Here is a 56,792-nt window from a genome sequence, read left to right on the forward strand (position 1 = left end):
TGCGTCGGCCATTGAAAACCACGCTGATCAGCCAGATGGACCTCAAGGGCAGTGCCTACCTCACCAATCTCACCCGGCTCACCTCGAAGGTAACCAATGCACTGCGCGGCGATTTTCGTTGGCAGGTGTTGCCCACCCCCTTCACGGTGTACGCCGATGGCATTGATGTGGTGTTTTTTGAAGAGTTCGGGGCAGGGGAAATGGCGCTGGATCTGAGGGATGCCGTTGAGCGCAACCAGCTGCTCAGGGACGAGGCGTACCGCCGGGATTTCCGCAAGTTTTACGGCGAGAAGCTGAGCCCGCGGGTGTGGCAGCGGGACTTCGGCGACGCCATGATCATCGATTGCCCGGACACCTCGCTGATTGGCAAGAATTTTGAAGAAGTGGCACGGGCCCGCGGTGTCCACGTGGTGGATCTGTTTCTGGACCTGGTGGTGGAGTTCGGCAAACAGATCCGCTGGTACACCACGGTGGGCAATCACCGCAAGCCGGTGCTGAAACGGATGGTAAAAGACCCTCGCGCGCTGATTACCTTCAGCGATGCCGGCGCCCACATCCGTAATATGGCGTTCTACAACCTGCCCCTGCGCATGCTGAAACTGGTGCAAGAGTCCATCGCAGACGGCGACCCGGTAATGACTATGGAACAGGCCGTTCACCGCCTGACCGGCGACCAGGCCGACTGGTTCGGTGTCGATGCCGGCAGAATCCGGGAAGGGGATCGGGCGGATGTGGTGATCCTGGATCCGTCCGGCTTTGATCAGGATCTGGAGGCGGTTTGCTGGGCAGATATGGAGAACTTTGACCTGCAACGGCTGGTGAACCGCAACCCGGGCATTGTGAAGACGGTACTGATCAACGGCAAACTGGCGGTGGAGGATGAGCAGCTATCGCCCGGGCTGGGGCGGGAGATGGGGTTCGGGGTGTTTATTCCCGCCCGTTAGACTGCGCCCTGGTGGTTGCAACTCGCTTGAAACAGCCGCCACCGATGGCGTTATACTGGAATCACCGAAAACAACCAGGTGACAGTCGTATGCGCGATATCGATGCCCTGGACTATTGGCACCAGCAGGGCCCCGCCTATTTTCGTGACCTTTCGAGCCTCGGTGCGTTACCGGACGAGGTGATCCTGCGCCTGTTGCAGGAAGGGCGGGTAATCAGTCTCGATGCAGGGGACAGCCTGTATGCGGTGGGCGATCGCAGCGATGCCTTCTACATCGTGCTTGCCGGCAAAGTCGGTACCTGGATGCCTCGACGAGACGGCGGCTGGACCCTGGCCCGTTGCCATGAACCGGGTGACGATATGGGGTTTGTTCCGATGATCGCGCTTTCGAACCGCCCTGCCACCACCCGGGCCGACGAAGATTCTGTGGTTCTTGAAATCAGTTGTGGTCACTTTCTCAACCTGCATCAACAGGAGCCGGACGCCTTTGGCCTGATGCTCCTCAATCTGGTTCGTGGTATGGCCCGCTCCATCATCAATATGGCGTCGATGCTGGCGGAACAGGATTTTGAGTTGCACCAGACTTACTCTAGGTCGCCGCCCCCCGGCGGCCACTGAGTTTACCGATCAGGAACTGGGTGGCCCGCAACAGCCCGATTAGCAGCGGAGCCACCAGCCACAGCAGCCAGCTGCCGAGGTAGAGGGCGGGAATCAGCAGCAGCAACCAGCCGGCAAACTGAACGGCCACCGTGGGGTAGCCAAGGACGTCCGCAACACCGGCGAGCAGGTCGTTGATGATGCTGGGGTGGGCAATGACGAGGTAGCCGGCACCGATAACTACCGGCCATTTGGCGTAGCGTGCGCTGCTCAGCACCATCCGTCCGCTCCGGGTGACGCGGGCGGCCAGGGCAGCAGAACGGGTGCCCCGGCTGGCACCTTTGGTGGTGACTGCCGCCGCTCGTCCAAGGCGCAGCACCTTCACGGCACTGGCAAACACCAGTACATCGACTGAAGCCCAGCCGACATCACCGGCGGTAATCTCTTCCCCTGAGCGGTAGTTCATTTCCAGCGTGCGAATGCCGCTGGCGAAAAACCGGTTCAGCCCTTCCAGCACCCGCTCGGTGCTGACCCACTGGGTGTTACCCTCGGCGTCGACCATGAACTGGCCGAGGAAGTCGTGGCCTTCACTGGCGATAAAATTGACGGCGTACCAGCCGCGCTCCTCAGGCGACAGTTTGGCGCGGGGCTCAGATGCCGGGTTGTCCGGCTGGCTGTTGCTGGCGGTGCCCTCGCCAGGGTTCTCAGGGCGGTCATCCGGCGCGTCATTAAAGTATTGCCGGATGGCTTCGTAGCGCCGGGCGGCGGCATTCATCAGTTCGATGGAGCCAATCGGCTGGCGCACAAAATGCTGGATCGGGGGCAGGATGTTCTCGCCATAACGTCCCAGGATGTCCTGGAATTCCGGTTCCGCGCCATACAGCGGGAACAGGGTGCGGGCCATGTCAGGGTAGCGCAGGAAGGCGGCCTGGGCCTTCACCAGCAGCAACGGGTCATCGGCAAGATCGAGCAGCACCGCCTGCACCTCGACCGGTTGCTCCTCAATGCCGGTAAAACCGTCCAGCACGTCGCCGGCGTGGATCTGTATCAGCTTCTGCTCGATAGGCACCGGCCGGGCAAGCAGACTGAACGTTGCCGCCAGGAGCAGGGCGAGGCTACAGATCAGGAGCAGTTTTCTCACAGTCACACCACTCGATAACGGGGCGCAGGCATGGAGCCTGCGGGCGGGTTATGGTTTCATGCCGGTAATCAGCACGGTGTCCGGTGTTTCAGCCGGTTGCTGAATAAGCCAAGCATAACACCCGTGCCGGTCCAGCAGCCGCTGTGTTGATTAACGTTGATGAGGTAACCGTATGCGAGAAGATGAACTGGACGCACTGCTGGAGGTCATTCCCGATGTGCGGGATGGCCTTACCCGCACCGAACGGATCATCCTGTATGTGTTGAATGAAACCCAGCGGGAGCTCAAGGGCCGCAACGTTCCCACGGTAATGTTGTACGGGCGGGTACTGGAGTACGTGAACATCAGCGAGCAGGAGCTTCACCTGTATCTGGACCGCCTGGGTGTCAAAGGCGATGGGCAACCCTGACCGGTCTTGAGGTTACTTGCCCGATCTGTCGCCCGCCGTTTTTTCAACCCATTCAAGCAGCTGCCCAATCGGCATGGGCCTGGCAAAGTGGTAGCCCTGGAATACCTCACAGCCGTAATCTCTCAGGTATTCGAACTGATCGGCGTTCTCGATCCCCTCGGCAACTACTGTCAGGTCCATTTCCCGGGCGAGGGTGATCACGCCTTTGCAAACGGCGGCGTCCTTGTCGTTGGTCACCACGTTACTTACAAAACTGCGGTCAATCTTGATCTTGTCGACGGGGAGATGCCGCAGGTAACTGAAGCTTGAAAACCCGGTGCCAAAATCATCGATGGCGGCGGCAATGCCCATGTCGTTCAGGGCATTGAGAATGCCGATGGCCCCGTCACTGTCCTTCATCAGAATGCTTTCGGTCAGCTCCAGTTCAAGGTACCGGGCGGGCAATCCGGTCTCTTCCAGAATACTCCGCAAGGTGGACAGAAACCCGGGGCGATGAAATTGCAGCGGCGAGAGGTTCACGGCCATGCGGCCCGCGAGCATACCCCGCGCGACAAGTTTCTGGGCGTCCCGGCAGGCCTGGCGGGTGACCCACTTGCCAAGGTGCACGATCTGCCCGGTTTCTTCCGCAACCGGAATAAATTCGGCCGGTGCAATGAGGCCTTTCCGGGGATGGTTCCAGCGTACCAGGGCTTCCAGGCCACAGAAGCTGCCGGACCGGTCAACCAGTGGCTGGTAGTGCAGGTTCAGCTGGCCGGAGGTCATCGCCTCCTGGAGCTCGTTTCTCAGGTTCACCCGCCGGGCAAGCTTCTTATCCAGGTCACGGGAGTAAATTTCATAGGTATCACGGCCCTGCTTTTTGGCCTTGTACATGGCCATGTCAGCTTGCTGCAACAGCTTTTCGGGACGCTCAAGGTCTTTACACAGGGTACTGATACCGATGCTTGCCGAGATATAGAGTTCATGTCCGCCAAGCAGGTGGGGCTGGGATAGCTCCCCGAGAATGCGTTCGGCGACTTCCTCGGCTTCATGGGATGAGCCCAGGTCCGGTAATAGCAGGACGAACTCGTCTCCCCCCAGCCGTGCCAGGGTGTCCGTGGGGCGTATCGCGGCAGTGAGACGCTGCGCCACGCTGATCAGCAGCTCATCACCGATTTTGTGGCCAAGGGTGTCGTTGATGGGCTTGAATTCGTCCAGATCAATAAAGAGCACGGCAAGTTGCTGCTGGTGGCGTTTTGCCAGCGCGAAATCGTGCGCCAGACGGTCCTCGAACAGGGCGCGGTTGGCCAGGCCGGTCAGTACATCGTGGGTGGCCTGGTAGGCGAGACGTCTTTCCTGCTCTTTCTTCTCGGAAATATCGTTCATAATCGCCGCGACGTGGGTCACCTGCTGCTGTTCATCACGCACCGGGGCCAGTGAGACCTGATTCCAGAACGGCGTACCGTCCCGGCGATAGCTTTTCAGCGTCAGGCTGACCGGTTGGCCGGCTTTGGCGGCTTGTCTGATCCGGGCGAGATCTTCGGCATCGGTTTCCGGCCCGGTCAGCAGCTTCACGGGAGCGCCAATAACCTCGCTCTCGTGGTATCCGGTCATTTGAGAGAATGCAGGGTTCACAAAGACCACCGGCAGGTTTGTCGAGCGGATATCCACCACGACCACAGCGTTATCGCTGGACTCCAGGCTGCGCTGCAGGATCCGCTGGTTTTCCTGGGCTTGCAGCCGCTTGGTGACATCTTTGACGATGGCGAACACCCCCTCCACCCCGGCGTCCACGACGATGGGCAAGAAGGCGCATTCGTAATCCCGTCGCTCGCCGTGTTGGTTGACAAACCCTACCTCGAAAGTCTGTGTGCGACCTGCCGCGGCGTTACGGAAGCCCTTGTCAAAGCGGGCAAAGCCGGCTTCATCCATTGCCTCATCGGTCAGGACATCCCGGTAATGGGTAACGCCAAGGTCCGATTCGCCAAGCCCGACGATGGCTTGTGCCACCGGGTTGAGCGATGTGTAGTAGCCATCCTTGTCAAAGCCGAAAACGGCATCCGGAGACTGGGAGAACAGCGAGCGAAAGCGCTGTTCCGCAGTGCTCAACTCTTGCGCCTGGATCCTGTGAAGGCTTAGCAAGCTGCGCCCCATGATCAGCACATAGCTCGCTACCACCGCGGTTACTGTACTCGCGGCCAGGAAAGCCATGCGGGCCCCTTCCCGCGAGAGCCCGAGATGTTCCGGTAGCAAGGTTCCGGGGAACACCTCGGCCACGGCAACGAGTAAGCCGGTCAGCAGGCTGCACACGAACAGGATAATAAGGCACGCCTGGAGCCTGAGATCTTTGGGATTCTGCAGCATTACCGTGGTGAACAACGAAAGCATGTGGAAGGGGGATCGTGAAATCCGGTGCTTTGTGGCTATAAAAAACCGTATATCACGACATCGGGCGCTATGTTGGCGGCAAAATTGCTGTCACTCAATAGCATTTTCGTTGTTCAACAACTAATCAGGTAAACTTTTGTCAAACTGGATCTGTAACGTGTTTTTCTGAGGATGCAGCGCTGGCCGGTTTGTTGAAATGGCCGCCGAAGCCTCTGTAACCCCTTGGTTACTTCGGACGCTAACTTGATTCCCGTCAGCCGGGTTGTCACACTCCCTTCCTATACTCAGCGCATGTACTGAGTCTTCCCGTACTCAAGGATGAACTATGCCCAATCAAGGCGTTAAGCCCGGTTTCAAACTCATTCTGGCTGTTGTCATTATTGCGGTCGTCGCGCTGGCGGCATGGTATCTTTTGCCTGGCGGGCAGTCGTTGCCCGGGCATATTGCGTCCGGCAACGGTCGTATTGAAGCCACGGAAGTGGATATTGCAACCCGCATTCCGGGCCGTCTCGAATCCTTTGCGGCGCAGGAAGGTGACATGGTGGAAGCCGGTCAGTTGCTGGCGGTAATGGATACCGATGAAGTAGAAGCCCGGCTGGCCGCCGCCGAGGCAAACCTGCACCAGGCGGAACAGTCGCAGCATCTGGCGGAGGCAGTGGTTGCCCAGCGTGAGAGTGAGCGCCGTTATGCCCGGGCGGAACTGGCCAGAATGGAAACCCTGGTAGACCGCGGTCATGCTTCCCGGGAGCAGCTGGACCGTGCCCGCACCGCTGCAGAAACTGCAGATGCAGCCCTGCAGGCGGCCCGGGTGCAAGTTGCCTCCGCCTTGGCCGGGATCGAGGCGGCCCGCGCCAGTATTCGCCAGATTCAGACCAGCATCGATGACAGCCAGCTCGCCACCCCCGTGGGTGGCCGGGTGCTCTACCGCCTGGCCGAGCCGGGTGAAGTGCTGGCGGCCGGTGGCAAGGTGGCTACCGTACTGGATGTGACCGATGTGTACATGACCATTTTCCTGCCCACGGCCCAGGCCGGGCGGGTGCGGGTGGGGTCTGAGGCCCGGATTGTGCTGGACGCCCTGCCGGACTATGTGGTGCCGGCGGAAGTCAGTTTTGTCGCTGCGGAAGCCCAGTTCACGCCGAAATCCGTGGAAACCCGCAGTGAGCGGGAGAAGCTGATGTTCCGGGTGCGCATCCGTATCGATCCGGATCTGCTCAGGGCCTATCGGGACCGGGTGAAAACCGGCGTTCCCGGTGAAGCCTACGTGCGGCTGGATGAAGGCCTGGCGTGGCCCGAGAGCCTGACGGCGAGCCTGCCCAATGACTGAAACCGTGGTCCGGCTGGAGGGAGTCAGCCACACCTACGGGGATACTGTGGCGCTGGCTGGGGTCACGCTCGCCGTTCCCGCCGGCGGCATGGTCGGTTTGATCGGCCCCGACGGCGTTGGTAAATCCACTTTGCTGGGATTGATTGCCGGCGCCCGCGAGCTTCAGCAGGGCCGCTTGAAGGTCTTGGGTGGCGATATGGCCAGTCACCGATTCCGTAACCAGGTAGCGCCCCGGATTGCCTATATGCCCCAGGGGCTGGGCGGCAACCTCTATCACAGTCTTACCGTGGACGAGAATATCGGCTTTTTCGCCGATCTGTTCGGGCTTAGTGGCCAGTCCCGGCAACAGCAGATCGACCGGTTGCTGGAAGCCACTGGTCTGCTGTCGTTCCGCAATCGTCCCGCCGGCAAGCTATCCGGCGGCATGAAACAGAAACTGGGGCTGTGCTGCGCGCTTATTCATAGCCCCGACCTGCTGATTCTGGATGAGCCCACAACCGGGGTGGATCCGCTGTCACGTAAACGTTTCTGGGATCTGATCGGCACTATTCGCCGTCAGCAGCCGGGCATGAGCGTGCTGGTGGCGACGGCCTATATGGAAGAGGCAGAGCGTTACGACTGGCTGGTGGCAATGGACAACGGGCAGGTACTGGCGACCGGTTCGCCACGAGAGCTGCGCCAGCAAACCGGCACCGACAACCTGGACGATGCCTTTATTGCGCTGTTGCCGGATGGCCGGCAGGAGCATGGATTACCGGCAGTGGCACCGGTGGCAACACCGCGCGCCGGGTACGCGAGCGGTGCGCCGGCCATCGAGGCCCATAACCTTACTCTGAAGTTTGGCAACTTCACCGCCGTCAGGGATGTTAGTTTCTCCATTCCCAAGGGAGAGATATTCGGGTTCCTCGGCTCCAATGGTTGTGGCAAAACCACCACCATGAAAATGCTCACTGGCCTGCTGACGCCCACCGAGGGCGAGGTCCAACTGTTTGGTGAGCCCCTGAATGCCCGGGACCTGGCGACGCGGAGGAAGGTTGGCTACATGTCCCAGTCGTTCTCCTTGTATGGCGAGCTGACGGTGCGGCAGAACCTGGATTTGCATGCGCGGCTGTTCCATCTTCCGGCAGCAACCATTGCCGGGCGCATTAACACCCTGGTTCGGGAATTCGGGCTGGAAGAGGTCATGGATCAGCGCGCGAGCCGCTTGCCGCTGGGGGTGCGCCAACGTCTTTCGCTGGCTGTGGCGGTGGTGCACGAGCCCGAGTTGCTGATTCTCGATGAGCCAACCTCCGGGGTCGATCCCGGTGCCCGCAACCGGTTCTGGCAGCTGTTGCTGAGGCTGTCCCGCCAGGATGGCGTAACCATCTTCATTTCTACCCATTTCATGAATGAAGGCGAACGCTGTGATCGCATCTCGCTGATGCATGCCGGGGAAGTGCTGGCCTGTGATACGCCGGAACAGCTGGTTGCAGAGTCCGGTACTGACAGCCTCGAAGGCGCCTTCATGAAGACGCTGGAGGCCGTCGACAAGGAGCCGGAAAACCATGCGGATGGACTGGTGCTGGCGGCGTCAGCGGCGCACCCTGGCCGCCACCAGCCTTTCAGCGTCCGGCGGCTGCTGGCGTATGGTCGGCGCGAAGCGCGGGAGCTGTTGCGGGACCCGATCCGTATGGCGTTTGCCTTTATCGGGTCGGCGCTGCTGATGCTGATCCTCGGTTATGGCATTACGATGGATGTGGAGGATTTGTCGTTTGCGGTGCTCGACCGGGATCAGACGCCCCAGAGCCGCGATTACATCAACGCGATATCCGGTTCCCGCTATTTTGTGGAACGGCCTGTGCTGGGCTCGATGGCCGAGCTGGAACAACGCATGCGCTCCGGTGAGCTGAGTCTGGCCATTGCCATTCCGTCGGGCTTCGGCAAGGATCTGAAACGGGGGCGGGATACCGAAATCGCCGTCTGGGTCGATGGCGCCATGCCGTTCCGGGGTGAAACCATCCTCGGGTACGTCCAGGGTATGCACCTCAGTTACCTGAGCGAACTGGCGCAGCGCAGCTGGGGTGAGGTGCCCGTGCTGAGCCTGGTAACGCTGGAAGATCGCTATCGCTACAACCAGGCTTTCCGCAGCCTGGATGCGATGGTGCCGGCGGTGATCCCGATCCTGCTGATCTTCATACCGGCCATCCTGATGGCTCTGGGTATTGTCCGGGAGAAAGAGCTCGGTTCCATCACCAATCTGTACGTAACTCCGGTCACCCGGCTGGAATTCCTGTTGGGTAAACAGCTGCCGTATATTGCGTTCAGCATGGTCAGTTTTGCCAGTCTGGTGCTGCTGGCGGTATACGTGTTCAATGTGCCGCTCAAAGGCGGTTTGCTTACCCTCACCCTGAGCGCCCTGTTGTTCGTGACCGCCACGACTGCGCTGGGGCAGGTGATATCCTCTTTTGCCTCTACCCAAATTGCGGCCCTGGCGGCCACCGCCATTCTCAGTATTCTGCCGACCGTGCAGTTCTCCGGCCTGACCGAGCCAGTGTCTTCGCTGAGTGGCGCCGGTGCCTGGATCGGCACCTTCTGGCCGGCAACCTGGTTCCTGCAGATCAGCCGTGGGGTGTTCACCAAGGGCCTGACCCTGGCCGACATGCAGGGTGCCTTTCTTGCACTGGCAGCATTCATTCCGGTACTGACGCTGATGGCGGTGGCACTGCTGAGGAAACAGGGGCGCTGATGGTATCTTTACGCAATATCTGGCACCTGGGCATCAAGGAACTGCGCAGCCTGTGGCAGGACAAGGTTCTGATGATCTTTGTGCTGGTGGCCTTCACGGTCATGATCTATACGGCAGGATCGGCCGGCTCGATGGAACTGCACAACGCGCCGATTGCGGTGGTGGATGAAGACCAGACCGTGTTGTCCGGGCGGATCATCAATTCGCTGCAGCAGCCCTGGTTTCTGCCGCCGGACATGGTGGGCTATGACCAGATCGATGAGCTGCTGGACAAGGGCAGTCATACCTTTGCCCTGGTGATTCCGGAGGGCTTTGAGCGCAAGGTACGGCAGGGGCAGCAGGTCAGCCTGCAGCTCAATATAGATGCCACCCGGATGAGCCAGGCATTTATCGGGACCTCCTACATCGAGCGCTTCGCGATGATCGAGGTGGCGGAGTTTCTGCAGCCGGGCAGCTCCCGGAGCGCCCTGCCGGTGCAGCTGGTGACCCGTGCCAGCTTCAATCCGAACCTGGATGGCAGCTGGTTTGGCGGGGTGATGGAGCTGATCAGCCAGGTCACCCTGATCAGCATTATCCTGACCGGTGCGGCGCTGATCCGTGAGCGGGAACACGGCACGGTGGAACACCTGATGGTGATGCCGCTCAGGCCGTTTGAAATCATGGCATCGAAGGTCTGGGCCAACGGTCTGGTCGTGCTGCTGGCAGCTTCCGTATCGGTTACGCTGGTGATACAGGGCTGGCTGCAGGTTCCTGTTGCCGGCTCGATTCTATTGTTCCTCTTCGGCGCGCTGATTTACCTGCTTTCCACCAGCGCCATCGGTATCCTGATTGGCACCGTGGCGCGTACCATGCCCCAGTTCGGTCTGCTGCTGATACTCACCATCCTGCCCCTGCAGCTGCTCTCTGGTGGTATTACCCCGCGGGAAAGCATGCCTGATATCGTGCAGGACCTCATGCTGGCGGCTCCGACGACCCATTTCGTGAGTATGGCTCAGGCCATTCTGTACCGCGGGGCGGGCCTTGAGGTGGTCTGGCCCCAGCTGCTGGCGCTGCTTGCCATCGGGGCCGTGTTCTTTTCTGCCGCCCTGGCGCTGTTCCGGCGACACTTGTCGGTGTGAAGTGTTCAGCAGGAGAGGGCAGGTTGATGCTGCGTTGATCTGCCCCCGCCGCCTGCCCCCTAAGGGGTTTGCTTGATCAGTGCGTTATCCAGCTCGTTGGCCCGCCTGGCCGCTGGCCGGCTTCCGCTGCGCTCGACGTAGTCCTGGAAGACCGGGCGGGGATCCAGGTTCTTCTGCATCATTTCCCATCCCAGGTAGCTGCTGACCACCACGTCCGCTGCGGTGAACTGCTCGCCGCAGATAAAGGGCCCCCTGGCCAGGGCCTGCTCCAGGGCGTTGGCAGAGTCTTCGATGTGACCGCATCCCACCGCCTGCACATTTTTCTCGTCAATGCGCCAGCCATAGGCCCGCGCGCTGGTGGCCATTTCGAATGGGCCCGCCATGAAGAACAGCCAGCGGTAATAGGTGCCCCGCTCAGGGCTCTGGGGTGGTGGCGCGAGCTTCTGTTGCGGAAACTGATCGGCCAGGTAGGCGCAGATGGCGGCCACTTCGGTGACCACGGTGGTGCCATGTCTGATGGCGGGCACCTTGCCCATGGGGTTGATGGCCAGGTAGTCCGGGCTCTTCATGGCGGAGCCGAACTCCACGATTTCCAGCTGGTAGGGTACGTCGAGTTCTTCCAGCATCCAGCGGACAATGCGCCCGCGGGACATGGGGTTGCTGTAGAAGGTCAGTTCTGACATGGCGATCTCCTTTTCGGTGTCAGTCGTCTGCGAGGGGATTGGGGTGTTGCCTGATCAGATTAGAAGAGAAGCCGCAGAGATTCCGCCTTCCATGGGGTAGATGATGAAAGTTTAATGGATGGGGGGGAGGGCTTGGTGCCGGGGGTGGCAGAAAGCTGACATGGTTGGCAGCAGGGAGGGCAGGGTTGGCATCAGGGGGACAGATTTCAAATCTGCCCCCCCTGGGGACCGGCTCCGGGTTTTCAGCGCGCGGTCGTCACGTACTTCAACACCTCAACGACTTGTTCCGGCGTTTGCGCCCAGGCCATGGCGGCCGCGTCCACTTCCTTCAGGGGGTGAACGATGTCGTCATTGTGAAGAGTGATGTAGGGCGTTCCCATTGCGGCACAAAAGCCCGCATCAAAAGCTGCGTTCCATTGCTTGTACTTGTCACCGAAGCGGATCACCGCCAGGTCGCACTGCTCCAGCAGAGTCTTGGTACGAATGCCGTTCACCTTGGAGGACTGGTGGTCACGCCAGAAGGGCACCTCCGGCTTGCCAAGCACATCGCCCGCGGCATCGCTGGCTTCGTGGTCGGTGACTGGCGCGGTGAATTCAACCGGCAATCCGGCAGCTTCGGCCCCGGCCTGAATCTGCTCACGCCAGTCGGTATGAATTTCGCCAGAAAGATAAACAGTCCAGATCATGGGGTTCTCCTCGGTTGTCATCGGAACAGGTCGGTTGGAAACCGTGCAATTACGATGCGCTATCATACGTTAGCAGACGGCACGATGCCTCCCCGAAGCGCCTGCCGGTTCAGGTGGTTCCAGCGGGTAGGGGAATACGTTTATTTCTGCGGTTTACGCTATCGGGATTCCCGCAAGCATGCTAAAAGGTGACCGCCGCAAAGACCGCCGCCTGCCCCAGCGACAGCCAGCGTCGCCACAGGCGGTTGCTTTCTCTTTTCAAACCATCAGGGTTTCAGCATGTCAGATAAATTTTTCTATAAGGGCCGGCAGGATGCGCGTCAACATCACACGGCTTACGGCGGCTACCAGACCAAGGCCAGCCAGAAGAGCGGTAGCAAGAAGTTCCCGTTAACACTGGTGGTAACCAGTGAAGCGCGCCGGCAAGAAGTTGAAGCGCTGGTTACCGAGGCGAACCTGCATGCGAACATCACGCTGGACACCCGCGAGGGTGCGGTGGAGTCGATCGCTGAACTGACCGTCATCCTGAACAAAGCCGCTACCGTCCGGCAGGAAAAAGCGCCGTCCCGAAATGATCCCTGCCCCTGCGGCAGTGGCGTTAAATTCAAGAAGTGCTGCGGTTAGGGTCACCTGAGGAAATTGCATGATTATCTGTGGTGTAGAACTGACCGGCAGCGATGCCGTTGTGTGTCTGCTGAAGTTGGAACAGGGGCATTTCAGCCTGCCGGAATGCAAGGTCCGCAAGTTGACACTCAGGAAGAACCATACTCGTGCCGACCTCCAGCAGTTTCAGACCGCGTTTGCAGATCTTATGGCTGAGTACCGCGTTGAAAAGGTTGTGATTAAAGAGCGTATGCCCAAGGGCAAATTTGCCGGTGGCGCCATCAGCTTCAAGCTTGAGGCGGCGATTCAACTGATCTCCGGAATCGACCTGGATGTTACTCTGCTGTCGCCCGCGCTGATCAAATCCACCCTGTCCGCTAACCCGCTGCCCATCCCTTTTGCCGACACCGGCCTGAAGGTATTTCAGGAAACCGCATTCGTGGTGGCATACGCCGGGCACATGGTGAAGGGGTGACCGGCACGGCGGCCAAGGTCCCGCCCGCTTATCGCTTCCGCCATGGGCGGGGTGGACAGGTTGTCGGCTTCCAGGCAACGACGTTGTATCAGGACAAAGGCAGAGTGACCCAAGAGTGGTGTAGCGAGATCCTCTTGGGTCACTCTGCCGATTGAAGGCAGTATGCCTGCTCGTTAGGCGGGCATCATTTAACCAGTTTTGCCCCCTGGTATTCCATGCCGTCCTTGAACTTGCCCAGACCCTGACCGCTGTCGGTTCCATTCACCGCAGAGGTGGTCATGGCAAAGGTCATCACCGCATGGGCGAGGGCGTCTGACATCTGGTCGAGGGCGTCCAGGCTGATGTTGTCATAGGTGTCGCAGGCGAGGTGGTAGCACGGGTCGTACTGCTCGCCCGCCGTGCCCCCATAGAGGGCCGCCTCGTCCGGGGTTTTGATTCCTTCGGCACCGGTGAACAGTCCGCCCGCCGGAATGCCGACAGCAATAAACGGTCCGTAATCGGAACGGCCGTCGAAGGCGGTTGGCTCGACCGGTAAGGACATCTCTTCGAAATAGTCCAGGAAGACCTGTTCAATGGTCTGGGAACCGTTGGGGCCGGCAAGTGGCGTGTCGGAGCCATCGCCATCGTAGACAAAACGCACGAAATTCGGCGAACCGATCATGTCAAAGTTCAGGTTCAGTGCGATGTTCTTGATATCCCGTGCACTCAGGTTGGCGACATAGTGTTCTGCCCCGAGTAACCCCGCCTCTTCGGCACCCCACCAGGCGAAGCGCACCTTGTTGCGCGGGCTGATTTGCTGAGTCGCCATCTGCAAGGCCGTTTCCAGGATCGCTGCCGAGCCACTGCCGTTATCCTGGATGCCGGGGCCTTCCGACACCGAATCAAGGTGCGCACCCACCACGACAATCCGGTCATCGCGGCCAGCGGTGGAATCGGCGATGACATTAGCGGACGTCCGGATTTCTGAGCTGGCATCCACCAGAACTCGGGCGACAACACCGCCGGCCGCCAGTTCCGCACCGACTGCATAGGAGGCGCCAACAACCGGTACGTTAAAGCCGGGGCCACCCAGGGTGCCCAGGAAATTCTCGGTGCGCCCCGGCTGGCCCTCATTGAAAATGACGACGCCGCTTGCGCCGGCATCCAGAGCATTTTGTGCCTTGATGGCGAATGAGCAGGATCCCCGCTGGACCACCGCAATATTGCCCGCAGTGAACCCGGCGAAATCGGCAGCTTCGCATCCGCTGGTGGAGGAGTTGGCATCCGCTGGCGGCGGCAGCAGCAGGTCAACGCCCTCGGCGGTCGCCGTCACATCTCCGCTGCCGGAGTAGGTCATCGTCGCAAAACCGTCGGTGCCGAAGTATTCATAGACGGTAGGGGTCGGTGTGATCTGCTCGAGAATGGCGGCAATGTTTTCTTCAAAAAACGGGTAGTCGAAGTGCTGAATGGTGACCTCGTAGCCTGCGGCCTGCATTTTCCCGGCGACATAGGCAACGGAGGCCTGGTACCCCGGTGACGATGCTTCCCGCGTGCCGCCGTTCGCATCAGCGGCGGCCTGGAACGCGGCCTGGTGGCTGCGTACGCCCTCCAGGGTAACGGCTTCCCGCAGGATGTAGGTATCGGTGCTGACCGCCGACTGCGCAGTAAAACTTGCAGTGGTAGCGATCAAAAAGGTGAGTTGTGAAACGCTTTTCAGCTTTCCCTTCAACATGAGAGGTGCTCCCTGTTAGCTTGAATCGTTTGTTTTTTATTCCCTGGTTACAACGATCATTTCCGTGCTACAGCTATTTCTACAACGGCATTAAGGGTAACAGCTCTGGCCGGTGTCGCCAGTTTTGTCGGGCGGTAAGGGCTCATCTTGTGATAAAAAACAGTGGTGGTGTGTTGGTCGGACAGGCCGACGACGCGCGGGGCGTAGCGACAGGTGTAAACGGAGTGATGTCGGGTATGGATAAACTGAATTTGCGCCATCTCCATTACTTCTGGGTGATCGCCCGCGAGGGCTCAATTGCCCGTGCGGCGGAGAGCCTGGAGCTGACTCCCCAGACCCTCAGCGGGCAGCTCGCCACCTTCGAGTCTGCCCTGGGCAATGCACTGTTCCGGCGTGCCAACCGGTCGTTGCAGTTAACCGATTTCGGGCAGACGGTGTTTCGTTATGCCGATGATATGTTTCAGACCGCCCAGGCACTGGCGGATGTGCTTCGCCAGCCCCCGGAGAACCGTCCGCTAGGACTGTCGGTCGGCATTGCCGCGTCGATCCATAAGCTGATCGCCTATCGGTTGACCGAGCCTGCATTGGCGCTGCCGCGGGAAGTGCGGTTGAGTTGCCACACCGGAGATACCGAGGTGCTGTTGAAGCGGTTGGGGCAGCGGGAGCTGGATGTGGTGCTGACTGATCGGCAGCCAGGGTCCGGGGATGTTGGACAGGTTCGCAGTTACCGGCTGGCCAACTCCTCCATGTCGCTGTTTGCGGCTCCGGAGCTGGCGGACCGGCTTTCCGCGAACTTCCCGCAAAGCCTGGATCACCAGCCGTTTCTGGCCACATCGCTGGATGCACCCTATACCAGTGCCCTGATGAACTGGTTCGCCAGTCAGAATATCCGGGTGAACGTGGTGGCAGAAGTGGACGACAGCGCCCTCATCAAGGTCTTCGGTCGGGAAGGTGTGGGGTACTTTGCCGCGCCCACGGTTATCCGGGATGAAGTTTGCCGGCAGTACGAGGTGGTTCATATTGCCCGCATCGATGAGGTCAGGGACACCCTGTATGCGGTCACCCGGGCCCGGGGAGGCTATAACGCAGCCGTTGCCGAGTTACTGCGGGAGCGGCCCGAGCTGGATGAAAGCATCGATAAAACCGAATAGAAAATAAGATAAAGCTATATTTATTGCGATCTTTGGCTGGTTGATGATGGCATCGTGTCCCAGGCAGGAGAAAGGTGTCATGAAAACGATCCACAAATTTCGTCTCGAAAGTGGCAAGGAGCCCAATGTCCTCCGGCTGCGAAAAGGGTTCAGGGTAGTTCGCTGTGAATACATTGTCCCGCAGAAAGCCGTTTACCTGTGGGTAGAGCAGCCCCTGAGCGTTGCAACCCCGGTGGTGGAGCGTCAGTTTGTTGTGGTGTCCTCGGGGGATCCGGTGCCGGTCAGTTACCAGCACCTGGGTACTGCACTCGACCCGTTCGGACCGGAGGCTTATCACGTCTATGAGGTGGTCAAAGCGCAGACAGAAAGACCGCTTGCGCCATTCCACTTGGGCAACCCGGCGTCATTCAGGCCTCCTTTTTCAAAGATCCCGGCCTGAAGGACAATTAAACGTTCAGGGCCCTGCGGGGCCCTTTTTTCTGTCCGGGACAGGGCAATACCAGGACCCTCGTGGCGGGCACCAGCGTCACGCTTCGGTCATTTTGCGCGCACATCTCGCCAGGGCCCGTGGTTATTGGGTTCAGGCGGGCTGTCCTTGCTCTGCTAACAAAGTTATCCACAGATTCTGTGGGCAAGTTGTGCTGCTAGTCCTCGTCTTTCTCCCTGGCCTCCAGCTCTGCTTTCCGCTTGCGGATCTTCTCCAGCTTTTCCTCGGACAGGGGCATATGGCGGGCTGTATCGCGCAGCAGGAACAGGCTGCCGACGATCATGCCCAGTGCGGCGAGCAGGATGATCCATCCGATGGCGGGCATAGCGGTAAACTCCCTGGTCAGTTTTCCTAATAGTGGATCAGGCCGCCCGCGGCTGCCAGCCCGATTATTGAAGCGTCATCAAGGCGTGGCCTGGCCGTTCTCAGCTTTTCCACAAGGCCGGTCCGGTCATTTTCCAGCCATATCCCGCCAAGCCCCGTGGTTAGCGGTTGTAGGTCACCTGTCCTTGTACTGCACACAAAGTTATCCACAGATTCTGTGTGCAACTTTCGCAATTTTGCGGGTGTTTTGTTCAAGAAATCAGCAGTTTCCCGGTTATTCAGCCGTGCGGGAGGCGGCGGGCACGGCACGGAACCGGAACAGTCGCGCCAGAATCAGGTCCGGGAACGACTGGATACGGGTGTTGTAGACCTGTGCGCTTTCGGTGTAGCTGTTGCGAAGCAGGGCAAGGTAGTTTTCGGTGTCTGCCATGATGGTGATGAACTGACGGATGATCTCGTTGCTGTTGAGCTCCGGGTAGTTCTCGACCCTGGCCTGGAGGGTTCGGGTTACCCGCCGCTCAAACCCGATCAGTTTGTCCAGCTTGCCGGTGGCACTGATTCGGGCGGGGTCAATGCTCCGTAGCCGCGCGATAGCTTTCAGGAGTGGTTTTTCGTGGCCGAGGGTCGCCTTTACCACTTCTTCCAGGTTGGGCCAGAGATCGTGGCGTTGCTGCAGGATGGTGTCGATATTGGCGGCCGCCCGGTCTACCCGGTGTTTCAGGAATACGATGTCGTTGTAATGCAGGATGCCACTGTAGATGCTGAGCACCAGTGGAATGGCGAGTGCGGCAAGCAGCAGGTTATCGGGGCTGAAATTACCGTCTGCAGCAAACACTGCCGTTGCGGCAAACAGGAACAGGCCAAGGGCGACAGCAGTGCCCACGAAACTGCCGGCGCCCCGGGAACGCACGAGTTCGTCCTCGTCGCGGGCACTGATCAGAAATGGCGAGCCGTGGTCCTGTTGCAGCGTCAGGCGGTCGGGCTGTTCCCGGTCCAGTCCGGCGAATCCGAGGCAATAGACGTTGACCAGGGGTTCCAGCAATCGCACGGTGAAGCGTCGGTCGCCGCGAATTTCCGAATGATGTTTTGGGTACTCAATGGTCGCTCCTTCCGGGTGCACACGGATCCGGCCGTGGTTATCCTCAAGCCAGAACGGCACCCGCTCTGAGCGGTGTTCAACTGTTCGCCATTTGTCATCACTGTCAGAGCCGCGCCGCTCTTCCACCTTGTAGTCGTAGGCCACGCATTTCTGGTTCCGCAGCGGGTCGCGAACCGGTGGGTGGCGGTCGTCCACGTCAACCAGGCCTTTGAGCTCGGCCAGCCCGAAACTCAGCCCCCGGCTGCTGCTGGTGGGAATGGCCTCGATCAGACGCTTGAACTTGAGGGTGCGGATGGCAAAAAAGAGCAGGGCCAGCGCCAGCAAAGCGCTTCCGCCAGACAGCGCCAGGCTCTTCCAGGTATGCGCGTAGTGACCTCCGGGCTGGCTATCGACCATTTGCTGCGCCAGGGTGGCGGTGTGGGCATCCAGTTCGGGAGCCGGCAGTCGGTCCTCCACCACCCGGCGGAACATCCAGTGGTCCAGCCAACCATCGGTGCTGCGTTGAATCAGCTGATGCAGGGCAGCGACGTCTGCCTCTACCCGCGGATTGATCCCCGGCGTACCCAGCTGTTGGTAACGGGTCTCGTAGAGGGCGGCGATGGCCGTCCACTCCTGATTCAACCGGGCGATCCCCAGGGTCCAGAGCGTGCCGGTTATTACCACTGACAGGGTCAGCACATAGACCCAGAAACGATGGACCTTGGCCGCTGTCAGCAGCAGCGCCAGCCCCAGGGCCAGCAGCCCGGCGGCACCCGAAATGCGGATGGCCGCGGCAAATAACCGGTCGCCGCTGTTTGCTGCCAGGTGGCGTGCGGACACCAGTGCGGGCAGGGTGAAGGCGTCCAGCCCGGAGAACTCCATCTGTTGGCGGTCCGGATGGTATTGCCCGATCACCCTCACGGTATCGCCCGGTTGAAGCGCCCATTCCGAGTAGATTCTGGCCCCGGTTTGCCGGTGATAGGTGCGGCTAAGGTTCCAGTTGATGGCCCGGAGCTGCTGGCCTGGGGCGATGGCGACTGTGCCAGTGTCATCCCCGAGCAGGAAGGGAATGCCTTGTTCGCCAGCTTCGAGGGTGCGGGTGCGCCGCTCGCCGTCGGCGTCCCGGTATTCTTCCTGCAGCCGGTAGCGAACGTACACCGCCGAGCTTGCGGAATACGGGGTGGTCAGGTTTTCCCGCCCCGTTTTTACCTGGCCGCTGATGGCATAGGGCCCCTTCACCAGGGCTGCAACGGGGGTTTGCGGCATGCGTTCCATCTGGCGGGCCTGAGCCAGCTGGTTCAGTCCGGTTGCCATGAGGTGCCAGGCGCCAGTGAGGCAGGCTACGGCGAGCACCGCCAGCAGCAGTCGGCCCGGAACGCTGGCAACATTAAAGCGCCTCATCACGATCCCTTGGTTGATGATTTGTGAAAGGCGTGAGTATAAGTCCTCAACCGGGCATTCCCAATTCTGCCGTGAAGCCCCCCTCCAGGCTCTTTACAGCGCCCCGCTATATCCGTCTCCCTGTGCGTCAATATCGGTCTAATACCGGTGCTGAAGTGCGTAGTCGCACCCGCCGCGCTGGTCTAACCTGAGAAGACGAGGCTGCGTTACTGAAAGGAGTAGCGGAGATGAACAAGGTTGATTGGCGTATCAAGGGGTTGGAGTTTGTAAATTGTAACTGTGACCTGGGGTGTCCGTGCCAGTTTATGGCCCGGCCGACCCACGGCGATTGCCATGCGTTTGCGGCAGTCAGGATTGAGGAAGGGTTTCTGGCGGATACCCGGCTGGATGGGTTGTCTTTCGCCATGACCCTGAAGTGGCCAGGCGCGATCCATGAAGGCAATGGCGAGGCCCAGGCGTTTGTGGACGAGCGGGCAAGCCCGGAACAGCGGGAAGCCATCATGGCGATCCTGTCCGGAGAGAATTCCGAGCCAGGGGCAACATTCTTCAACGTGTTTGCCAGTACCATGACCAAAATGCACGATCCGGTATTCTGTCCGATTGACGTGTCCTGCGATGTTGAAGGGCGTCATGCGAAGGTCCGGGTAGCCGACCTCGTCGAGGCGACGGGTGAACCCATCGTGAATCCGGTGTCCGGTGAAGAGCACCGCGCACGCATCGATCTGCCGCATGGTTTCGAATATGCAGTGGCAGAGGTGGCCAGCGGGCATACCCGTGCCAGTGCAGGAATTCCCATGGAACTCAATGCCAGCCACTGCCACCTGTCGCACCTGGATATCGGTCCGACCGGGGTTTATCGCTAGGTCGGGCGGGAGCACATTGATGAGGGCCGCTAACGGTTACCTCTCGCAGCTGGCGTCCCGGGATGCCCTGGTGACCCTGGCCGGGCTGCTGGCGGTTACCGTTATCAGCTGGTGGTACATTGTCGAGATGGCCGCCGGGATGTCGGCGATGGCGCCCGGCATGATGCTCAAACCCTGGACGGCCAGCTATTTCACCATGATGCTCGCGATGTGGAGCATCATGATGGTGGCTATGATGATCCCAAGCGCTGCGCCGATGGTGCTGCTGTATCGCCTGGTGGCCAACAAAAACCGGCTGGCCCGGCCCGGGCTCGGCACCGCGTTGTTTGCTGCGGGCTACCTTGTAGTCTGGTCGCTGTTCAGTGTGATGGCGACGCTGCTGCAATGGTTGCTGGAGGAATGGGCGTTGCTGAGCCCCATGATGCGCAGCCAGAGCGTCCTGTTCAGCGGTATCACCCTGATTGCCGCGGGTCTCTATCAATGGTCATCACTGAAGCAGGCCTGCCTTCGCCATTGTCGCGGTGCGTTGTTCTTCATCTCGCAACACTGGCGTCCCGGGTCCGCTGGCGCCTTTCAGATGGGACTCACCCACGGCATGTATTGTGTAGGCTGCTGTGGCGCCCTGATGGCCTTGCTCTTCGTCGGCGGCATTATGGACCTCACCGTGATTGCGGCCATTGCCGTGATTGTGCTGCTGGAAAAACTGATGCCTGGCGGCGAGTGGCTGGCACGTCTGCTGGGGGCTGCCGCCATTGTCCTTGGCGGTGTCGTCATCGTTTCCGGGATGATGTGACGACCCGAGGATTATTCATGGGGGCTGGCTGGCACCAGCCCCCGGGATGGTTGTCAGATCTGCTTTGACGTGCCGGCGAAATGAGTTGCCAGTTGCCCGGCCCATTCGGTGATCGAGTTCTTGAGTTCCCGATCAATGCTGCTCATGGCCGCCTGGTTGAACTCGGTTGCTGCCGGTTGTTTCAGGAAGGCTTCGTACTGCGCCAGTTTTTCCTGTTCGAGGTTGCGATAGGAGTAGGCAAGGGAAATCAGCACCATTTGCTCGATACTGGCGCGGTTCTGTTGCAAACCGGCCTCTACCTGCTTCTCAATCTCGCCAATATTGACCGCAGTTCCCGGTTGCGACGCTGTCATCAACGCGGAATAGACGGCGAGGCTGCTGTGCTTCTGAAGGTCCATGGCCATATCGGTGCCGCCGAAAAGTTCATTCACGGTCTGGCTGAAGGCCATTTTCTCCTGGTCGGCAAGTAATGCGGGGGCCTCGGCTATCATTTGCTGATAGGCCTCCGGCGTCGAGCCGCTTTCCTCGGCACGGGTGATTTCGCGTCCGAGATCTGACTGGTACCAGGTCAGCAGTTCCGCGACCTGTTCCTCGCTGAGGGAAGCCTGCAGGGATGCGCGAATGCCAGACATGATTCGGCTTGGCTCGAACGCTTCGCGGGAGCTGCTCATCATGGCCTGGAAATCTTCCTCGGCAATTGGGGCTCCACCCTGGTGAGCCTGCTGCAGGCCGGCCCGGATCACTTCGGGTAACTGCGCCACCTGTTTGGTCAGGCCGGACAAGTCCATCAGCTTGTCGATGGATGCGTCGGAAGCCGCGCCAAAGCTGAATGTGGAAACCACAAGCAGGACAAGTAAGGTGAGGGTTTGGCGCAGGTAACGGGTGGCATGAGACATCATGCGAACTCCTTTTCGATTATTGTGCGTCCCCTTGGGGGAGTGGTTTTATGTTATTAATTTTGCTGCTTATTGCGAGAAACAGCATAGCAGCGGTTGGGCGGCGCAAACTGTGCAAAATGTTTCAATTCGTAAAACGGACTGGACCGGGTTGCGGGACATTGCCGGGGTTTGCGTCAGGGGCAAGTTGTCAGCAAGGCGTGCGACTTACGAAAGTCAGAGCATTCGGCCTGTGCCGGTTTTATAATGCCGGCGGGTTTGAATTCTGGAGCTTTTAAAAATGCCTAAAGCAAGTGAAATAAAAAAGAATTCCGCGGTTGAATACGATGGCCGGGTTTGGTTTGTGAAGGACATCGAGCGTTCGGTCCCGCAGGGCCGCGCCGGTGGCAGCCTCTATCGCATGCGGATGTACGATGTGGTGACCGGTAACAAGATCGACGAAACCTTCAAGGATTCAGACATGCTGAATCTCGCCGATCTGACCCGTCGGGCAGCAACCTTCTCCTATGCTGACGGCGACGAGTACGTCTTCATGGACACCGAGGACTACACCCAGTACAGCCTGAACCGGGAGTCGATCGCCGACGAGCTGCTGTTTATCAGCGAGGATACCCAGGGCCTGATGGTTATCCTGGTCAAGGACGCGCCGGTAGCACTGGACCTGCCGCCCACTGTCGAACTCGACGTTGCCGAAACCGACCCGTCCATCAAGGGTGGATCGGCGACCGCCAGAACCAAACCGGCGAAACTGTCGACCGGCCTGGTGGTTCAGGTGCCTGAGCATATTGCGACCGGCGACCGCATCAGGGTGAATGTCGAAGAACGCAAGTTCCTCGGCCGCGCCTGATCCGGACACAGTGCCGCAATGCGGCAGGGGTGCCACCTGCGGGCATCCCTGTCCGGTTCACGGGCGGGCACTGTGGTCGACGCGCTGGTCAGATAGCCAGCGGTCGGTGTGCTTCGCTTGCAGTGCGTTTGGTGGCGGTCACCAGGTGCACTGAAACCGGGAAGTGTATGGTTCCGTCTGCGCGCTGGAACGGGGCAAGACCGGACTGTACCTCGGCGATTACCGCCTCGACCTGTGCCGGTGTCAGGGTGACGCCCGCAAAGGGAAACCAGCCTTCAATATCGGCCAGCGCCAGCTCCTTCAGGCTGGCGAAAATCGCCGCCTCCTCCAGTCGCACGTGTTCAGTATCGTGGATGCCAGCACTGCTGAAGACGCGGTTAAGCCGATCCGCGCTGCCCATCGAGAAGGGAACCCGGAGCAGGTTGCCCATGGTATCACTGACCACGTCATCATAGATCTCGGCGAGCGCCCGGTAGACCGGTTGTTCGGCGAGGTCGCCAAACACCGCAACGACCAGGTGCCGGTGGTGGGCCACAACCCGGTACATTTCCCGCAGGGCCTTTGCCGGGTCGGGAAACAGCATCAGCCCAAACTGGCAGATCACGGCATCAAACTGATTGTCCGCGAACGGCAGCGTTTCGGCGTCACCTTCCAGCCAGGTAATGTGGCTGGATTTGGTGCGCGCAAGGGCAAGCATGCCAGGATTCAGATCCAGCCCGGTAACGTGCCCGGCTGCCCCTGTGCGCCGCGCTGTCTGCAGGGTCAGTTCGCCGGGGCCGCAGGCGACGTCCAGTACCTGATCGCCCGGTTTGACATGGGCGGCGTCGATGGTGTGGCTGATCCAGGGCGCGAGGAGCGTCGGGCCGAGCCGTGCATCATACTCCCGGGCGACCATTTCGAGGGCTTTTACGGAGATAGCGTCCATAGCCATCCTCCTTCTCACAAGCGGAGGTTGTCCAATGCCTGTTGGATTATCAGGGGGCGCCTTTCTGGTTGCCCCTTATCCTTGATTATGGTGTCTGCCGCCACAAACGGAAGGGCCGATCTGTAAATCTGCCAGGCCGCTTGCTTTTTTCGCAGGTGCACCGAGTATTAAGGATAGATAGCTGCTCTGATCGCCGACGAGCAATTTGCAACAGCGAAGTGCAATGAGAAATGGAGCCCCAAATGGACTTCAAAGACTATTACGCCGTCCTCGGTGTGGGGGAGTCAGCCTCTGCCGAGGAAATCAAAAAGGCCTATCGCAAGCTGGCGCGCAAGTACCATCCCGATGTCAGCAAGGAGGCCGACGCCGACGAAAAGTTCAAGGATCTGGGCGAAGCCTATGAAGTACTGAAAGACCCGGAGAAGCGGGCCGAGTATGACCAGCTCCGCAAATACGGAGCCCGTGCCGATGGCTCCTTTGAACCGCCGCCAGGCTGGCAGAGTGCGTCCGGTTTTGGCCGTGGCGGCTATACCGAAGCCGATGCCCGCCAGTTCAGTGACTTCTTCGAGGAGATTTTTGGCGGTGGCCGGCGCAGTGCCCGCGGTTTTGACACCGGCGGTTTTGGTGGTTTCCGCCAGGGCCATTCCATGCGCGGAGAGGATATCCACGCCCGGCTGCCGCTGTTTCTGGAAGAAGCGTTCAACGGCTGTGAGAAACAGGTTCAGTTCAAGGTTCACGAAGCCGATGAACAGGGCCGGCTGGTGGCCCGTAACAAGACACTCAAGGTGAAAATACCCGCCGGTATGCGGGATGGCCAGCACATCCGCCTGAAGGGGCAGGGGGCTCCGGGTGTCGGTGGCGGTGAGAACGGTGATCTGTTTATTGAAGTGGAGCTGGCACCACATCCCCATTTCACGGTGGAAGGCCACGATGTTGTACTCACTCTGCCGGTGGCTCCGTGGGAGGCGGCTTTGGGGGCCACGATAACGGTGCCTACGGTGGACTCGAAAGTGAATCTGAAAATTCCCCCCGGGTCGAATACCGGCCGCCGCCTGCGCCTCAAGGGTAAGGGCTTCCCGGGCAAGCATCCCGGTGACCTCATCGTCGTGCTGCAGGTGGTGATGCCCGAGCAGCACGCCGGCCAGGCGGAAGCCCTGTACCGGCAACTGGCGGAGGCCGAGAAGAACTTCAATCCACGCAGCCGTTTGCATGTGTAAGTGAGGGATGAGCGATGACCCCCAAGGATCAGATCATCACTATAGACGTGATTGAGCCCCAGGCAACTTTCAGTCTCCGCGAGATTTGCGAGCGGGGCCACTGCCACGCCGAGTTTGTCATCAAACTGGTCAGTTACGGCATTATCGCGCCGCTGGAGGAAACCGCTGACATCCCGCAATGGAGCTTCGACCTCGGCGCACTGGCCCGCTTGCGCAAGGCCCAGCGGCTGCAGCGGGATTTCCGGATGAATCTGCCCGGGCTGGCCATGTCCCTCGAGCTGCTCGATGAGGTTGAGAGTATGCGCCGGGAGGTGGACCGGCTGAACCGGCAGCTCCGGCAACTGCTGGGGGAGTGGTAGCCGGGGAGCGGGTTACGAGTTGGTTGCCAGGCCGGGGAGGCGTTACTCCCCGGGTCACTTTTCGACACTCAGCTTGGTCAGTCAGCGTCCTGCTTTGCCAGGTTTTGCAGTTCTGCGTATATCTTCTCCGCTTCTTCCATCAGCCGACCATGGCTGCGCAAATCCCCGTTGCGCTGGGCGTGGAGCGCTTTGGTCAGTTTGTCCTCGTAGGCTTTCCTGAGTTTTTTCTGCGGGTCACTTCTTAAAAATCCGAACATCGTCAGGCTCCAGAACCTGTGGTCATTGAAGGCTTTACGTTCTGTGCCCGGTAAAGTTCACAAAATGTTCATGGAGAAATTATGGACAATTGATTATTTGGGAATAAAATCCCATTTACGAACATGGGAAAATAATCCCAAAAACGAAAAAGCCTGGAGAACTGCAATGAAACAGAATCCTTTGGCAGTAGCGGTAAAACTCGCCGCAACCGGAACGCTCATCGGAGCCCTGGCAGCATGCGGTGGCGGCGGCTCGGGCACGGATACCACCGTGTCGGCATCCTCGGCGGGAACCAGCGTAGGGCCGGTATCGGGGTTTGGTAGCGTCTACGTCAACGGTACCCGTTTCAGCACGAATGGCAGCGTCAGCAGCGACGATGGCCTGGAACGGGAAGACCAGCTGGAAAAGGGGATGGTCGTGAAGGTCCGCGGGAGCTGGGATGACCGCGGCCAGGGCGCCGCCCGGACCATTGATTACGACGACACCCTGCGCGGTCCGCTGGAGTCAGCGAGCTGGGATGATCTGGAGCGGGTCGGTGAGCTCCTTGTTGCTGGCCAGCGGGTGCTGCTGGACGGCCAGACCGTGTTCAAGGGGGCAACTCCGGTTGAGCTGGCGGCGGCCGGTTCCGCGACCTACCGGGTGCGGGTCAGTGGCTGGCGGCTCGATGATGGTAGCTTTCGGGCCAGCTTTGTCGGGGTGAAAAGCCTGAACGACAGCTTTGACGACCAGAACGATGTCGAGGTTGAGGGTGTGGTGAGTAATCTCGACAGCCTGGCGCAGACGTTTACCCTTAACGGCCTGCCGGTGGACTACCAGAGTGCGCAATTCGATGATGACCTGTCACCGGAGGAGCTCGCCAATGGTGTGGTCGTTGAAGTCGAGGGTTACCTGCAGGGTGGCGTACTGGTGGCCGAAGAAATTGACGATGAAGACGACCTGTTTGATGACGACGACGATGTTGAAATGTCCGGAGCCATCGTCGGCGATTACGACGTCAATGCCCGTCAGTTCGTGTTGAACGGCGTTACCGTGCAGGTCACCAGCGGTACCGAATTTGATGACGGCGTCCGTGAGAGTGACCTGGTCGATGGCTTGCTGATCAAGGTCGAGGGCGAATTCCGTGGCGGTGTTCTGGTGGCCGAAGACATCGAAAGCCGGGACAGTAATGCCGGGCTGGAAGCTACCGTCAGTGAACTCAACGCCGACACCCGGACGCTTGTGGTGGGTGGTGTGCGGGTTCTGGTCACCGCCAATACCCTGATCGAGGATGACGACGCTGACGAGGGCGACCGCCTGGGCTTCAATGACCTGCGTAACGGTGATTACCTCGAAATCGATGGTATCCAGCGCGCTGATGATGGCAGCTATCTGGAAGCGCTCAAGATCGAGCGGGACGATGACGACGATGACAACTTCGAGATGGAAGGCCGTGTCGAGGCGGTTACCGCTACCACCATTACGGTGATGGGGCGGGAGCTACTGCCCGGGGGCCTTAGCCTGTCCGGCATTACGGTGGGTAGTCAGGTGGAGATTGAATACCGTATGACGACCGGCGGGGAGTATGTGATCGACGACATCGAACTGGAAAGCGATGACGACTGACCGCAAGGTCACGGCCAGGCCCGCCGGAATCCCCGGGCCTGGCCTTCTGGTTTTGATGCTTGCATGGGAATACAATCCCAAACATGAAAAAAACCGACACCCATCCGCTGTATCGTGCGCTGTATCGCATCCTGCGTCCGCTGGCGCGTCTCCTGCTTCGTAATGGCATTCCGTTCAGCGAGTTTGCCGAACTGGTCAAGCGTGCCTATGTTGAAGCGGCGCTGGAGGATTTCAGTGATGACCGCCGCAAGCCCACGGATTCGCGGGCGGCGGTGATGACTGGCCTGACCCGCAAGGAAGTGAAGCGTCAGCGGGAACTGCTCGCCGCTGAGCCTTCCGGCAATCAGCAGGAACCGCGAGCGGGGCGGGCGTCCCGCGTTGTCGCTGGCTGGGTCCACGATGAGGCTTTCCAGACCGGCGATGGCGTCCCGGCGGTTTTACCATTTGATGGTGCCCTGAGTTTTACCGAACTGGTCCGTCGCTACAGCGGCGACATGACCCCGCGGGCGGTGCTGGACGAGCTGCTGAGGGTGGGGGTGGTGGCAGTGGATCCGGATTCCGGCCGTATCGAACTGAGAAGCCGTGCCTATGTTCCCGCGGGGGACAGTGCCGAACTGCTCCAATACTTTGGCGAAGACGTATCAGACCTTGTGACGACCGTGGATCACAACCTGGTGGCCAGCGAGTCCGGCCGGACGCCCCTGTTTCAGCGCACGCTGACTTACAACAACATCCCGCCGGAAGTCATCAGTCGCTGGCGGGCCCACGCGGCCAGCCAGTCCCAGGCCCTGCTTGAGCAGCTCGATTGCTGGCTGGGGCCTCATGACCGGGACATTTCCGGGCAGCGCCGGGAAGGGGATACGGGCCAGTCGGTAAGGACCGGGCTCAGCATTTTCTATTTTGAGGAGCCATTGCAGCCGGACGATCCGGAGCGTGGTCGCTGAGCATACCCGCTTCCGGTCAGTGTGTATGCCGGTATGCCAAGGAAACCTGTTGCGGCTGCCCGCCAAGGGCGGTCATGGAGACAACCAAATGAAGCGTCAATCTCCCTTATCGCTGGTGAAACACTCGTTTACCGCAGCCACTCTTGGCGTCCTCGCGGCCTGCGGCGGTGCCGGGGGTGGCGCCACCATTGCCGATGGCGGCATCCGCGGCACCGGCGCCAGCGTGGGACCGGTTTCCGGATTCGGCAGCGTGTTTGTCAACGGGGTTCGCTTTGATACTGCCGATATCCTTAACCGGGTGGTCGACAGTGACGATGGCATCGGCTCCGAGGCGGAGCTGGCCAAGGGGATGATCCTGCGGGTCAACGGCGAGTGGGCGGCCGACGGGCAGGGTACCGCTGAGAGTATGGCCTATGATGACAGTCTTCGCGGTGCCATCACCGTAACCCGCCCCTGGGATCCGGTTACCCTGAGTGCGGAGATTGCGATCTATGGCCAGACCGTGCAGATCGACCGCCAGACCGTGATCCAGGGCAAGCTGGTTGCGGATCTGGCGGATGGCGACCTGGTCCGGGTCAGTGGCTGGCGCCTGGCCACCGGTGGCTTCCGCGCCAGCTACATAGGGCTGCTGACCGGCGGCTCCGAAGACGATGTGGAGCTGGAAGGCCGGATAGATACCGTCGGTTTCAACCCCGACCAGAACCACTTCCAGATTAACGGTCTGCGCATCGAGTACAGCGACGATGCCTTTGATGATGACTTCACCGAAGCCGGGCTGGTGGCCGGACGGATTGTGGAAGTGGAGGGCCGCATCGAGCTCCGCGACAGCGGCCCGGTCTTGGTGGCCCGGGAGATCGAGGAAGACGATGACCGCCGTTATCGTTCTGCGGCCGGTGCCGGAATCGAATTCGCTGGTCCGGTGGCCGCCGCCTACGAGGCGGCATCGGGCACCTTTACCACTAACGGTATTACCGTAAGGATCGATAGCGAAACCAGGCTCGATGACCTGACCTTGAGTGATCTGCAGCCGGGCCTGCTGGTGCAGGTGGAAGGCGATGTGCTGGACGACGGTTCAGTGCAGGCGGATGAAGTCGGGTTGCGTGAGGCCAATGCCCGGGTGGAAGGTGCTATCACCACGGGGCCGGACCTCACCGCCATGACCCTGGAGGTGGGCGGCGTGCTGGTCCGGGTGACTGGCCTGACGCTGATCGCGGATGACGATGAGACAACCCGCCTGGCGCTGGCGGACCTGCAATCCGGGCAGCAGATCGAGGTTGAGGGCATCGAACGGGAGAGCGGGGGTGAGGTCTGGCTCGAGGCGCTGAAAATCGGGCGGGATGACGATGATGACGCGGCATCCCGATTTGAGCTGGAGGGCCGGCTCGGCGATATCGATGGCCAGGGCATCACCGTGCTCGGGGTGCAGTTGCTGATTAACGGCACTACCGAGTTTGACGATGTTTCCGCCGCCGAGCTTGAGAGCGGACTGGCCAATGGGGTGCGTCCGGTGCTCGAAGTCGAGTACTATCGGGCCGACGGTGTGTACTATGCCGATGAAATCGAACTGGAAGCGCAGGACGACGACTGACCTGTACGACTGACAATAACCAACAAGGAGCAACCATGGGTGAAGCCAAGCGCCGTAAAGAAACCGGAGCGCCCGTACAGCACAGCAGGAACAAACGCAATCCGGTACTCCTTGGCGGCCTGATCGCGGCGGCTGTGGTGATCATTATTGCGGTGTTCTTCTTTACTGCCGCCCCGGAGCCCACCTCGAATGAGTTGCCGGTGGCCGCCGCCAATGCCGAGCCGTTCCCGGCCCAGCTGGATCGCTTCGGCATTGCGGTGGGGCCGGAGGATGCCGCGGTGGTGGTTCGCGAGTTTGCCGATTACCAGTGCCCCGCCTGTGGCCGCTTTGCCGAAGCGAGTCAGCAACTGAAGCAGCAATACGTTGACACCGGAAAGGTCCGCTTCGTGTACTTTGACCTGCCCCTGCAGCAGCACCAGAACGCCATGCCGGCGGCACAGGCTGCCCGCTGCGCCGGCGACCAGGACGCCTATTGGCCGATGCATGACAAGCTGTACGGCATGCAGAGTGAGTGGAGCGGCTCCGGTGATCCGGTGGCCACCTTCAGCCGCTACGCCAGCGACCTGGGCCTGGATGAGCGCCGCTTTAACCGTTGCATGAGCACCGAGCTTCACCGGGAGGCGGTGGAGCAGAGCCTGCAGGTGGCGATGCAGCTGCGGGTTGCCAGTACCCCCACCGTATTGGTGGACAATGTTCGCCTGACCCGCCCCGGCTGGGGCCAGTTGTCGGCGGTGATTGAGCGGGAGCTGGCAGCAGCCAGAGACTGAGTCCTCTGCCGCTGTCGTAGGCAGTTACCCCACCTTAACTTGAACCTCAGGTCAGGTTGGTTATCATTTGCGCCCCCGGGTGTGACGGGATCTTCGAAAGGGATCCCTGGCCACGACCAGCGGGGGCGTTTCCGTTTTTGAATCATGCTCCGGATTTACGGTCCGGTCCGCAGGAGAACTCTATGACTGACAATGTAGTGGTCTGCGCACTCTACAAGTTCGCAGTGCTGAATGATTACGAGGCACTTCGCCAGCCGTTGCTGGACCTGATGCTGGCGAAAGACGTTCATGGCACCCTGTTGTTGGCCCGCGAGGGTATCAACGGCACCATTGCCGGCAGCCGCGAAGGGATTGACGCCGTCAAGGCCTGGATTGCGGACGACGAGCGTTTTGACGGTGTCGACTACAAGGAATCCTTCGTCGATATCCAGCCGTTCAAGCGTACCAAGGTCAAGCTGAAGAAAGAGATCGTGACCATGGGCGTGGAGGGTATTGATCCCCGGCGCATCGTGGGCACGTATGTGGCCCCGAAAGACTGGAATGATCTGATTTCCGACCCCGAGGTAGTCCTGGTGGATACCCGTAACCAGTACGAGGTGGAGATCGGCACCTTCAAGAATGCGGTGAATCCGGCCACCGATACCTTCCGGGAATTTCCCGATTATGTGAAGCAGCATCTCGATCCGGCGAAGCACAGGAAGGTAGCGATGTTCTGTACCGGTGGTATCCGGTGCGAGAAGTCCACAGCCTTCCTCAAGGAGCAGGGCTTTGACGAGGTGTATCACCTCCAGGGTGGCATCCTCAAATATCTGGAAGAGGTGCCGGAAGAGCAGAGCCTGTGGCAGGGCGAATGTTTTGTGTTCGACGACCGGGTCACAGTCAATCACCGGCTGGAGCGGGGCGGTTACGACCAGTGCCATGCCTGCCGGCGGCCGATTACCGAGGAAGACAAGCAGCGCCCGGAATACGAACAGGGTGTGAGCTGTCACCAGTGTTTCGAGTCGCTTACCGAAGAGCAGCGCGCGCGTTTCGCCGAGCGTGAGCGGCAAATGCGGCTGGCGGAGCAGCGGGGCGAGGCCCACGTGGGTGGTGAGGCCGCGCGGATTATCGCCGAGCGCAAGGCACGCAAGAAAGCCCTGCGGGAGCGTCAGGCCCGGCAGAGCCTTGAAGGAGAAAAGACCCGCCGCGCCAGCTGATAACCAACAGGAGATCTCATGGGATTAGGACGAGCGGTATTGATCACAACGGCACTGCTGCCAGCGATGGCGGTTGCCGAGGCCGAAGACTGGAGCGGTGAAGCCGAGCTGGGCGTGCTCCTCACGTCCGGTAACACCGAGGAAACCAACATCAACGGTCGGCTGGGCCTCAAGCATGAGGTCGAGCGTTGGCGTAACACCGGTGATTTCCGCTCCACCTATTCCGAAGGCGCGGATGAAACTACGGCGGAAAAGTACCGCGCGATCATGGAAACCAATTACAAGTTCCGTGAACGGCACTACTGGTTCCTGCGGGGTTCCCATGAGGATGACCGGTTCTCCGGCTACGACTTCCAGTCCACCCTGACCGCCGGTTACGGTAACCGGCTCTGGCAGTCCGGAGAACGGTCATTTCTCGACCTGTCGGCGGGTGCCGGTTACCGGTACAACCGCCTGGACGAGCCCAACGAGGACGGGCGCCAGGTCGAGGAAGAGGCCATCGCACGTCTTGCCGGCCAGTTCGATTTCGCCCTGTCGGAGTCAGCGCTGTTCAGCCAGAAACTGAGTACCGAGATTGGCCTCGACGAGAACAACACCATCACTGAATCTGAAACCGCCCTGCAAAGCAACATCATCGGCACCCTGTCAATGAAGGCGGCGTACCGGGTCAAGCACGTGTCGGACGCACCGATTGGTTCGGACAGCGTGGATACCGAGACGTCACTGACTCTGCTTTACGGCTTTTGAGGCAGGGCATAGGTAATGGTTGGAAACGGGCCCTGCGGGGCCCGTTTTTTTTCAGCTCACACCCGGTTGCGCAGACCGAGTTCGTCCGGATAGGGCGTCAGGTATTGCTGGGTATGCAGGTAATCCACCGGCTCCCGGCGCTGGGCCATCCGCAGCAGGGTCATGGGCACCACCAGCGGCACTTCACCCCGGTGGTAGGCTTCGATCTGTTCCACCAGCACCTTGCGGTCCTCGTCACCCAGGGCGTCCCGCAGGTAGCCCATCAGGTGCTGTAGGGCATTCACGTGGGAACCACGGCTGACGATTTTTGCCATTGCCGTCATGAATTGGTGGATGTAACGATCGGCAATCTGGGCCAACGGCTCGGATTTCAGGTCTCCGAGCATCGGGCCGAGCTCGCGATAGATTTTTTCCGAGTGGGCCAGCAGCTGGAACTTGTGACGGGTGTGGAACTCGATCAGCGCCCTGGCGCTGAGACTGGCGCCGGCGACATTCTGCATCCAGTCGTCATAGGCGAAGACCCGTTCAATGAAGTTTTCCCGCAGGGCATCGTCGTTGAGACGGCCTTCCTCTTCTACCGGCATCAGCGGGTACGCCTCCATCAGGGACTGCGCAAACATGCCGCGACCGTCACGGCTGCTGACCTGGCCCTCTTCATTGTGGATGCGGATGCGCTCCATGCCGCAACTGGGGGACTTCGCCATCAGGATATAACCGCGGAGATCAGCGAGGGTTGGCAGCACCGTGCGGATGAAGTCCTGCATTGCCGGGGTATGGTCAGCGGTACCTTTGGACTCGATCAGCCGCAAGCCGTCCGCAAACTGGCGCAGATGGATGGCCGGGCGGGGCACGCCAAGTCCGGCTTCGAGCTCCGGACATATCGAGCGGAACTGGAAGTGTCGCGCCAGCACCTGGGTGCAGAAGCGGGAGTGTTTGTGGCCGCCGTCATGGCGGACTTCCCTGCCAAGCAGGCAGGCACTGATTCCTACAGGGATTTCACTCACGAACGACACTCCGCAGTTTAAAAGCGTGGATACGTCACGGTAGTCTAAACCGATTCCCGCGAGCGGTGAAAGGCTGCCTTGGCACGCTCGCGATCCTTGTGGAAGCGGGCCTGGACTTCGGCATAGATCTGGCGGACGTCGGTGGCGAACTGCTCCACGGAAAAGTCCCGGGCGAACTGCAGCGCATTGGCTGACAACTCCTCGCGCAGCGGGTCATCCTCCAGCAGGCGGCGCACCTGTTCACACCAGGGCTCCTGGCGCTCCGGTGTCTTGAAGCCGTTGAAGCCCTGGCGGACCACGTCATCGATTCCGCTGGAGCGTACCGCAACCACCGGTAATCCTGCTGCCATGGCCTCCAGAATGACCATGCCCTGGGTTTCCGATTTGGAGGCAAACAGGAAAACATCCCCAAGCCGGTACCAGGTCGGCATTTCGTCCGGAGGCACTGAGCCCACCAGGGTGCAGCAGGCCTCCAGGCCGAGTGATTCGATTTTATCCTGCAGGCGCTGGCGCTGGTGGCCGTCACCGATCATCAGGAAGCGGAAGGGACGCCGGACCTGCTGTTTCAGCGCCGCCAGGGCGTCAATCATGAAGTCGATGTTCTTCTCATTGGACAGGCGGGACACGCTGATAAACACGGTTTCATCGGTAAGTCCGAGCGACCGTCGCAGCTTGTCCACCTCATGCTCGTCGACTGCACGGAAGCGCTGGTATTCAATGCCGGTAGGTTGCACGAAGGTGGGGGTTTTGACCCCGATCATCCGCAGGTATTCCTCGGTGGAGTAGGTGGGCACGATGACCCCGTCACACTTGTTGGCAAAGCGCTTGATCAGTGCGTGGGAGATCAGGTTACGGAACAGCATGCCGGGCAGCGGCACAAAGTGGGCGTAATGTTCGAGCCGGGTGTGGTAGGTATACACCGCCGGTATGTTCAGCCGCCGGGCGCTGAACAGCCCGAGTGATCCCAGCCAGAACGGGTGGTGCAAATGGACCAGGTCCGGCCTGAAAGCCCGTACGCGTTTCTGCAGCCGTGGCAGGAAGATATTGGCGAGGCGGAATTCCCGGTTTTCACCAAACGAAAATAGCGAAGGTACCCGTACCACGTGGTCTTCCTGGCGGGGCTGGTCCTTGTAGCGGGGCGCCACCACCAGCACGCTGTTGCCCAGCGCCTGCAGACCGCGGCGCAGCCGCTCAATGGAGATCGGAACACCGCCGATGAACGGCAGGTAGTTGTTGGTGAACATGGCCACCCGCACCGGTTTTTCCAGCCAGGGTGTCGGGTCGAGGTCGTAGTCCGGGTAATAGTTTCTGCCCACGAACACCACCGAGTACAGCTTGATGGCAATCACCAGGAACAGGCTGACCAGCAGGAAAAAGTTTACGTACCCCACATAGAACAGGGAGTAAATGAAGAACCACAGGCTTTCCAGAGTTTTCAGCACCGGATGCTGGCCTACCTCCAGACGTTCCAGGTCGGTGCTGATGGTACCGTCACTCTTAACCGACACCTTCACGAAGTGATAGAAGCTCACGTCGTTGTTCAGCACCAGGCCGCCGGCGCCGCCGGTGGTGATGTACTGTGTTCCTTCATGGCCGGTGTTGGAATAGACCGACAGGTTGGCGGAAAACACGGCATTGATCCGGTAGCGTTTGATGGCGTCCAGCAGGGCGGCGCGGAATTCCGCCGGTTGCAGGTAATCCTCGTCCTGCTCGAACAGGGCTTCTTCCGAGGCCTCCAGGGGCGGGTGGCCAATGAACAGCAGGCGCTGGCCTGACTGGTCATCCTGCAGCAGGTCGTCGAGCCAGCGGAGCTGCCATTTCCAAGGGGTTTTGCCGGTGCTGTCGAGGAAGATAAGGCGGCTGTCGCCCACCCTTACGCTGAAATAGTGCGGGCCAAAGTGATCGTAGAAGCGGTAACTGCCAAAGCTGCCGTATTCGTTGGCACCGAAGGTGAGCAGGTAGGGCATGGTCAGGTGCAGGAGCGTGCCATGCAGGGCGCGGTACTTGTCTTCACTGCCGTCCGTGACCGCATTGCCTGCCGACACCAGGAAGTCCACCCCGGAGGCGTTCAGCATGGGAATCATCTGGCGCTCGAAGATACCCACCGAGTTGTTGATATTGCCGACGACAGCAAAGCTGAAACTTTCCTTGTCGGCGGTACGCTGCTGGATCCGTTCGATCTGGTCGGTATGCAGGGCTTCAAACTCGGGCTCGAACAGGTTCAGGTAGGCTTTGTAGCCCACCAGCAGGACGACGAGCAGCATGTTGATGTAGAACAGGATCCGTAACGGGCTCTGGTATCTCATCGTGTGTCCATGGACTTTGGGGTCAGTTCCTTCTGCATCAGCCCTCTCTGCATCAGGATGAGGCCGATCAGCATCCCGGTGTAGATCGTGAGCACCCGCCAGCTGATGGTCACCAGCAGCAGGTGGCCGGGCGTGAGGATGCCGCTGAAGAAGCTGCCGAAGACACCTTCGGAGATGCCCGAGGCGCCCGGCGTTGGTGAGAAATACATGATGAATGTGGTCACCACCATCAGCCCGACGCTAACCAGATAATCTACATCATAGTCGAGACTGACCATCAGCAGCGCCGGGAAGCTGAACAGGCTGAGCAGAAACAGAAAGGTGAAGCACACCGACAGCACCACGCAATGGCGGGGGCCGTGCAGGTATTCACCAAAACTGCGAGCGAACCGCAGCATTTCCCGTCGGGCCTTGAAGTGCCAGCGGCGGTGGCGACGCTCACCGATCAGGTGCCAGCGATGCAGGAGGTCCAGCGTGCGGGCCAGCGGACCGATCAGCCAGTGGGTGCGGAACAGCACGACGGCGAAGAATCCGAGATAGGCCACGATCAGAACCGTCAGCACGCCACCGATCCGGGCCAGCAGACGCTGGCCCTGAAGGACGTCCAGGGTCAGCAGGAATACCGGTGTCAGCGAGAAAATAAAGGCGATGGCCAGTACGGTGCGGATGGTGGTGGCGGCCGTCGCCCGGCCAATGGATACCCCGTGCTGCTGCAGGTACCAGACCTGGGCAAAGCCGCCACCGGTGGCCATGGGCGTCACGTTGGAGAAAAACAGGTTGATAAACACCAGCCGGAAGATCACCGGGAACGGCAGCCGGTAGCCAAGGGCGCGCAGGGTGTAATGAAGGCGCAGGCCATCGGCGGCGAAGTACACGGCGAGCAGGGTAAGGATGGCGAGGAGGTTTTGCGGGGCCAGCAGTTTCCAGTCAAAGGTCAGGCTACGGCCGGCAAACTGGTCGTAGACAGCATAGAGACCGGCAGCGGTCAGGGCAATGAACAGCAGGGCAAACACCATGAGCCGGCCGGCCGAGGTGCGCTCGCGGTAGTGTTCGGTAGCCTGTTCCCTGGTCTGCTCAGTCATTGCATGCCCACCGTGGAGTGACAGGCAGTGTACTTGCAGGTACCGGGGGGTTGTCCAGACCTGCGGCGCCGGTTACTGACCGGCGGCCTCGTCCCCGGTCAGGGACTGCTGGATCAGTTGTTTCTGGTGGTTGGCGAACCCGGTGATCTGCTTTTCCGCTTCGTCCGCATCGCGGTTGAGCACGGCCCGGGTCAGTTTCAGGAAGAACTCGCCGGTGCGGTCGAGGTCCTGGCGGTAGCGGTCCGCGCTCAGGTAATAGGCCCGGCTCACGGCGGGCTTGAAATTGGAGAGGGCCTCCGTGAGGTAGGGGTTGCCGACCACCTCGCAGCAGGTCTCCATTACGCTGAAACTGGCCTCAACTGCGGCGGTGATGTCAGCCTTGCGGGCCTGCATCTGCTGCGTTACCCGGGCGACCGACTGTACCAATGACTCCCGGTCTTTCTCCTGCCATCGTTCACACAGCCGCCGGGCCAGCATGATCAGCAGGTGCATGTAAACGTCGTACAACTCCGCCGCATGGCTGGCATCCAGCACCGAGGCCGAGGCGCCCTTGCGGGGTGTGATGTCGGCCAGGTGCCAGCGTTCCAGGGTGTACAGGGCTTCTTTCACCGACGCCCGACTGACTTTCAGCTCGGCTGCGATGGTGGCTTCCTGGATCCGCTCACCGGGCCGGATCTGTCCGGTCATGATGCGCTGGGCCAGGTAGTTGGCAATCTGTTCGGCAAGGGTGTTGGGTGCCTGGAATTCCATGGAGTCGCTCTGGGTATCGTTGCGCCTGCGCGAATGGCGCGAGTTTAGCACAGACTCCGGCTTGCTTGCTCCTCTGGCTCTTTGGCCGTCGTGATCGCCGGGCCCTTGAAATCCTTCCCTGTTGCACACAGGTATAAGGTTCAGATAACGCCAGCCAACCAGGGAAATTGAACCATGCCCAAACATTTCGAGCAGGCACCGGGCCTGCACGACGCGCCTGTTCCGGAGACCGAAGGTTACGTCTTCAACCAGACCATGATGCGGATCAAGGATCCCGAGCGCTCGCTGGATTTCTATACCCGGGTGATGGGGATGCGCCTGGTGCGCAAACTGGATTTTCCGGAGATGGAGTTCACCCTGTACTTTCTTGCCTACCTGGATGACCGCCAGGCCGCCACCGTACCGCTAGACGATGCCCATCGCACGACTTATACCTTCGGTCGCGAGGCGATGCTGGAGCTGACCCACAACTGGGGCACCGAGAAGGATCCGGAGTTCAGTTACCACAACGGCAATGACCAGCCCCAGGGCTTTGGCCACATCGGAGTGGCGGTGCCGGATGTCTATGCCGCCTGCGACCGCTTCGGCAAGCTGGGCGTGGAGTTCGTCAAGAAGCCGGACGATGGCAAGATGAAAGGGCTGGCGTTCATCAAGGATCCGGACGGCTACTGGATCGAGATCCTGCAGCCGAACATGCTGGAGAAACAGCGCCGGGGCGAATGATTCCGCCGTTTGGCGGCGCCGTCACGGGGTGCCTGGCGAGGTGTCTGGGGCGGTGTCTGGCGAGGTGCCTGCGCGCTTTCCCCGGACACCGCTGTTAGAGGCCACGATCACCGCGATGGTGAGGATGATGGCGCCGCTGATGCCGGTTACCCCAAGCACTTCATCGTGGAAGATCCACGCCAGCAGCGCCACAAACAGCGGTTCCAGCGTCACGATGATACTGGACAGCGTGGCCGGTGTGGTTTTCATGGCGGTGAAAAACAGCACATACCCCAGGCAGGTTGGCACCACGCCGATGTAGCCGACCATCAGCCAGCCTTGCAGGCCCAGCGTGCCCAGCCCGCGGAAACCGCCGCTGGCCGCCACCACCGGCAGCAGGATCAGTGCTGCGGTCAGAAAACAGATGAACGCGGTGGTAAAAACCGGAGTTCCGGTGGAATTGTAGCGGCTGGTCAGGGTAAAGCCGGTATACACCAAGGCCGCCAGCAGCGCCATCAGGATGCCCGCCAGCCGGAGCCGGCCCGCGGTATCCATATCGCTGACCACCAGCATGGCGGTGCCACCGATCGCCGCGATCAGCGCAAGCACCGTTACCAGTCCAGGACGCTCACCCAGTAACGGTGCGGCCAGCAGGGCAACCATGACTGGCGGCAGGCAAAGCGAGATCAGAGTGGCAATCCCCGCCCCGGTGAGATCCACCGCCAGCAGGTAACTGCCCTGGTAGACCGACTGAAACAGCCCCAGGGCCGCCAGGGGCAGCAGGATCCGCCAGTTCAGCAGCTTGACGGAGCCACCGCCGGCGCGGCGGTTGCGTCGCAGTTCTGCCACCATCAGCAGGAAGAAGAATGGCAGCGCTACCACCAGCCGTAACAGGGCCAGCGCCAGTGGCTGCAAGTCGGTATCGTTGAACAGGAATTTGGCAACAATACCCGTGGTCGCCCAGAGCAGGGCCGCCAGGGCGATCAGCAGTGCACCTCGGATCATTCAATAACCAGTACGATAAGTTCTTTGGGTCCGTGGACGCCGTAAGCCAGAGTCTGCTCGATGTCCGCGGTTTTGGATGGCCCGGAGATTAACAGCGCATTGGTCGGCATGCCAGCGGCCCAGTTCTGGGCAAGCATGGCCTGGTGGAAAGTGGCATACAGTTCGCTGGCCTGCAGGACGGCGATATGGATGGGGGGTACCAGGCTCATCAGCCGCGGCTCAGCCACCGTCGGCCACAGAATGAGCGAGCCGGTCTCGGCAATTCCGCCGCGGGTGGAGGTGATGGCTGCATCCACCTCATTGAACAGGGTGGGCTGCCAGCTACTCACCGGCTCATCGTAGACCAGCAGATCGGGGAGGTCGTCACGGCCGGCCTCTCGCAGGCGCGTACCAAGGTCGTGTTGTCCGGAGATCAGCAAGTTGCGGGCACCCCGGCTCTGCAGGATTTCCGCCAGCCGGTCAATCCAGCCGTCGGCCGTCACCCGGTGAACCTCACCATGGACCGACTCGATGGCTTTCTCGAACAGGTCCAGTTTCTCCGCCGTGGTCCAGTCTGGCCGTTGCAGGACCGAGAAATCCACAGCGGGTGCCGTCAGCTGGCCTCCGGCGCGATGGCGCAGGCGGTTGAGGATCGTCTCTTTGGCACTCACCGGTTGCGCTCCTTCAGTTGCTCGTGGAGGGTTTTCGGCGCCAGCTTCGGTGCGGTACGGAAGCGGGTCCAGGCGCCAAGCTGGCCCGGTTGCAGCTTGTGGAACCGGGCTGCCAGGCCGGTGCCAAACCGGTACGCCCCCGGACGGCTGTGCATCCAGCTCCAGCCCTTCCAGATCATCGCTTCTGCCCGGCCCCGCTTGGCGCCGTGGCCGGGGACTCTGGCCGGGTGCAGCTTGTCGCCATCAACAGATTCCTGCCGTAACCGTACCAGGAGGTCCGGAATCGGAATCCGTACCGGGCAGACTTCACCACAGGCGCCGCACAGGCTGGAGGCGGTAGGCAGGTGGCGGCCTTCGTCGAGTCCGATCAGGTGGGGCATCAGGATCTTGCCAATGGGGCCAGGGTAGGTGGTGCCATAGGTATGGCCGCCAACCCGGGTGTACACCGGGCAGTGATTCATGCAGGCGCCGCAGCGGATGCAGCGCAGGGTGTCCAGCAACTGGTCGTCCTGGTAAATCGACGAGCGGCCATTGTCCACCAGCACCAGGTGGACTTCTTCGGGACCGTCCAGCTCGTCTTCCTTGCGGGGGCCGGAAATCATATTGAAATAGGTGGTGATGTGCTGGCCGGTCGCCGAGCGGGTCAGCAGGGCGAGCAGGGCGGTGACGTCTTCCAGCCGTGGCACCACTTTCTCGATGCCGGTGACCGCGATATGGCAGGGCGGCACCGTGGTGGTCATGCGCCCGTTGCCTTCGTTTTCCACCAGACACAGGGTGCCGGTTTCCGCCACGGCGAAGTTGACCCCGGACACGCCAACGTCGGCGTTCATGAATTTTTCCCGCAGCTGCTGGCGGGCGCTGGCGGTGAGGTATTCCACATCGTTGGACAGGTCGGTGCCGGTTTTCTCGTGCATCAGCTCGGAGATTTCGGCGGTGTTCTTGTGGATGGCCGGCATGATGATGTGGGACGGGGTCTCATCCGCCAGTTGCACGATGTACTCACCCAGATCGGATTCCAGGGCCTCGATGCCACGGGCTTCAAGGTAATGGTTGAGTTCCATTTCCTCGGACACCATGGATTTTCCCTTGATCACGCGTTTGGCGCCACGGGCAACGCAGATGTCCCGCACGATCTGGCAGGCTTCATCACCATCGACCGCCCAGTGCACCCGGATGCCGTTTGCCGTCAGTTTCTGCTCCAGCTGCTCGAGCAGGTCCGGCAGGTTGGCCAGTGCACGCAGGCGGATATTGGCGCCAAGGTCCCGCAGCGCCTCAAGATCCCAGCCTTCGAAGGCGGCGGTCCGCTTTGCCATCAGACCATCCATGGCCTTGCGGAAGTTCTGGCGGATTTTCGGGTTGTGGATGGCGGCCCGCGCCCGGTTATGGAAATCCCGCACGTCGACCTGGTGGCCGGCGTGAACGCCTGCCGCCGGCTGGCTTACTGTCTCGCTGCTGCTCATGAGCGTTTGCCTCCCTCGCCGCCGGTCCGCTTCCAGAGGAAGCTGAGAATGTGCTGGCCGGTCATCGGCGTGCCAGCTTTTTCGGCATGGCCGGCGATATTCATCAGGCAGCCGCAGTCGGTAGTGACAAACTCCCTGGCGCCGGCATCCACCAGGGTCGTCAGTTTCTCGCTGACCATGGCGCCGGAAATCTCCGGGTGGCGGATGGCGAAGGTGCCGCCAAAACCACAGCACTCTTCCGGGCGGGCCTGTTCGGCGAGGGTGACGTTGGTCAGCTGGCCGAGCAGGGCTGGTCCGACTTCGGCGATCCCCATTTCCCGGCGGGCCGAGCATGAGGTGTGCATTGCAACGGTGGTGGGCTCGCCCAGATCCTCCAGTTTGATGTGGCAGACGTTGAGCAGGAAGTCAGTCAGCTCCCAGACCCGGCCGGCAATCTCTGCTGCGAGATTTTCGAACGGGGTATCCCGGAACAGGTCGGGGTAGTGCTTGCGCATCATGCCGCCACAGGATCCGGAGGGCACTACAATCGGCCAGTCCTGCGGGAACAGGCCGAGTTGGGCGGCGGCGACGGTGCGGGCCTCATCGTGATAGCCCGACGTGTAGGCCGGTTGTCCGCAACAGGTCTGATCGTCAGGGAAGATAACCTCGATCCCTTCCCGCTCCAGCAGCCGGATGCCGGCCATGCCGGCGTCCGGGTAGAACAGGTCTATCAGGCAGGTACCGTAGAAGTACACTTTTGAGGGCTTGGCGGGATATACCCTGATTGGATCGACCATAACGCAGTGCCGCTGTTGAGCCAGTTGGTTTTGTTATCAACTTACGATAGGCCGCGGCGTTTGGCCTGTCCAGAGGACATTTCGGGCTCGGGGTAACTTTCGGGCGCGAACCCGGTCGGTGGCGGGGACAAGCCCCGCCGGCCCGGATCACTTGATGGCAAGCCGGTCCGCATTTTTTTCGACGGTGCGGCTGCCAATACCTTTGACATTGGCCAGTTCCTCCGGGGACTGGAAGGGGCCGTTTGCCTCACGGTAGGCCACAATGGCTTCGGCCTTGCTCTGGCCAATGCCATTGAGGCTGGCGAGTGTTGCCACGTCGGCGGTGTTGATGTTGACCACGGCAGGTTCGGCGTAGGCAAAACCGGTAAACAGACTGAACAGCAAAACCAGCGTGGCGATAATCGGGGTACGTTTCATTGTTGACTCCTGAGACAGATTCCTTTCTGAGGGTGCTACTGCACACTCCATGTTGTTAAGCACGGGCGGATGCGCCGGGCGCAGGCCTGTGCGTCGATGGTTCAGGAAATCGAGCAGGTCGGAGGGCGGCTCGGGTTCGCCGGCGTTTGCGCGGCACCGATGCCGGTTAGGCAACCAGGCGGTGGTCGATCAGAAGGGCAGGCGAGGTTGGCGTCGGCAAGGCAGGCCTTGGATGCACGGAGTAGGACCACTGTCCGTGTGGTCCTGAATCCGTGGCTAACCCTGTGCCTGGTCCATCAGGCGGCGCGGTTCCTCGCGCTGTCTTCCCTGCAGTTCCTCCATGAACTCACTGTCCTGTGAGCAGTCCCCGATCCGTGGGGAAATCTTCCCTGAGCTCGCATCCATGCCAGCTGTCATCCCTGACACCAACCATTCTAGCGGGGATGCTGTGCCGAGGAATGAGACATCACCGGGGCCATCTGTGAGAGATCTCCTACAGTTATGTGCGCCATGTTCCACGATGCGGGATTTGGCGAAACGGAAGACATCCGGCCTGATTTTCCCTAACCTGAGGCCACAGATGGGACAGAGACACTTCATGATAACAACAACAGACAAGCTCAAGGTTTTGATCGCCAGCGTAATTGCGGTGGTGGTCACCGTTGGTATTGCCCGGTTCTCCTACACCCCGATGATCCCGGAAATGGTGGCGGGCGTGGGCCTCAGCCAGACGGTGGTCGGCCTGCTGGCTACGGTGAACTACGCCGGTTACCTGACCGGCGCCCTGCTGATTTCGCGGATCAGCGACATGGGGTTGAAAGTGAGGCTCTATCAGTTGGGCCTGCTCGGAGCGGTGGTGACCACCGCGTTGATGGGGTTCACCACAGAGGCGTGGCTCTGGTACCTGCTGCGTTTTGCTTCGGGGCTTAGCACCTCCACCGGAATGCTGCTGGGTGCGGGCCTGCTGATGAGCTGGCTGCTCAAGCACAACCAGAAATCCGAACTGGGAATTTTTTTCTCCGGCATTGGTCTTGGCATCGTGCTGACTGCAGTGCTGGCGGAAGTGATCCGGGAGCGCTTTGCCTGGGATGAGCAGTGGGTTATCTACGGCCTGGCTGCACTGGTGCTGTTGCTGCCGATCTGGCGCTGGACGCCGGATTACCGGGCCTGTGCCATGCCCCGCAAGACCGGCGACAACAGTGAGTCGGATCGCAGCCGGTTTATCTTCATCCTGCAGCTGGCGTACTTTTGCGCCGGTGTCGGATATGTGGTCACCGCCACGTTTTTGGTGGCGATTGCCGAATCCATGCCGGCACTGGCCGGGCGGGGCTGGCAGGTCTGGCTGGTGGCAGGACTGGCGGCGACGCCGGCCTGCTGGCTGTGGGATGTGTTTACCCGTCGCTGGGGCCACTGGTCAGCGTTGTATCTGGCCTATGTCCTCAATGCGGTCAGCATCCTGATGCTGGTGCTGGATACCAGTCTGGCCAGCGTGATGCTGAGTTCGCTGATTTACGGCGCCAGTTTCATCGGTATTGTGAGCATGGTGCTGGCCATGGTCGGGCGGGTCTACCCGGAGAACCCCTCGCGCCCCATGAGCCGTCTCACCTTCAGCTATGGCATCGCCCAGATTCTGGCGCCGGCCATTGTCGGGTACCTTGCCGACGCCGAGGGTAACTACACCAACGGGCTGTTGATGACCCTGGTGGTAATGGCGCTGGGGGTCGTTTTCGTGGCGGCCGCGCACCGTCATCAGGGTAAGGCCGGCGCGCCTGCACTCTCCGGCTGAACGATGGTCATTCGCCCGCCAGAATCCAGCCGGCGGCCTTCTCCGCGATCATCAGGGTGGGGGAGTTGGTATTGCCGCTGGTGATGGTGGGCATCACGCTGGCATCCACTACCCGCAGGCCAGCGACGCCCTGCACCCGCAAATGTGAATCCACCACGGCCATCGGGTCCTCCGCGCGGCCCATGCGGGCGGTGCCCACCGGATGGAAAATGGTGGTGCCGATGTCGCCGGCAAGGCGGGCCAGCTCCTCGTCTGTCTGATATTGCGGCCCGGGTTTGAACTCCTCGGGCTGGTATCGGGCAAAAGCCGGCTGGCTGGCAATGCGCCGGGTCACCCGCAGCGAGTCGGCTGCCACTTTGCGGTCTGCCGCCATGCTGAGGTAGTTGGGGGCAATGGCGGGGGCTTCCCGGGGGTCGCGGCTGCGGATGCGCACCGAGCCCCGGCTGGTCGGATTCAGGTTGCACACACTGGCGGTGATGGCGGGAAAGTTGTGCAAGGGCTGGCCGAAGGCCTCCAGGCTCAGCGGCTGCACATGGTACTGGATGTTGGCGTGGTCAAACTCCGCCGAACTGCGGGTAAACACGCACAGCTGGGATGGCGCCATACTCATCGGGCCGGAGCGTCTGAGCAGGTATTCGAGGCCGATCCGGGCCTTGCCCAGTAACGAGTTGGCCATGGTGTTCAGGGTGACTGCACCTTGTACCTTGTAGACCGAGCGGATCTGCAGGTGGTCCTGCAGGTTTTCGCCCACGCCGGGCAGATCGGCCACCAGCGGGATGTCAAACTCCTGCAGCAGGTCTGCCGGCCCGATGCCTGACAGCTGCAGCAGTTGCGGGGAACCGATGGCGCCCGCCGACAGGATGACCTCCCGGGTGGCCGCCGCCAGGATGTCGTCACTGCGGCCTGGTCGCCGGACCTTCACCCCGGAACAGCGAGGCAGGTCGCCATGACCGCTTGCCATGACCAGTCCCATGACCTGGCTGGAATGCCAGACGGTCAGGTTCGGGCGCCGTGCGGCACTGCGCAGGAAGGCCTTGGAGGTGTTCCAGCGCCAGCCGGAGCGTTGGTTGACCTCGAAATAGTCCACCCCTTCGTTGTCGCCCCGGTTGAAGTCCCGGGTGCGCGGCACGCCGGCTTCTGCCGCAGCGGCGGCAAAGTCTTCCAGTACCTGCCATTTCAACCGTTGCCGTTCGACCCGCCACTCGCCGCCGTGGCCATGGAAGCCGCCATGGTCCGCGTCGGCATCACCGCCGTTATCGAGGCGGTGGTGGTCTTCGTGGCGCATGAAGTCGGGCAGGCAATTGTCCCAGGTCCAGGCGTCGTCGCCGGTAACCTCGGCCCAGTGGTCGTAGTCCCGGGCCTGGCCGCGGATATAGAGCATCCCGTTGATACTGGAGCAGCCGCCGAGAGTCTTGCCGCGGGGATAGATCAGCGAGCGGCCGTTCAGGCCCGGCGCCGGCTCGGTGCGGAAGCGCCAGTCGGTGCGGGGGTTGTCGATGCAGTAGAGGTAACCCACCGGGATGTGGATCCAGTGGTAGTTGTCACGGCCCCCGGCCTCGATCAGCAGTACCCGGTTGGCCGGGTCGGCGCTGAGCCGGTTGGCCAGCAGGCAGCCGGCAGTGCCGGCGCCCACCACAATGAAGTCGAATTCAACCGGTTGCCCATGTGATTTGTTGTTGTCGGACATGGTGTTTTCCTGTGTTCCTTAGTTGGAAAGCGGCCGTTGGTCAACGGATCCTCGGGGCTCAGCCCATGATGGTCTGGCCGCCGCGGTCTGGTTGTTGTGGAGGTATCGGAGCTTGCCGGGTCAGCCACTGGTGCAGCCAGGCGAGCGCCAGCAGGGTCAGCCCCAGCCCCATGAACGAGGCGACCCGCCAGAGCCCGGTGAGGTCGGACATATCGACCAGGAACAGCTTGGCGACCACCACCAGCAGCAGGGCCATGCCGCCGTTGTACAGGGCCCGGCTGTGCCGCCAGCCGCCGCCGATAACGGCAGCGGAGGCGAGCAGCAGCCACACCGCCGAATAGGTATAGAGCTCGCCAACCGGGGTGACATTGGCCAGGCTCAGTTCACCCTGCCACAGATGGCGGATTTCCAGTGAGACGAACAGCAGCAGGTTGACACCGGCCAGCAGTCTCGCCGTGGCACCGGCGGTGCCGCGCAACAGGTAGCCGCCCGCCAGGAGTAGCAGGGTTGGTAGTCCGTAGCTGAGCAGCAGCAGGTTCCACAGCGGCGTCGTGCCGACCGGTGCGTTGCTCCACAGCGGGTTATGTGCCAGCACGACAAACAGCAGGTAGTTGCCGCCGGCGGCCGCCAGGTGCAGCCCGGCGATTACCCGGTAGAAGCGCTGCAGGTAACGGCTCATGCCCGCCCGCACCTGATAGAGCAACCCGGCACTGCCCCAGATTGCAGTGTTGAGGCTGGCTTCCAGGAAGCTGTATTCGGCGCGGAAGATGTCACCGTCATATAGCCAGTAACGCACCTCGGCGGCCAGGGTGAGCACCAGCAGGTGGGCGCCCGCGCCCTGCAGCCAGGCCTGCATCTTGTGGTTGTGGCGCAGAATCCAGGCGGCCCAGAAGGCACATAGTGTTGCGCCGCCGTAGGTCCAGAGGGACCAGTGGGTATCACTGCTGTAGCCTGGTAACCAGGGGTTGAAGGTCAGGCGACAGATCAGCACGGCCAACAGTAAGCGGATGACCCAGCCCAGCAGGGGGAGCTGGTAGTAGCGCTGGAGGGCCGCAAGGCTGATCAGCTGTGCTGCCAGGGCAAGGGTGAGCGTAGCGTTGCTGAACCAGGTGACCGCAGCCAGTGACAGGCCGAGGTGGGCGGCACTGATCAGGATCACGCTGATCAGGTCGGCCGCCTGGCGCTGCACACTGAGTTTCGCCAGTGCCAGGTAACCCAGCGCCAGCACTGCCGCCGCGCCGCCCCAGGTCCAGTCGGCGGTGAAGGCGGTAATCAGGTAATAACCCAGGGTCACCATCAACAGGGGCGCGGCGCAGCCAAGAGTGGTCCAGAACGCTGGATAGCTTGCTTTTCGCCACACCAGGGTAACCGCAACGCCGGAGTAGAGCAGCATCAGCAACACCAGCCGGGGGATCAGCAGGGCCTGGGTTTCGGCGCTGGCTGCCACGAACTGCCACCGGTCGCCGTTCCAGCTCAGCAGGGGCAGGATCACCGCCAGCGCGGTGAGGCCCAGTAGCAGGGCCGGTAATGGGTTCAGCTCGGGGCGGCGGCTGGCGGCAAGCAGCAACAGCAGCGGCATCAGCAGCAGCGTGGAATAGCTGCTCCCGCCAACCGTTTCCAGCGCCAGGGTGCTGCCCTGGGCGAGCACCAGCAGCAGTAACGCCGGAGTTGCTGGCCAATTGCGTTCGCCGTGGTTGTCCAGCAGCAGTCGCCACCAGGGCCGGCCCGCGGGTTGCCGCTGCTGGCGCAGCAGCCAGTCCTGGCCGGGTACGGCGAGGAACAGGTAGCCAAGTACCAGCAGGTAGAGCGAACGGACGCCGTCTTCCGGCGCTGTCCACAGGGTGAGCCCCCACCAGGCCAGGCTGCCACCGATCACGCCCAGCCAGAGCCAGCGGCGCTGCACATAAGCCAGCAACCACAGGGAGAACAGACTGAGAATACAGATATAGACCAGCGCGATTTCGATCCGCCCGGAGCCGGTGCTGACCAGCACCGGTACCAGGTAGCCGCCCAGCATCCCCAGCGCCGCAAGCACCGGACCGTGACGCAAGGCCAGCGCCAGCGAGCCGAAAGATACCAGTGCCATACCGCCGAAGATCAGCCCGGGTGAAACTTCCGGCAGCAACCGGAAGGCGGCGAACAGCGCGGAATACAGGATGATGCTGGCACCGCCGGCCAGAGCCGCGAAGACATTGTGCTGGCCCCGGGTCCGGCGCAGCCATTCGGCCGCCAGGTGCAGGGCGCCACCGGCGATCAGGGACAGATTGATGCGTGCTGCGGGGCCGAGCAGGCCCTCTTCGATGGAATAACGCACCATGAAGACGCCTGCCAGGCCGACGCAGATGCCCCCGAGCCAGATCATCCAGTTGTTGCGGATACTGGCATCAAGGCGCGCAGAGATCGTCCGGTGTCTGGCGGGTTCCCGCTGTGCGCGGGCACCTCGGACGGGTTGCGGAGTGGGCTTGGGAGTGGGTTGGGGAGTGGGCTGCAACTGCTGTTCCAGTTGGTCAATGCGCGCGCGCAGCCGGCGCAGCTGCAGGAACGAGTGGATCCCGAGAACGGATCCTGCCAGCACGACCACCGGCAGGATTGCTAAAAACAGCCAGAGTATATCCATTAACTCACGTTTCCTTTAACTCACAGTCCGTTGCTGACTCACAGTCCGTTGCCGGTTTGGTCCGGTGCGGCCGGATAGCGCTCAGAGCCCCGCATCCCGTACGTTCTCCATGACCACGAAGGTGCTGGTCTGGAGCACGTGGGGCAGGGCGGAGATTTCTTCCCCGAGAACCTGGCGGTATTCGGCCATGTTCCGTGTTCTCACCTTGAGCAGGTAATCGAAATTGCCGGCGATCATGTGGCACTGTTCAACGGCCGAAATCTGTTTCACCGCTTTGTTGAACGCGGCCAGCGCCCCGCTGCTGGTGTCGTTCAGGGTGACCTGGGCAAAGGCGATGTGGCTCAGCCCGAGCTTGGTCTGGTTGACCAGCGCGGTGTAGCCGGTGATGTAGCCCTGGTCTTCCAATCGCCGCATCCGCACCTGGCAGGGAGTTTTCGAGAGCCCGACACGGGAGGCCAGCTCTGTCACGGTGGTCCGGGAGTTCTTCTGCAGCTCGCGGATGATGGCGTGATCGATTCTGTCCAGTTCGACCATGATTTTGTTTCCTGGCTGTCGTAATGGCTATTACGGACTTTGAATGTAACCAAAATACCTTTCCGGTGCTTCTGCGGCCAGCGCTTTGAATGGTCACGTGTTATGGCCGCGGGTGCCGGGATGGCCCCGGAGCCCCGGGATTCCTGCAAGTCAGGGGCTTGGCGACTATGCTGAGAAGACCGGATGTGCCGCCGCCGTTTTCTTGTGGTCTAAGCCATTTCGTCTAAATGTCGCCATATTCGTAGATAAAAAACAAAATATTGGCGATCAAAAAAGACAGTATGGCGGGTGTATCCGAATTCTACAGATAAATAGTCTATGTCGTTCTCGGTAGAATGCGAGCGAGACAAACAACTATGAGGGTACAACTATGAGACCGCAGCAATCAGCGACTCCCGCACTTGTCGATAGCCGCCAGGCCATTCGTGACTACTACCTGGCTGACGAATATAAGGTGATTCGCGAGTTGATTGCTGACGCCCGGTTGTCCCGGGCCGAGCGTGAGGCCATTTCCGCCCGCGCGGCGGACCTGGTGCGCAGCGTACGCAAGAACGCCAAGCCTACCATCATGGAGAAATTCCTCGCCGAGTACGGCCTTACCACCAAGGAGGGGGTGGCGCTGATGTGCCTGGCTGAAGCCTTATTGCGGGTGCCGGATAACACCACCATCCACGCCCTGATTGAGGACAAGATCACCTCCGGGAACTGGGGCGCGCACGTAGGTAAGGCGTCGTCATCCTTTATCAATTCCACGACCCTGGCGCTGCTGATGACCAGCAACCTGCTGAAGGATTCCGAGCGTCATACCGTGGGCGACACCCTGCGCAAACTGGTCAAGCGGCTGGGCGAGCCGGTGGTCCGGACGGTGGCCGGCCAGGCGATGAAGGAAATGGGGCGCCAGTTCGTGCTCGGCCGGGACATTGATGAAGCGCAGGCCGAGGCCAAGAGCTACATGGCGCGGGGCTACACCTACTCCTATGACATGCTGGGGGAGGCGGCGCGCACCGATGCCGATGCACTGCGCTACTTCGAGTCCTATGCCGCTGCCATTGATAGCATCGCCAGGGCCTGCGAGGGCGACGTGCGCAAGAATCCGGGCATCTCTGTCAAGCTGTCTGCCCTGCACGCCCGTTATGAGTTTGGCCACAAGGAGCGGGTGATGGCGGAACTCATGCCCCGTGCCCTTGAGCTGGCCAAAAAGGCTGCCGCCGCCAACATGGGCTTTAACATCGATGCCGAGGAGCAGGACCGGTTGGACCTCTCGCTTGAGGTGATTGAAGCCATACTGTCTGACCCGGAGCTGGCGGGCTGGGACGGTTTTGGCGTAGTGGTGCAGGCGTTCGGCAAGCGGGCGTCCCATACCCTGGACTGGCTCTATGCGCTGGCTGAGAAGCTGGACCGTCGCATCATGGTGCGCCTGGTCAAAGGCGCCTACTGGGACGCCGAAATCAAGCGTGCCCAGGTGATGGGACTCAGTGATTTTCCGGTGTTTACCCGCAAGGCCTGCAGCGACGTTGCCTATCTGTCCTGTGCCAGAAAGCTGGTGGGCATGGCCGATCGCATCTATCCGCAGTTTGCCACCCACAATGCCCACTCCGTTTCGGCGGTTCTGGAGCTGACCAGGACCGCGGGGCTGACCCATTACGAGTTCCAGCGCCTGCACGGCATGGGGGAGTCCCTCCACGATCAGGTGATGCAGGAGAGCGGCGTGCCCTGCCGGATTTATGCCCCGGTCGGCAAGCACAGCGATCTGCTGGCCTACCTGGTGCGTCGCCTGTTGGAGAACGGCGCCAACAGCTCGTTCGTGAACCAGATCGTCGACACCCGCATTACACCGGAGGAGATTGCCAGGGATCCCGTCGATACTGTTCTGGCGATGGGTGAGAACATATCCAGCAAGGCGATTGTGCGACCGGCAAACCTGTTTGGTCCCGGGCGCCGTAACTCCAGGGGCTGGGACATCACCGATCCGGTCACGGTTGCGCAGATCGAGGCTGGCCGCGGTGCGTTCCGTAACCATCGCTGGCAGGGTGGACCGGTGATTGCCGCCGAGGTCACCGGAGCGGAGGTTCAGCCAGTGCACAATCCGGCGAATCCGGACGACCTGGTCGGCCATGTGACCCAGGCCTCGGCGGAAGATATCGATGCCGCGATTGCCGCTGCCCGGGACGGTTTTGAGGCCTGGTCCGCCACCCCGGTGGAGGAGCGGGCGGCCTGTATCCGCAAGGTGGGTGACCTGTTCGAGCAGAATGCTCACGAGTTGTTCGCGCTGACCACCCGGGAGGCCGGCAAGTCGCTGCTTGATGCCATTGCCGAGATCCGCGAAGCGGTGGATTTCTCCCAGTTCTATGCCAACGAAGGGCTGCGTTACCGGGACAGCGGAGCCGCCCGTGGCGTGATGTGCTGTATCTCGCCGTGGAACTTCCCGCTGGCGATTTTTGCCGGCCAGATCCTGGCAAACCTGGCGGCTGGCAACGCGGTGGTGGCCAAGCCGGCGGAACAGACCTCGTTGCTCGCCATTCGCGCGGTGGAATTGATGCACCAGGCCGGTATTCCGAAGGCGGCGATCCAGCTGCTGCCGGGCACCGGTGCCACCGTCGGTGCCGCAGTGACCTCGGACTCCCGCATTGCGGGTGTGTGCTTTACCGGCTCGACTGCAACGGCGCAGCGCATCAACCGGGCGATGACCGAAAACATGGCGCCGGATGCGCCGCTGGTGGCGGAAACCGGTGGTCTGAACGCGATGATCGTGGATTCCACCGCACTGCCCGAGCAGGTGGTGCGGGACGTGCTGGCGTCCTCGTTCCAGAGTGCCGGCCAGCGCTGCTCCGCCCTGCGCATGCTGTATGTGCAGAAGGACATTGCCGGACACTTGCTGGAAATACTCTACGGCGCCATGGAAGAGCTGGGCATCGGCGATCCCTGGCTGCTGTCCACCGATGTGGGGCCGGTGATTGACGAGACCGCGAAGAAGAAAATAGTCGACCACTGCGCGAAGTTTGAAGCGAATGGCCGTCTGCTGAAAAAGCTGCCGGTGCCGGAGAGCGGGCTGTTTGTCTCGCCGGCAGTGTTGAGTGTGAGTGGCATCGAGGAGCTGGAAGAGGAAATCTTTGGCCCGGTGCTCCATGTTGCAACCTTCGAAGCCAGGGATATCGACAAGGTGGTGGATGCCATCAACGCCAAGGGCTACGGCCTGACTTTCGGTATTCACAGCCGCGTGGACCGCCGCGTCGAACGTATTGCCAGCCGCATCCGGGTAGGCAATACCTACGTCAACCGCAACCAGATCGGTGCCATTGTGGGCTCCCAGCCCTTCGGTGGCGAGGGCCTGTCGGGTACCGGCCCCAAGGCGGGCGGACCGCAGTATGTGCGCCGCTTCCTGCAAGCGGCGACGGTTGAGCGCGCGGCGGAAGCCGGCGCCCGTGCGGTGGACGGCAAGGCGTTGCAGAAACTGCTCGGCAAACTGGATGCGCTCGCCGCACCGGCACCGGATGCCCGTCTGGCGGCACTGGAGCCGATCTTCGGTAAGGTGCCGGCGCCGCTGGATGCCCATCCGGAGGACATGCCGGGGCCGACCGGCGAGCTCAACCGGCTCTCCAACCATGCCCGCGGTGTGGTGCTGTGCCTTGGCCCGGATCAGCAAACCGCACTGGAGCAGGCTGCGACGGCCCTGTCACAGGGCAACAAGGTGGTGGTGATTGCGCCGGGCGTTGAGGATACCGTTAACCGCGCCGCCAACGCCGGACTGCCCATCGTGGGCAGTGACGGCCTGCTGGTGCCCGAGGCACTGGCGACGGTAACCGGTTTCGAGGCGGTGGTGAGCTGTGGCGAGCCGGCGCTGCTGCGGGAGTATCGCCAGGCGCTGGCACAGCGGGCCGGCGCGTTGCTGCCGCTGATTACCGAACACACTCTTGACCAGCGCTACGTCATCGAGCGCCACCTGTGTGTCGACACCACGGCTGCGGGCGGTAACGCCAGCCTGATTGCCGCCTCGGAATAACGCGGCGGCTGTTGTTGACGAGCGGGGACAGACCGAAGGTCAGTCCCCTTGGGCGGTGATGTGCTGGGGACTGACCTTCGGTCTGTCCCCGGTATTCCTGCGCCCCGGGGATTGCAAACGCCATCGCAGAGTCGGATAGTTCAGGGTCAACCTTTCACCGCTACCGGGTTCCGCACCGGTATCCGGTAGCCGCCAACTTCCGCCAGCTGAGTGAGCCCCCGAAATTGTTAGTCCTGAATGTCCACCTGTTGTCTGCCTTTATCCCGACGTTCTTCATGGTGTCCATCACCCCCGGCATGTGCATGACGCTGGCGCTGTCCCTGGGTATTACCATCGGTGTGCGGCGGGCCATGTGGATGATGGTGGGGGAGTTGCTGGGTGTCGGCCTGGTGGCCACCGCATCGGCGATCGGCGTTGCTACCTTCATGCTGCAGTACCCGACGGCTTTTACCGTGTTCAAGTATGCCGGCGGCGTGTACCTGGCCTGGCTGGGGCTGCAGATGTGGCAGTCGCGGGGCAAGATGGCAATGCCGGAAGAAGACACCGTACCGGTGCTGAGTTCCAGGCTGCAACTGGCGTTGCAGGGTTTCGTGACCGCCATTGCCAACCCCAAGGGCTGGGCTTTTTTTATCGCCCTGCTGCCTCCGTTTATTGACAGTACCTTACCCATGGCCCCCCAGCTGGCGGCACTGGTACTGATTATTCTCGGGCTGGAATTCCTTTGCCTGCAACTCTACGCCCATGGCGGCCGCACCCTGCGGCGGGCCTTGCAGAATGGCGGTGGTGTGCGGGTGGTTAACCGGGTTGCCGGCAGCCTGATGGTGCTGGTAGGCGCCTGGCTGGCCTTCGGTTGATCCGCTACCCGGCACGGGGTGGCGGAGATGTAATGTGCGGGTAAGGACGCCAGGGCCGCCGGCTTCTACACTGTTGGAACAGGTGCAGACGATCTTTCGTGAGTCGCTGTCTGCCGGGAGAGGAAAATGGCAAAACATGTCAAGGTAACATCTCTGGTCCTTATGCCGGTTCTTGCGCTGGCCCTGGCCTCGGGCGGTGTACTCCGGGCCGAGGAGACCGGGGATTCGTCGGTCGAGACCCTGCAGGAGGAAACCCGCGAGCTGGGCCAGGCGCTGCAGTCCTACGGTGCCGAGCAGAAGGATCAGGCCGAGGATGCGATCAACCGGACGCTGGATGCGATCGATGCCCGTATCGAGACCCTGGACAAGGAACTCGAGGAGAACTGGGACGACATGAGTGAGCTGGCGCGGGAACGCTCCCGTAAAAGCCTGGAGTCGTTGCGGGAACAGCGGGCTCGGGTCCAGTCCTGGTACGATGAGCTGAAAGCCAGTTCGGCGTCGGCCTGGGAACGGGCGCGACAGGGCTTTTCCGAAGCCTACGAGGCCTTGTCAAAACGCTGGAATGAGGCGGAACAGCAGATCGAGCGGGATTCGGACAAGCGCAACAACAGCATCTGACCGGGGTGGCGCCCGCCCCGCGGTGAGGTTATCGGGGAGGGAGTGATGCAGACCTTGCTGATCATTCTGGCGGTACTGTTTGCGGCGTTGTTCGTGTTGGTCCCGCTACTGGAGAAATTTTCGCCCAAAGGCAAGCCGCAAGACTATCGCAGGCTGAGCCGGTTTATTTTCCCGCTGCTGGCCCTGCTGATCGTCTTGCAGCTTATCGCCTACTATTTTTTCTGATGCTGCTGTAGCCTCAGAAATGCACCACGTGCGGATGAACCAGGCGCTCAAAGTCCTGGTAGCTCATCTGCATCACCTCATCGTGACTGCCCGCATTGAAGGAAATCTTCTCGTCCCGCCGCAGGTGCTCGTTGACGAAGACTTCCATGTTGTACAGATTGCCAAACGGTGGCATCGCGCCTACTTCACAATCCGGAAACGCGGCGAGCATTTCGTCTTCCGTTGCCAGTGCCAGGTTCTGCTCGCCGAGCGCCTGTTTCAGCTCGTCAAGGTGCACCCGGTCTGTCGACGGCATGACGGTCATCAGCATCCGGTCATTTGCCTTGATCAGAACGGTCTTGGCAAATTCGCGGCCCGGTGTGTGGGTGGCCTGCGCGGTTCGCATGGCATCCGCTGTCGGGACATGTGGCTTGGTCTGGTACAGCACCTGGTGGTTGTCCAGGTAGCTGCGGAGTTTCTGGCTGATCATGGCGTGGCCCTCCATATGACGTTTTTCGCAACCCGGTTCAATGGAAGTATGGCTGTTCGCGACTGGATTGTAGGATCAATCGTTTATCAGGAAATGGCGGAAGCTCCCTCTGACTATAAGCCCGTCGGGCTTCGTTTGAATTTGTAACCGCCCTCTGCGGCCGGGCGGGGAACTGGTCACCGGCAGCGCCCGGCGTGACCGGTGTTTCCAATATTTTTTAATGCAAAAACATAGTCTTGCTGGCTGATGGCCAGGCTGAATTCATTGTGACCTTTCGTGGCATTGAGTGCGCTTTTGTAAGCGTCAAATTGTTGACGAATTGCGTGTCAAAAAGCAGATGTACTGCTCAAAAAACAGCCGCCCGGAGATCTAGGATTTTTGTACCAAAACTGAGATCCGGTACGAAATCATGTCTTCGAACGTCAAGAAACGCGTGCAGCAGGGACTGCTGACCCTTCCTCTGGTCGCCTTTATCTCCGGGTGTGGTCTGGCCGGCAGTAGTGCCGACAGCAGCACAGACAACCGGATGTCGTCCCAGACTGCGGCAACCGACCAGCCCGAGGTTCGCGTCGCCGGCGCGGCGGTGAAGGGGGTGATCCGGCAGGGACTGGTAACTGCCAACCGACTGGTGTCCGACAAGTCCGGAACCTATCAGCTCGACCGTCTGGCCGCAAAGCCGGTCCGTACCGACAATGATGGTCGCTACGAGCTGCGGCTGCGGGGCCAGGCCGAAGGCTGGGCGCTGGTAGAGCTGACCGCCGATGCCAGTACCCGGATGGTTTGTGATGTAGTCCCTGCCTGCGAACAGGCCAGCGGAGAAGCGGTGGCGTTTGGCCAGCCCTTCCAGCTGGATAGCGCCATTGTGCTGCGGGGCGCCGGCGATCTCACCCGGGACGCAATCTATCTGACCCCGCTGTCGCAACTGGCCATTGCACTGGCTGAGCGTGCCACCAACGGTTACTCCCCGGAATCCCTGCAGGCCGCGTACCAGACGGTTGAAAACTGGTTCGGACTCAGCGCCGGTGCCCTGCGGCTGGCACCGCCGGACCTGACGCAACTCGATCAGGCGGGTGATGTGTCCGCCGATGCCCTGCAGGTTGCGGTGATGAATGCGGCGTTCCTCGCAGTTGTGAATAACAACGCCAGATGGTCATCCCTGGGTGATGTGCTGGATGACATGGCGGGCCAGATTACCCAAACGGGACAGCTGGCGATTCTGGGTGATGGCAGTAACCTGGCGCTGTCGGACATCCTCGCGGCGGCTGCCGTGCAGGCCTCCGATCTGCAACAGACCGTGGCGTCCGGGACCCTGAGCCAGAAACTTGTCATTGTCGAATACCGTAATGTGCAGCGCTTCAAGACGATTGCCGGTGTTTATGGCACCGACGGCAGCACCGTTGCCGACGGTTCCGGCACGACCGGCGCTACAGGTGATACCGTGGCGGGGCTGCCCGCCAACTCCGCCCTGCTGAGCTGGCAGGCGCCGCTGACGCGGGAGAACGGGGTCAGCCTGAGCATGGGGGAGATTGCCGGTTATGAGGTGGGCTATGGCCCGTCACCGGACAACCTCAGCCAGAGCCTGGCAATAGGTGACGCCTATGTGGATGAACTGCTGATTGACGAGCTGT

At 61.1% G+C, this 56,792-nt stretch carries 51 protein-coding genes (2 of these 51 cut by a window edge); 28 read left to right on the forward strand and 23 right to left on the reverse strand.

Features of this window, described 5'->3' with window-relative positions:
• Positions 1–944: the 3' portion of an N-acyl-D-amino-acid deacylase family protein gene (locus CLH61_RS07400; protein ID WP_099614059.1), read on the forward strand. 796 nt of this gene lie to the left of the window's left edge; 944 of the gene's 1,740 nt are visible here — the last part of the coding sequence; its start codon lies off the left edge, out of view; the stop codon is at positions 942–944.
• Between the two features lie 89 nt (positions 945–1,033).
• Positions 1,034–1,561, forward strand: coding sequence for a Crp/Fnr family transcriptional regulator (locus CLH61_RS07405; RefSeq protein WP_170003646.1), 528 nt, complete (start codon positions 1,034–1,036; stop codon positions 1,559–1,561).
• On the opposite strand, the gene CLH61_RS07410 is transcribed toward CLH61_RS07405, so the two are convergent.
• Entirely contained in the window at positions 1,533–2,681 is a 1,149-nt protein-coding gene (locus CLH61_RS07410; protein ID WP_099614061.1) for a hypothetical protein, read from the reverse strand. The two genes, CLH61_RS07405 and CLH61_RS07410, sit on opposite strands and share 29 nt — an antisense overlap.
• Positions 2,682–2,853: 172 nt before the next feature.
• Here CLH61_RS07410 and CLH61_RS07415 point away from each other — a divergent pair, with 172 nt between their 5' ends.
• On the forward strand, positions 2,854–3,090 hold the full coding sequence (locus CLH61_RS07415) for a hypothetical protein (RefSeq protein WP_099614062.1): 237 nt from the start codon (positions 2,854–2,856) through the stop codon (positions 3,088–3,090).
• A 12-nt stretch (positions 3,091–3,102) separates the two neighbouring features.
• Here CLH61_RS07415 and CLH61_RS07420 read toward each other — a convergent pair whose 3' ends face one another.
• The gene (locus CLH61_RS07420; RefSeq protein ID WP_099614063.1) at positions 3,103–5,454 is read right to left on the reverse strand and encodes a putative bifunctional diguanylate cyclase/phosphodiesterase; all 2,352 of its coding nucleotides are present in this window, start codon (positions 5,452–5,454) and stop codon (positions 3,103–3,105) included.
• Positions 5,455–5,779: 325 nt separating this feature from the next.
• On the opposite strand from CLH61_RS07420, the gene CLH61_RS07425 reads away from it, so the two are divergent.
• From CLH61_RS07425 to CLH61_RS07435, 3 genes are read left to right on the forward strand one after another with little or no spacing between them, the layout of a single operon-like run.
• Positions 5,780–6,778, forward strand: coding sequence for an HlyD family secretion protein (locus CLH61_RS07425; RefSeq protein WP_099614064.1), 999 nt, complete (start codon positions 5,780–5,782; stop codon positions 6,776–6,778).
• Positions 6,771–9,503: a ribosome-associated ATPase/putative transporter RbbA gene (gene rbbA, locus CLH61_RS07430; RefSeq protein ID WP_099614065.1), complete on the forward strand. Its 2,733-nt coding sequence runs from the start codon at positions 6,771–6,773 to the stop codon at positions 9,501–9,503. The genes CLH61_RS07425 and rbbA overlap by 8 nt, the downstream gene beginning before the upstream one ends.
• Positions 9,503–10,621, forward strand: coding sequence for an ABC transporter permease (locus tag CLH61_RS07435; protein WP_099614066.1), 1,119 nt, complete (start codon positions 9,503–9,505; stop codon positions 10,619–10,621). Before rbbA ends, CLH61_RS07435 begins: the two co-directional genes overlap by 1 nt.
• 59 nt (positions 10,622–10,680) lie before the next feature.
• Here the strand turns inward: CLH61_RS07435 and CLH61_RS07440 are convergent, their stop codons facing one another.
• Together CLH61_RS07440 and CLH61_RS07445 are read right to left on the reverse strand one after the other, a co-directional pair.
• The gene (locus tag CLH61_RS07440; RefSeq protein WP_099614067.1) at positions 10,681–11,304 is read right to left on the reverse strand and encodes a glutathione S-transferase family protein; all 624 of its coding nucleotides are present in this window, start codon (positions 11,302–11,304) and stop codon (positions 10,681–10,683) included.
• Positions 11,305–11,546: 242 nt separating this feature from the next.
• The gene (locus CLH61_RS07445) at positions 11,547–11,990 is read right to left on the reverse strand and encodes a YtoQ family protein (protein WP_099614068.1); all 444 of its coding nucleotides are present in this window, start codon (positions 11,988–11,990) and stop codon (positions 11,547–11,549) included.
• A 279-nt stretch (positions 11,991–12,269) separates the two neighbouring features.
• Between CLH61_RS07445 and CLH61_RS07450 the strand changes: the two genes are divergently transcribed.
• Together CLH61_RS07450 and CLH61_RS07455 are read left to right on the forward strand one after the other, a co-directional pair.
• Complete coding sequence (locus CLH61_RS07450) at positions 12,270–12,614, forward strand: PBPRA1643 family SWIM/SEC-C metal-binding motif protein (RefSeq protein WP_099614069.1); 345 nt, start codon at positions 12,270–12,272, stop codon at positions 12,612–12,614.
• A gap of 19 nt (positions 12,615–12,633) precedes the next feature.
• Positions 12,634–13,068, forward strand: a complete 435-nt coding sequence (locus CLH61_RS07455; RefSeq protein WP_099614070.1) for a DUF3010 family protein — start codon at positions 12,634–12,636, stop codon at positions 13,066–13,068.
• A 184-nt stretch (positions 13,069–13,252) separates the two neighbouring features.
• On the opposite strand, the gene CLH61_RS07460 is transcribed toward CLH61_RS07455, so the two are convergent.
• A complete protein-coding gene (locus CLH61_RS07460) occupies positions 13,253–14,779 on the reverse strand; it encodes a M20/M25/M40 family metallo-hydrolase (RefSeq protein ID WP_099614071.1) in 1,527 nt (508 codons plus the stop codon).
• A 236-nt stretch (positions 14,780–15,015) separates the two neighbouring features.
• Here CLH61_RS07460 and CLH61_RS07465 point away from each other — a divergent pair, with 236 nt between their 5' ends.
• Both CLH61_RS07465 and CLH61_RS07470 read left to right on the forward strand, forming a co-directional pair.
• Entirely contained in the window at positions 15,016–15,930 is a 915-nt protein-coding gene (locus CLH61_RS07465) for a LysR substrate-binding domain-containing protein (protein WP_099614072.1), read from the forward strand.
• 79 nt (positions 15,931–16,009) lie between these two features.
• A complete protein-coding gene (locus CLH61_RS07470; RefSeq protein WP_228152562.1) occupies positions 16,010–16,369 on the forward strand; it encodes a DUF7352 domain-containing protein in 360 nt (119 codons plus the stop codon).
• Between the two features lie 205 nt (positions 16,370–16,574).
• On the opposite strand, the gene CLH61_RS07475 is transcribed toward CLH61_RS07470, so the two are convergent.
• Complete coding sequence (locus CLH61_RS07475; protein ID WP_099614073.1) at positions 16,575–16,742, reverse strand: DUF2897 family protein; 168 nt, start codon at positions 16,740–16,742, stop codon at positions 16,575–16,577.
• 273 nt (positions 16,743–17,015) lie between these two features.
• Positions 17,016–19,220 (reverse strand): LemA family protein, encoded by a 2,205-nt coding sequence (locus tag CLH61_RS07480; protein WP_099614074.1) that lies wholly within the window; start codon positions 19,218–19,220, stop codon positions 17,016–17,018.
• A 227-nt stretch (positions 19,221–19,447) separates the two neighbouring features.
• Between CLH61_RS07480 and CLH61_RS07485 the strand changes: the two genes are divergently transcribed.
• Together CLH61_RS07485 and CLH61_RS07490 are read left to right on the forward strand one after the other, a co-directional pair.
• Positions 19,448–20,083 (forward strand): DUF1326 domain-containing protein, encoded by a 636-nt coding sequence (locus tag CLH61_RS07485; RefSeq protein WP_099614075.1) that lies wholly within the window; start codon positions 19,448–19,450, stop codon positions 20,081–20,083.
• A gap of 19 nt (positions 20,084–20,102) precedes the next feature.
• Complete coding sequence (locus CLH61_RS07490; protein ID WP_099614076.1) at positions 20,103–20,876, forward strand: DUF2182 domain-containing protein; 774 nt, start codon at positions 20,103–20,105, stop codon at positions 20,874–20,876.
• 53 nt (positions 20,877–20,929) lie between these two features.
• Here CLH61_RS07490 and CLH61_RS07495 read toward each other — a convergent pair whose 3' ends face one another.
• Entirely contained in the window at positions 20,930–21,775 is an 846-nt protein-coding gene (locus tag CLH61_RS07495; RefSeq protein ID WP_099614077.1) for a DUF2059 domain-containing protein, read from the reverse strand.
• A 277-nt stretch (positions 21,776–22,052) separates the two neighbouring features.
• Between CLH61_RS07495 and efpL the strand changes: the two genes are divergently transcribed.
• Positions 22,053–22,619, forward strand: coding sequence for an elongation factor P-like protein EfpL (efpL, locus tag CLH61_RS07500; protein ID WP_099614078.1), 567 nt, complete (start codon positions 22,053–22,055; stop codon positions 22,617–22,619).
• 88 nt (positions 22,620–22,707) lie between these two features.
• On the opposite strand, the gene CLH61_RS07505 is transcribed toward efpL, so the two are convergent.
• Entirely contained in the window at positions 22,708–23,544 is an 837-nt protein-coding gene (locus CLH61_RS07505) for a methyltransferase domain-containing protein (protein ID WP_170003649.1), read from the reverse strand.
• 242 nt (positions 23,545–23,786) lie between these two features.
• On the opposite strand from CLH61_RS07505, the gene CLH61_RS07510 reads away from it, so the two are divergent.
• Both CLH61_RS07510 and CLH61_RS07515 read left to right on the forward strand, forming a co-directional pair.
• Entirely contained in the window at positions 23,787–24,761 is a 975-nt protein-coding gene (locus tag CLH61_RS07510) for a DnaJ C-terminal domain-containing protein (RefSeq protein ID WP_099614080.1), read from the forward strand.
• A 14-nt stretch (positions 24,762–24,775) separates the two neighbouring features.
• Positions 24,776–25,120: a chaperone modulator CbpM gene (locus tag CLH61_RS07515; RefSeq protein ID WP_099614081.1), complete on the forward strand. Its 345-nt coding sequence runs from the start codon at positions 24,776–24,778 to the stop codon at positions 25,118–25,120.
• Between the two features lie 77 nt (positions 25,121–25,197).
• Here the strand turns inward: CLH61_RS07515 and CLH61_RS07520 are convergent, their stop codons facing one another.
• Positions 25,198–25,377, reverse strand: coding sequence for a DUF6435 family protein (locus CLH61_RS07520; protein WP_099614082.1), 180 nt, complete (start codon positions 25,375–25,377; stop codon positions 25,198–25,200).
• A gap of 166 nt (positions 25,378–25,543) precedes the next feature.
• On the opposite strand from CLH61_RS07520, the gene CLH61_RS07525 reads away from it, so the two are divergent.
• From CLH61_RS07525 to CLH61_RS07550, 6 genes are all read left to right on the forward strand, one after another.
• The gene (locus CLH61_RS07525; RefSeq protein ID WP_099614083.1) at positions 25,544–26,980 is read left to right on the forward strand and encodes a DUF5666 domain-containing protein; all 1,437 of its coding nucleotides are present in this window, start codon (positions 25,544–25,546) and stop codon (positions 26,978–26,980) included.
• An 83-nt stretch (positions 26,981–27,063) separates the two neighbouring features.
• A complete protein-coding gene (locus CLH61_RS07530; RefSeq protein ID WP_099614084.1) occupies positions 27,064–27,924 on the forward strand; it encodes a DUF6502 family protein in 861 nt (286 codons plus the stop codon).
• Positions 27,925–28,012: 88 nt separating this feature from the next.
• Positions 28,013–29,512, forward strand: a complete 1,500-nt coding sequence (locus CLH61_RS07535) for a DUF5666 domain-containing protein (protein ID WP_099614220.1) — start codon at positions 28,013–28,015, stop codon at positions 29,510–29,512.
• A gap of 35 nt (positions 29,513–29,547) precedes the next feature.
• On the forward strand, positions 29,548–30,279 hold the full coding sequence (locus CLH61_RS07540; RefSeq protein WP_099614085.1) for a DsbA family protein: 732 nt from the start codon (positions 29,548–29,550) through the stop codon (positions 30,277–30,279).
• A gap of 182 nt (positions 30,280–30,461) precedes the next feature.
• Positions 30,462–31,475, forward strand: a complete 1,014-nt coding sequence (gene trhO / locus CLH61_RS07545) for an oxygen-dependent tRNA uridine(34) hydroxylase TrhO (protein ID WP_099614086.1) — start codon at positions 30,462–30,464, stop codon at positions 31,473–31,475.
• An 18-nt stretch (positions 31,476–31,493) separates the two neighbouring features.
• Positions 31,494–32,222 carry a DUF481 domain-containing protein gene (locus CLH61_RS07550; RefSeq protein ID WP_099614087.1) on the forward strand — a complete coding sequence of 243 codons (729 nt, stop codon included), beginning with the start codon at positions 31,494–31,496 and terminating at the stop codon, positions 32,220–32,222.
• Between the two features lie 56 nt (positions 32,223–32,278).
• On the opposite strand, the gene CLH61_RS07555 is transcribed toward CLH61_RS07550, so the two are convergent.
• From CLH61_RS07555 to CLH61_RS07570, 4 genes are all read right to left on the reverse strand, one after another.
• The gene (locus CLH61_RS07555; protein ID WP_099614088.1) at positions 32,279–33,226 is read right to left on the reverse strand and encodes a YbgA family protein; all 948 of its coding nucleotides are present in this window, start codon (positions 33,224–33,226) and stop codon (positions 32,279–32,281) included.
• 44 nt (positions 33,227–33,270) lie between these two features.
• Positions 33,271–35,532 carry a glycosyltransferase gene (locus CLH61_RS07560; protein ID WP_099614089.1) on the reverse strand — a complete coding sequence of 754 codons (2,262 nt, stop codon included), beginning with the start codon at positions 35,530–35,532 and terminating at the stop codon, positions 33,271–33,273.
• The gene (locus CLH61_RS07565) at positions 35,529–36,614 is read right to left on the reverse strand and encodes a lysylphosphatidylglycerol synthase transmembrane domain-containing protein (protein WP_099614090.1); all 1,086 of its coding nucleotides are present in this window, start codon (positions 36,612–36,614) and stop codon (positions 35,529–35,531) included. The genes CLH61_RS07560 and CLH61_RS07565 overlap by 4 nt, the downstream gene beginning before the upstream one ends.
• Before the next feature lie 72 nt (positions 36,615–36,686).
• Positions 36,687–37,364, reverse strand: coding sequence for a GntR family transcriptional regulator (locus tag CLH61_RS07570; protein WP_099614091.1), 678 nt, complete (start codon positions 37,362–37,364; stop codon positions 36,687–36,689).
• A 174-nt stretch (positions 37,365–37,538) separates the two neighbouring features.
• Here CLH61_RS07570 and gloA point away from each other — a divergent pair, with 174 nt between their 5' ends.
• The gene (gene gloA, locus CLH61_RS07575) at positions 37,539–38,087 is read left to right on the forward strand and encodes a lactoylglutathione lyase (RefSeq protein ID WP_099614092.1); all 549 of its coding nucleotides are present in this window, start codon (positions 37,539–37,541) and stop codon (positions 38,085–38,087) included.
• 21 nt (positions 38,088–38,108) lie between these two features.
• Here gloA and CLH61_RS07580 read toward each other — a convergent pair whose 3' ends face one another.
• From CLH61_RS07580 to CLH61_RS07600, 5 genes are all read right to left on the reverse strand, one after another.
• Positions 38,109–39,071 (reverse strand): DMT family transporter, encoded by a 963-nt coding sequence (locus CLH61_RS07580; RefSeq protein ID WP_099614093.1) that lies wholly within the window; start codon positions 39,069–39,071, stop codon positions 38,109–38,111.
• Entirely contained in the window at positions 39,068–39,721 is a 654-nt protein-coding gene (locus CLH61_RS07585; protein WP_099614094.1) for a LutC/YkgG family protein, read from the reverse strand. The genes CLH61_RS07580 and CLH61_RS07585 overlap by 4 nt, the downstream gene beginning before the upstream one ends.
• On the reverse strand, positions 39,718–41,181 hold the full coding sequence (locus CLH61_RS07590; protein WP_099614095.1) for a LutB/LldF family L-lactate oxidation iron-sulfur protein: 1,464 nt from the start codon (positions 41,179–41,181) through the stop codon (positions 39,718–39,720). Before CLH61_RS07590 ends, CLH61_RS07585 begins: the two co-directional genes overlap by 4 nt.
• The gene (locus tag CLH61_RS07595) at positions 41,178–41,957 is read right to left on the reverse strand and encodes a (Fe-S)-binding protein (protein WP_099614096.1); all 780 of its coding nucleotides are present in this window, start codon (positions 41,955–41,957) and stop codon (positions 41,178–41,180) included. The genes CLH61_RS07590 and CLH61_RS07595 overlap by 4 nt, the downstream gene beginning before the upstream one ends.
• A 147-nt stretch (positions 41,958–42,104) precedes the next feature.
• Positions 42,105–42,374, reverse strand: a complete 270-nt coding sequence (locus CLH61_RS07600) for a ComEA family DNA-binding protein (protein WP_099614097.1) — start codon at positions 42,372–42,374, stop codon at positions 42,105–42,107.
• A 598-nt stretch (positions 42,375–42,972) separates the two neighbouring features.
• On the opposite strand from CLH61_RS07600, the gene CLH61_RS07610 reads away from it, so the two are divergent.
• On the forward strand, positions 42,973–44,160 hold the full coding sequence (locus CLH61_RS07610) for a YbfB/YjiJ family MFS transporter (RefSeq protein ID WP_099614099.1): 1,188 nt from the start codon (positions 42,973–42,975) through the stop codon (positions 44,158–44,160).
• A 7-nt stretch (positions 44,161–44,167) separates the two neighbouring features.
• Here CLH61_RS07610 and CLH61_RS07615 read toward each other — a convergent pair whose 3' ends face one another.
• From CLH61_RS07615 to CLH61_RS07625, 3 genes are all read right to left on the reverse strand, one after another.
• Positions 44,168–45,847 carry a GMC family oxidoreductase gene (locus CLH61_RS07615; protein WP_099614100.1) on the reverse strand — a complete coding sequence of 560 codons (1,680 nt, stop codon included), beginning with the start codon at positions 45,845–45,847 and terminating at the stop codon, positions 44,168–44,170.
• Positions 45,848–45,905: 58 nt separating this feature from the next.
• Entirely contained in the window at positions 45,906–48,464 is a 2,559-nt protein-coding gene (locus tag CLH61_RS07620) for a DUF2339 domain-containing protein (RefSeq protein WP_099614101.1), read from the reverse strand.
• Positions 48,465–48,545: 81 nt separating this feature from the next.
• Positions 48,546–48,998 carry an Lrp/AsnC family transcriptional regulator gene (locus tag CLH61_RS07625; protein WP_099614102.1) on the reverse strand — a complete coding sequence of 151 codons (453 nt, stop codon included), beginning with the start codon at positions 48,996–48,998 and terminating at the stop codon, positions 48,546–48,548.
• Between the two features lie 370 nt (positions 48,999–49,368).
• On the opposite strand from CLH61_RS07625, the gene putA reads away from it, so the two are divergent.
• From putA to CLH61_RS07645, 4 genes are all read left to right on the forward strand, one after another.
• Positions 49,369–52,998: a bifunctional proline dehydrogenase/L-glutamate gamma-semialdehyde dehydrogenase PutA gene (putA, locus tag CLH61_RS07630; protein ID WP_099614103.1), complete on the forward strand. Its 3,630-nt coding sequence runs from the start codon at positions 49,369–49,371 to the stop codon at positions 52,996–52,998.
• 224 nt (positions 52,999–53,222) lie between these two features.
• On the forward strand, positions 53,223–53,852 hold the full coding sequence (locus CLH61_RS07635) for a LysE family translocator (RefSeq protein ID WP_099614104.1): 630 nt from the start codon (positions 53,223–53,225) through the stop codon (positions 53,850–53,852).
• Between the two features lie 126 nt (positions 53,853–53,978).
• A complete protein-coding gene (locus CLH61_RS07640; RefSeq protein ID WP_228152563.1) occupies positions 53,979–54,470 on the forward strand; it encodes a sll1863 family stress response protein in 492 nt (163 codons plus the stop codon).
• Between the two features lie 45 nt (positions 54,471–54,515).
• Entirely contained in the window at positions 54,516–54,695 is a 180-nt protein-coding gene (locus tag CLH61_RS07645) for a hypothetical protein (RefSeq protein WP_099614106.1), read from the forward strand.
• 13 nt (positions 54,696–54,708) lie between these two features.
• On the opposite strand, the gene CLH61_RS07650 is transcribed toward CLH61_RS07645, so the two are convergent.
• Positions 54,709–55,164 carry an aminoacyl-tRNA deacylase gene (locus CLH61_RS07650; RefSeq protein WP_099614107.1) on the reverse strand — a complete coding sequence of 152 codons (456 nt, stop codon included), beginning with the start codon at positions 55,162–55,164 and terminating at the stop codon, positions 54,709–54,711.
• Between the two features lie 409 nt (positions 55,165–55,573).
• Between CLH61_RS07650 and CLH61_RS07655 the strand changes: the two genes are divergently transcribed.
• On the forward strand, positions 55,574–56,792 hold the 5' portion of the coding sequence (locus CLH61_RS07655) for a fibronectin type III domain-containing protein (protein ID WP_099614108.1). The gene runs 95 nt beyond the window's last position; the window shows 1,219 of its 1,314 coding nt (coding positions 1–1,219); its start codon is at positions 55,574–55,576; its stop codon lies off the right edge, out of view.

This window comes from Marinobacter profundi (assembly GCF_002744715.1).
Taxonomy (GTDB): Bacteria; Pseudomonadota; Gammaproteobacteria; order Pseudomonadales; family Oleiphilaceae; genus Marinobacter; species Marinobacter profundi.

Bases quoted from the DNA above. Each gene is read 5' to 3' on its own strand.
- CLH61_RS07405 (WP_170003646.1), top strand. From the start codon at position 1,034: ATGCGCGATATCGATGCCCTGGACTATTGGCACCAGCAGGGCCCCGCC.
- CLH61_RS07415 (WP_099614062.1), top strand. From the start codon at position 2,854: ATGCGAGAAGATGAACTGGACGCACTGCTGGAGGTCATTCCCGATGTG.
- CLH61_RS07420 (WP_099614063.1), bottom strand. From the start codon at position 5,454: ATGCTTTCGTTGTTCACCACGGTAATGCTGCAGAATCCCAAAGATCTC.
- CLH61_RS07425 (WP_099614064.1), top strand. From the start codon at position 5,780: ATGCCCAATCAAGGCGTTAAGCCCGGTTTCAAACTCATTCTGGCTGTT.
- rbbA (WP_099614065.1), top strand. From the start codon at position 6,771: ATGACTGAAACCGTGGTCCGGCTGGAGGGAGTCAGCCACACCTACGGG.
- CLH61_RS07435 (WP_099614066.1), top strand. From the start codon at position 9,503: ATGGTATCTTTACGCAATATCTGGCACCTGGGCATCAAGGAACTGCGC.
- CLH61_RS07440 (WP_099614067.1), bottom strand. From the start codon at position 11,304: ATGTCAGAACTGACCTTCTACAGCAACCCCATGTCCCGCGGGCGCATT.
- CLH61_RS07445 (WP_099614068.1), bottom strand. From the start codon at position 11,990: ATGATCTGGACTGTTTATCTTTCTGGCGAAATTCATACCGACTGGCGT.
- CLH61_RS07450 (WP_099614069.1), top strand. From the start codon at position 12,270: ATGTCAGATAAATTTTTCTATAAGGGCCGGCAGGATGCGCGTCAACAT.
- CLH61_RS07455 (WP_099614070.1), top strand. From the start codon at position 12,634: ATGATTATCTGTGGTGTAGAACTGACCGGCAGCGATGCCGTTGTGTGT.
- CLH61_RS07460 (WP_099614071.1), bottom strand. From the start codon at position 14,779: ATGTTGAAGGGAAAGCTGAAAAGCGTTTCACAACTCACCTTTTTGATC.
- CLH61_RS07465 (WP_099614072.1), top strand. From the start codon at position 15,016: ATGGATAAACTGAATTTGCGCCATCTCCATTACTTCTGGGTGATCGCC.
- CLH61_RS07470 (WP_228152562.1), top strand. From the start codon at position 16,010: ATGAAAACGATCCACAAATTTCGTCTCGAAAGTGGCAAGGAGCCCAAT.
- CLH61_RS07475 (WP_099614073.1), bottom strand. From the start codon at position 16,742: ATGCCCGCCATCGGATGGATCATCCTGCTCGCCGCACTGGGCATGATC.
- CLH61_RS07480 (WP_099614074.1), bottom strand. From the start codon at position 19,220: ATGAGGCGCTTTAATGTTGCCAGCGTTCCGGGCCGACTGCTGCTGGCG.
- CLH61_RS07485 (WP_099614075.1), top strand. From the start codon at position 19,448: ATGAACAAGGTTGATTGGCGTATCAAGGGGTTGGAGTTTGTAAATTGT.
- CLH61_RS07490 (WP_099614076.1), top strand. From the start codon at position 20,103: ATGAGGGCCGCTAACGGTTACCTCTCGCAGCTGGCGTCCCGGGATGCC.
- CLH61_RS07495 (WP_099614077.1), bottom strand. From the start codon at position 21,775: ATGATGTCTCATGCCACCCGTTACCTGCGCCAAACCCTCACCTTACTT.
- efpL (WP_099614078.1), top strand. From the start codon at position 22,053: ATGCCTAAAGCAAGTGAAATAAAAAAGAATTCCGCGGTTGAATACGAT.
- CLH61_RS07505 (WP_170003649.1), bottom strand. From the start codon at position 23,544: ATGGACGCTATCTCCGTAAAAGCCCTCGAAATGGTCGCCCGGGAGTAT.
- CLH61_RS07510 (WP_099614080.1), top strand. From the start codon at position 23,787: ATGGACTTCAAAGACTATTACGCCGTCCTCGGTGTGGGGGAGTCAGCC.
- CLH61_RS07515 (WP_099614081.1), top strand. From the start codon at position 24,776: ATGACCCCCAAGGATCAGATCATCACTATAGACGTGATTGAGCCCCAG.
- CLH61_RS07520 (WP_099614082.1), bottom strand. From the start codon at position 25,377: ATGTTCGGATTTTTAAGAAGTGACCCGCAGAAAAAACTCAGGAAAGCC.
- CLH61_RS07525 (WP_099614083.1), top strand. From the start codon at position 25,544: ATGAAACAGAATCCTTTGGCAGTAGCGGTAAAACTCGCCGCAACCGGA.
- CLH61_RS07530 (WP_099614084.1), top strand. From the start codon at position 27,064: ATGAAAAAAACCGACACCCATCCGCTGTATCGTGCGCTGTATCGCATC.
- CLH61_RS07535 (WP_099614220.1), top strand. From the start codon at position 28,013: ATGAAGCGTCAATCTCCCTTATCGCTGGTGAAACACTCGTTTACCGCA.
- CLH61_RS07540 (WP_099614085.1), top strand. From the start codon at position 29,548: ATGGGTGAAGCCAAGCGCCGTAAAGAAACCGGAGCGCCCGTACAGCAC.
- trhO (WP_099614086.1), top strand. From the start codon at position 30,462: ATGACTGACAATGTAGTGGTCTGCGCACTCTACAAGTTCGCAGTGCTG.
- CLH61_RS07550 (WP_099614087.1), top strand. From the start codon at position 31,494: ATGGGATTAGGACGAGCGGTATTGATCACAACGGCACTGCTGCCAGCG.
- CLH61_RS07560 (WP_099614089.1), bottom strand. From the start codon at position 35,532: ATGAGATACCAGAGCCCGTTACGGATCCTGTTCTACATCAACATGCTG.
- CLH61_RS07565 (WP_099614090.1), bottom strand. From the start codon at position 36,614: ATGACTGAGCAGACCAGGGAACAGGCTACCGAACACTACCGCGAGCGC.
- CLH61_RS07570 (WP_099614091.1), bottom strand. From the start codon at position 37,364: ATGGAATTCCAGGCACCCAACACCCTTGCCGAACAGATTGCCAACTAC.
- gloA (WP_099614092.1), top strand. From the start codon at position 37,539: ATGCCCAAACATTTCGAGCAGGCACCGGGCCTGCACGACGCGCCTGTT.
- CLH61_RS07580 (WP_099614093.1), bottom strand. From the start codon at position 39,071: ATGATCCGAGGTGCACTGCTGATCGCCCTGGCGGCCCTGCTCTGGGCG.
- CLH61_RS07590 (WP_099614095.1), bottom strand. From the start codon at position 41,181: ATGAGCAGCAGCGAGACAGTAAGCCAGCCGGCGGCAGGCGTTCACGCC.
- CLH61_RS07595 (WP_099614096.1), bottom strand. From the start codon at position 41,957: ATGGTCGATCCAATCAGGGTATATCCCGCCAAGCCCTCAAAAGTGTAC.
- CLH61_RS07600 (WP_099614097.1), bottom strand. From the start codon at position 42,374: ATGAAACGTACCCCGATTATCGCCACGCTGGTTTTGCTGTTCAGTCTG.
- CLH61_RS07610 (WP_099614099.1), top strand. From the start codon at position 42,973: ATGATAACAACAACAGACAAGCTCAAGGTTTTGATCGCCAGCGTAATT.
- CLH61_RS07615 (WP_099614100.1), bottom strand. From the start codon at position 45,847: ATGTCCGACAACAACAAATCACATGGGCAACCGGTTGAATTCGACTTC.
- CLH61_RS07620 (WP_099614101.1), bottom strand. From the start codon at position 48,464: ATGGATATACTCTGGCTGTTTTTAGCAATCCTGCCGGTGGTCGTGCTG.
- CLH61_RS07625 (WP_099614102.1), bottom strand. From the start codon at position 48,998: ATGGTCGAACTGGACAGAATCGATCACGCCATCATCCGCGAGCTGCAG.
- putA (WP_099614103.1), top strand. From the start codon at position 49,369: ATGAGACCGCAGCAATCAGCGACTCCCGCACTTGTCGATAGCCGCCAG.
- CLH61_RS07640 (WP_228152563.1), top strand. From the start codon at position 53,979: ATGGCAAAACATGTCAAGGTAACATCTCTGGTCCTTATGCCGGTTCTT.
- CLH61_RS07645 (WP_099614106.1), top strand. From the start codon at position 54,516: ATGCAGACCTTGCTGATCATTCTGGCGGTACTGTTTGCGGCGTTGTTC.
- CLH61_RS07650 (WP_099614107.1), bottom strand. From the start codon at position 55,164: ATGATCAGCCAGAAACTCCGCAGCTACCTGGACAACCACCAGGTGCTG.